Source organism: Methylobacterium haplocladii, assembly GCF_007992175.1.
GTDB classification, from domain to species: Bacteria; Pseudomonadota; Alphaproteobacteria; order Rhizobiales; family Beijerinckiaceae; genus Methylobacterium; species Methylobacterium haplocladii.
Window position 1 is genome coordinate 1 of sequence record NZ_BJZT01000007.1, and the last position, 55,940, is coordinate 55,940.

Genomic DNA, 55,940 nt, shown 5'->3' on the forward strand with positions numbered 1-55,940 from the left:
CGGCGGGCCGCGAGCCGGTGCGGTCGATGAGGCCGGGACCGAAGGTACCCAGCAACGCGGCGTAGCCCGGATCCTCGACCAGCGCCTCCATCTCCTGCCGGGCGGCGCGGAAGAACTCGGCGGCGAAATCCGCTTCGGCATAGATCGGATCGCCACCCTCACGCTTGGCTGCCGGCGCATCGTTGATGACATAGTCGGCGAAGGCGTCGTCGTCCGTCAGTTCGTCCGCGAAGACGTGCTCGGCGATCCGAGAGACGCTGGCGCGGGCAAGTGGACCTGAGCCGAACATCAGATAGCCGTCGGAGCCCTGGAAGCTCGATTCGAGCCGCACCTTGATCCCCGCCGCCCGGTTCTTCTCGCGGGCGCCCTCGGGGGCGAGGTAGGCGAGGCGGTCGGACAGGCTGGTCGGATGCGCGCCGCGCCCGATCGACTCGCCGTGCGTGTCGAAGATCACGAGCTCGACGTCGGCGAGGTCGTTCTGCGCCATCAGCTCGGTGATGCGCAGGCGCAGGCGCTCGATCCAGAAGGTCGCGGCGAGCTGGCCGACATAGCGGCCGGAATCCGAATAGCCGAACTGCACGCAGAGCCGGCCGAGGCGCTTGAGGTGGCGGCGCCAATGCGGGTTGCGGAGCGCATCGTCGAGGACGCGGATGCCCTGTTCGAGGGCACTGGCGGTCTCGAAGAGCGGCGTGATCTCAAGCTTGTCGGCGACACCGTAATGGCGCGCGAGCCAGAGCGCGGCCAGCAGCGTGTAGCCGGTCTCGGTCTCGGCGATCAGGAAGCGGACCGGGTGCGTGCCGTCGACGTGCTTGAGGATCTGCGCGATCGTCATCATCAGCCGCGCGGCCGAGGCGCGCTCGGCGGCGAGCGCCCCGAAATCCACCGGCACCGGCTGCACGTCGTTGAGCAGGGTGTTGATCGTCGAGAGGTGCGAGCGGCGCTGCGCGGCGTCGGTGGGCTCGCCTTCGAGGTCGATCACCCGGCGCACGGCGTTGTGGATCTGGCTGGCGTTGAGCCGGAAATGTGGCAGGGCGTTCGAGAGGCCGTGCGCCGCGATGCCGGAGCGCAGCACCGCGATGGTGCGCCGGTCGGCATCCGAATCGGCCGCGCTGATCGCCGCGGTGAGGCCGGCGAGCAGCGGGCCGGAATCGACCTGCGCGCGCTCCCGTTCGATGATCAGCGCCAGGGCGAAGCGGTGCACGGCTTCAAGCGTCGGCTTGGTGCCGAGCAGCGGGGCGCCGGCGAGCTGACGCTTGACCGAGTCGAGAGCGCCCGCCGTCAGGTCCCGCGCCACGCGGGTCGCCGGCACGTCGGGCAGGTCGCGCAGGACGCGCTCGAACTGCATCCGCTTCGAGATCAGCCGGTAGCGGAGCGTGTCCCACCAGCCGATATCGGTGCGCCCGTCGGTGTCGCAGCCGACCCAGGAGGCGATGGCGAAGGGCTTCGGGACGGTCTCGGTCCAGCGGTCGGGCCAGCGCTCGCGGGCCGCGTCGAGGAGCGCGCCGTTGAAGACGTCGAGCGCACTGCGACCGTGATTGGCCGCGATGCAGGCCTGCTCGAACTCGTCGTCGAGGCTGATCTTCGGATCGGGCCGGGTCGAGAGCGAGGCAGCCTTCTCGACGAGCGCGGATCGGGCGGCCGTGTCCGTCGTCGAGGCGGCCGAGGCGATCGCGGCGGCGACGGCCTTCGGCATGCCGAAGGTCGGGTGCGCCGTGAACACCGCCGCGAAGGCGGTGCGGCCGACGAGATCGCGAAACGCCTCCAGGTCGCCCTGGCGCCGGGCGATCCCTGCCACCAGTCGCCCGGCGAGATCCGCCTCCACGCCGTCGGCTGCGTCGTCCCCGAGCCCGACATAGGCGCGCAGCCGCCCGGCCCGCTCGTCGAGGGCGTGGCGCCTGAGGCGTGCGAACAGCGCGTCGAGATCGTCCTCGCCGATCTCCTCGCGGTCGAACCGCCGGGTGATCGCCAGCGTCACCGCGAGCACGGGATTGCGAAAGGGATCCTCGGCCGCCTGGGCGCGCGACTGCGCAACCAGTTCGAGCAGCGCGATCTCCAAGTCCTCCGGAGTGGCCGGGATCGGGCGCGCGGGGGAGCGATCGTCGGGCATCGCGGTCACCGGGTCTTCGCCGAGAAAGAGGGAATCCGTGGAGCGGTCGTCGAGGGGCATCGGAAAACCTTCCGCCGTCGTCGGTGCCGCGCCCGTCACGGCCGCGGTGTTCTCATCGTCGGGCGGGCGACGCAAGGACCGTTCCTCGGCGGCCCGTCCTGCCGCCGGCGCGCGCACGTGCCGGGTGCAACCGGGAGCGAGGTGGAGTAACGCTGTCTGCGGCCATGGAAACGCTCCTGATCCTCGTCGCGATCGCGGTCGCCGGTCTCGCCCTGGCCTTTGCCGCGGCGATGTCGGCGCAGGCCCGTCGGCCGCCCCTGCGCATGCAGCGCGAGGTGGATCTCGCCGAGGGCGACGAGGACTTGCTGATCCGATCCCTGCGCCCTGCCCCGCGGAGCCCGATCGACCGCACGCGCCCCATCGTCGATGCCGAATGGAGCGATGCCGGACCGGCGGACGGTACCGTGATCGACGTGAAGACCATCGAGGCTGAGATGATCGAAGCCAAGCTGATCGACGACCCGTCGGAGATACCGGCCCGGCCCGGCAATCGACGCGGGCGCCCGGTGCGATGATGGTGCGGTCGTGTCTGAGAGGCGCGCTCGTTGCCGCGGCGCTGCTGTCGGCCGGCGTGGCCCTGGGCCAGGAGCCCGAGGCGGCCGCCCCGTCGCCCACCGCCGACGCGCCCGCCAAGTCGAAGCCGCGTCCCAAGCCGAATCCGAAGCCCAAACCCGCTCCCAAGGCCGAGACCGGCACGCCGGAACTCCGCACGGGCGCCGACGAATCACCCGTGCCGGCCGCGAGCGCGCCGGCCTCGCCGTCGCAGGGCACCTTCGCCGCGCCGCTCGTCGCCTGCGATCCGGATCAGGCGGTGCAGTATGACGGGCCGAAGGGGTTCTCGCTCTGGGTGACCCGGGCGGGCTCGGTCACCATCGACAATCCCCTGCGGCCGCTGACGCCGGACGTCACTCGGGTCCTCCAGCTCGTCATCGGCGACAAGCTCGCCACCGCCTATGGACGCGACCTCACGGCGTTGCGCCGCGGCGCCTCGCCGGCCGCGCTGGAGGGCCTGCTCGGCGGCCCGATCCGCTGGGGCGCCGCGCTCGGCAGCCTGCCGGACGGCTTCGACATCGTCTCCGACGCCGGCACGCCTCTGGCGCAGATGCGCTTCAAGGCCTGCGGCACCGCACCGGCCGCCAAGGCACCGCCCGCGCCGGTGGCCCGAAAGGACGGCAAGGCGCGGCCCTTGAAGAAGGCCACGGCCGACCAGACCGGTTCTCCGCCTCCCGCCTCCCTCGGCCGTCCCCCTGCCTCCCTCGGCGCAGCCTCGCCGGGCGCGCCGTCACCGCGGCCTGCCGTGCAGCAGCGACAATTCAATTTACCTCAGGGCGCCCTCTCCGAGTGAGACCGGTCGATCGGGATCGGTCGCCGCACCGCTCCTCGCCCGGTGGGCGAGGGGGACCGCGCGCAGCGCTGTGGAGTGGGCCGCGTTTTGACCCCGCGAGGCCGCAAACCACCACGCCGCCGCCTCCGTCCGCTGCGCGGCCATCTCCCTCGAAGATGGAGGGAGACGTGCCGCATACCGATCCCATCGACCGAAATCGGTAAGAGACCGGCGGCGGTAGCCGTCGCCTCGTCGCCGACAGGCCTGGCTGCGCGCGTTGGACGTCTCGTGCGCTATAAGGGCTGGCTCGTGCCCGAGCTGGGGGGAAGACCGCGGATGATGGACGAGCTCAGCGCCGTCGAGGTGATCACGATCCTCGGCCTGCGGCCGCATCCGGAGGGCGGCCATTATCGCGAGACGTTTCGTGATGCCCGCGAGATCGACGGCCGCTCGGTCGGCACCGCGATCTACTATCTGCTCGACGTCGGCGAGGTCTCGGCCTGGCACCGGGTCGACGCCGCCGAGATCTGGCACTGGTATGCCGGTGCGCCGCTGGTGATCACGATGAGCGGCAACGGCCACGACGCCGAGGCTCATCATCTCGGCCCGGACCTCACGCGTCGCCAGCGCCCGCAGCTCGTGGTGCCGGCCGGCCATTGGCAGACCTGCGTGAGCCTGGGGGCCTGGACCCTCGTCGGCTGCACCGTCTCGCCGGGCTTCAGCTTCGCGGGCTTCGAGATCGCCCCACCGGACTGGCGGCCTATGCCGCGCTAGAGAATCGTCCTGAACGGCCGCCGCCGGTTCTCGGAACGTCGGATGCGCACGGCTCAACCGTTCGGCGGCAGTGCCGAATCCTGGGCCTCTTTGCCCGATCCGATCGCGCCGAGCCGCGCGACCTGCTCCGGTGGGATCCGCAGCGAGGCGGCCTTCAGGTTGTCGCGCAGATGCGCCACCGACGACGTGCCGGGGATCAGCAGGATATTGGGCGCGCGCTGCAGCAGCCAGGCAAGCGCGACCTGCAGCGGCGTGGCCTCCAGCTCGGTCGCCACCTCCGACAACGTCGCGGATTGCAGCGGCGAAAACCCGCCGAGCGGGAAATACGGCACGTAAGCGATGCCGTCGGCCGCAAGGCTATCGACCAGGGCGTCGTCCGAGCGGTGGGCGAGGTTGTACTGGTTCTACACGCAGACGATCTCGGTGATCGCCCGCGCCGCCTGGACCTGACCCGCCGTCACGTGGCTCAGGCCGATGTTGCGCACGAGGCCTCGTTGCTTGAGCTCGACGAGGGTGTCCAACGGCTCTTCGATCGGGCCGTCGACCGGGTGGTGGTGGCCCGCCGACATCCGCAGGTTCACCACGTCGAGGGCGTCGAGCCCGAGGTTGCGCAGGTTGTCGTGGACGGCCGAGGTCAGTTCCGCCTTCGACAAGGCTGCCGGCCAGGATTTGTCCTCGCCCCGCCGCGCGCCGATCTTGGTGACGATGGTCAGCTCGGCCGGATAGGGGTGCAGCGCCTCGCGGATGATCCGGTTGGTGACGTGCGGGCCGTAGAAGTCCGAGGTGTCGATGTGGTCGACCCCGAGGCTCACCGCCTCGCGCAGCACGGCCAGAGCCCCGTCCTTGTCGCGCGGCGGCCCGAAGACGCCGGGTCCGGCGAGTTGCATGGCGCCGTAGCCGAGGCGGTTCAGCGTCAGCGACGTGCCCGGCAGGGTGAAGCGGCCGCCGAGATCGGTTTTGGAGTTCTGGGTCTGGGCCATGATGCGCCTCTCACATGTTTCACGGGAAACATCTGCGAGGGATATGCGCCACGGAGCATCGTGCGATAACCCGGCTCGACGCGTACGCCTTGTCCGGAAATCCGCACGATGCCCGACCCGAACCTCGCGGACCTCGATGCCTTCGTCGCGGTGGCCCGCGCCAGCAGCTTTCGTGGGGCGGCGAAGCTCCAGGGCGCCTCGGCCTCGGCCCTCAGCGACGCCCTGCGCCGGCTGGAGGCCCGGCTCGGTGCACGGCTCCTCAACCGCACGACCCGCAGCGTCACGCCGACGGAAGCCGGCGCGCGGCTCTTGGAACGCCTCGGCCCTGCGGTGCGCGAGATCGCCGACGCGCTGGCGGCCGTGAACGGCTCCGCCGACAGTCCGGCCGGGACTCTCCGGCTCAATGCGCCGACGGTGGTGGCGCGACACGTCCTGCCCGACATCGTCGCGCGCTTCCTCGCGGCCTATCCCGGGGTCAGCCTGGAGGTGGAGACCAACGACAGCTTCATCGACGTGCTGGCGGAGGGGTGCGATGCCGGCATCCGCTACGAGGAGCGCGTCGAGCGCGACATGGTCGCCGTGCCCATCGGCCCCCGTCGGCAGCGTTTCGTGCTTGCCGGCGCACCCGGCTACCTCGCCGCGCGCGGCATGCCGCGGGATCCCCGCGACCTCCTCGGCCACGCCTGCATCCGCCATCGCTTCGCCAGCCGCGTGACGGCGCAATGGGAGTTCGAGAAGGACGGAGAGACGGTCCGCATCGCAGCCTCCGGGCCGCTCGTCGCGACGACGCCGGAACTCGAAGTCCACGCGGCCCGCGCGGGCCTCGGCCTCGTCTGCACCTTCGAGGAGTATCTGTCGGTCGACCTGAAGGCCGGCACTCTCGTGCCGCTCCTGCAGGACTGGCTGCCGAGCTTTTCCGGGCCGCGGCTCTACTACGCCAGCCGCCGGCACATGCCCGCACCGCTACGAGCCTTCGTCGATTTCATCAGGGCGGATGGACGCGATGGCTGACGTCTTGGCGCGGAACCCTCTCCCCTCTGCGGGAGAGGGTGGCCTTCGCGTCGGCGAAGGTCGGGAGAGGGGAGCGCCGCTCCCGGAGAATGCAGAGCCAGCCCCTCTCCCGCCCTGCATCCGCAGGGCACCCTCCCCCGCAGAGGGGGGAGGGTTATTTGCGGCCGACGACCTCTATCGACTCAAGCGATGTACTGGCCGCCGTTGATGGTGATCGTCGAGCCGGTGACGAAGCCGGAATCCTCGGCTGCGAGATACTCGACGGCACGCGCGATCTCTTCCGCCTCGCCGAGACGTCCGACGGGGATCGTGGAGATGATCTTGTTGCGGATGTCCTCGGCCACAGCCATCACCATCTCGGTGGCGACATAGCCCGGTGCGATCACGTTGACGGTGATGCCCTTGCCCGCGCTCTCTTGGGCCAGCGCCTTGGCGAAGCCGATCACGCCGGCCTTGGCGGCGGAGTAGTTGGTCTGGCCGGCCTGGCCCTTCTGGCCGTTGATCGACGAGATCAGGATGATGCGGCCGAAATTGCGCGAGCGCATGCCCTCGATCAGCGGACGGGTGCAGGTGAACATCGAGTCGAGGTTGGTCTTGATGACCGCCTGCCACTTCTCGAAGCTCATCTTGTGGAAGGCGCCGTCGCGGGTGATGCCGGCGTTGTTCACGAGGATGTCGATCGGGCCGACCTCGGCCTCGATCTGCTTGATGCCGGCCTCGCAGGCGGCGTAATCGCCGACGTCGAACTTGAAGACCGGGATGCCGGTCTCGGCCTTGAAGGCGTTGGCGGCCTCGTCGTTGCCGCCGTAATTGGCGGCGACCTTGTAGCCCTTGGCCTGAAGACCCTTCGCGATGGCGGCGCCGATGCCGCGCGTTCCACCCGTGACGAGGGCGACGCGTTCCTGAGCCATGATTTCCTCCGTTTTTTGTTTGAATTTCGTCGAAACGCCCGGCGCGGCGCTCAAGCCCGCCGGGGGATGTCGCATTCTGCCGGCTGCCGTCACCGCCTGCACGGCATTTAAATTTCAGCGCCCTTCAAAGGCTTTTGGCTGAATTTTTCTTGAGGCGATGGGACGGGCGCTCCCGTCCCATCGCCGCGACGGCGCTCAGGGACGCTCGACGCACATCGCGACGCCCATGCCGCCGCCGATGCAGAGCGTGGCGAGGCCCTTCTTGGCGTCGCGGCGCTTCATCTCGTGCAGGAGGGTGATCAGGACGCGGGCGCCCGACGCTCCGATCGGGTGGCCGATGGCGATGGCGCCGCCGTTGACGTTCACCTTCGAGGTGTCCCAGCCCATGTCCTTGTTCACGGCGCAGGCCTGGGCGGCGAAGGCCTCGTTCGCCTCGATCAGGTCGAGCTCGGAAGCCTGCCAGCCCGCCTTTTCCAGCGCCTTGCGCGAGGCTGGGATCGGGCCTGTGCCCATCACCTTCGGGTCGACGCCGGCGGTGGCCCACGACTTGATGGTGGCGAGCGGGGTCAGGCCGCGCTTTTTCGCCTCGGAGGCCGACATCAGCACCAGGGCGGCGGCGCCGTCGTTGAGGCCCGAGGCGTTGGCGGCGGTGACGGTACCCTCCTTCGAGAAGGCGGGCTTCAGCTTGGCCATGCTCTCGAGGGTGGCGCCGTCACGGATGTACTCGTCGGTGTCGACGATGGTGTCGCCCTTGCGGCCCTTCACCGTGACGGCGACGATCTCGTCCTTGAAGCGGCCTTCCTTGCGGGCGGCCTCGGCCTTGTTCTGCGAGGCGGTGGCGAACTCGTCCTGCTGCTGGCGCGTGATCTGGAAGGCTTCCGCCACATTCTCGGCGGTGGTGCCCATGTGGTAGCCGTTGAAGGCGTCCCAGAGGCCGTCCTTGATCATGGTGTCGACGAGCTTGATGTCGCCCATCTTCTGGCCGCCGCGCAGGTACTGGGCGTGGGGCGACAGCGACATCGATTCCTGGCCGCCGGCGACGATGATCGTCGCGTCGCCATTGGCGATCTGCTGCATGCCGACGGCGACGGTGCGCAGGCCCGACCCACAGACCTGGTTGAGGCCCCAGGCGGTGGCCTTGTCCGGGATGCCGGCGCCGATGGCGGCCTGGCGGGCGGGGTTCTGGCCGGCGCCGGCGGTGAGCACCTGGCCGAAGATCACCTCGTCCACGTCGTCGGGCGAGACGCCGGCGCGCTCGAGCGCGGCCTTGATCGCGACGGCGCCGAGCTCGTGCGCCGGGGTCGAGCCGAAAGCGCCCGCGAACGAACCCACCGGGGTTCGAGCCGCTCCGACAATGACGATCTCTTCGCTGGCCATCTCGCTTGTCTCCTCACCGGGGCGCGGCTTCGCTCTTGTCGGCGTCCGCGCACTTGCCGTGCCTGACGGAAGAAAGCTCTGGCCCCGGCGATGTCAAGCAGCCTCGTGGCCGGAACGGGCATCTCACCCGGGTCAAACCCGCATCGATGCGCGAGAATGTGCGGGAAACCGGGTCAGATTGCTGTTTTCGTCGCGCTGCGAAAGCCTTAAGGTTGCCCATTGCGGATGGGCGGGCGCCGACGGGGCCGCGTTCTTGCGGGGCTTTGACGATGCGCGCCATCACGAACGCAGCGGGGAGTGCCGCGGGTATGGCGGACAACGGCAAGTCGCATCAGACCGTCATCAAGAAATACGCCAATCGCCGGCTCTATCACACCGGCACATCGACCTATGTCACGCTGGAGGATCTCGCGGGCATGGTGCAGAGCGGCGAGGATTTCGTCGTCTACGATGCCCGCTCCGGCGACGACATCACCCGTTCGGTCCTGACGCAGATCATCTTCGAGCAGGAGAACAAGGCGGGCGAGGACAATCTGCTGCCGGTGGCCTTCCTGCGCCAGCTGATCCGCTTCTACGGCGACAGCATGCGGATCATGGTGCCGAGCTTCCTGGAATTCTCGATGGCGAACTTCGCCAAGGACCAGGACGGCCTGCGCGAGAAATTCTCGCAGAGCTTCCAGAGCTTCGGGCCCGGGGTGTTCCAGCAGGCGCTGCAGGAGCAGGTGCGGGCCAACATGAGCTTCTTCGGCGACGCCATGAAGATGTTCACCGGCGGCTTCACGCCACCGGGGGCGAAGCCGGGCGCCTCGGTTCCGGCGACCACGGCCGCCCCGGCCTCGTCCGATTTCGACGATCTGAAGCGTCAGATGCTCGAGATGCAGGCCCGCCTCGACGCGCTCGCCAAGAAATAGCGCTTCGCTGGGGCCGTGCGCGGCTCCGAGCCCTCGTTCGATCGCGCTTTTTTCCGGCGAACCGGGTCCGGTTGGCCGGAGGGCACTTTGAGGCGGTAACCTTTTCGTAAGGATCGGCAAAGAAACCTTGCGATCGGCCTCGACCTTGCGCAGTTGTCTTCATACAGCGCGCGGAGGCGACGGCGATGGACCGGGTTGGGACGCAGGATGAGGGTGGGGCGGAGAATCCGTGCCGCGCTCTCGTCGTCGTCTCCCCGGGAGACGGCCGTGACGAGCCAGCCCGCCGGGCTTCTGGCGGGCGCCCGATGGCAGGCTTCCTGGCGCAACTGATCGTCGATACGAATCCGGCACTGCGGGTCGCGCGCTCGGAGCGGACGCGGACGGCCGTTGCGCTCTACGCACGGGTGGCAGGTGTCACTCGCGGGAGGCAGCGCGCCTGACGCGCCCGCCCCCGATTAGAATCTTACGTCAGTTAGCTGTCGGAGCGATCCGCCGCATGAGCGGCGCATCGTCGTTGCCCTTGCCGATCGCCGATAGTGTCGATGCCGGCGGCCTTAGCTATCAGGCCTCGGCCGACTTCACCTTGAGCACCTGACGGCCGCGATACATGCCGGTCTTCAGGTCGATGTGGTGCGGACGGCGCAGCTCGCCCGAATCCTTGTCCTCGACATAGGTCGGCGCCTTGAGGGCGTCGGCCGAGCGGCGCATGCCGCGCCGGGAGGGGGAGGTCTTGCGCTTCGGAACGGCCATCGGGGTCTTCTCAAGGCAAAAGCGGTGCTCTGACGGGCCGCCTTCGTCGAGGCAGACCGCCGGCACCGCGAATGGGACATCGGGTTCGAGGCGGGGCTTATACCCGCGCCGGTTCCGACTGGCTAGATGGGTTCGCGCGCCGCCGAATGCTGGATTCCGAGCCGGTCATGCGCTGCAGGAGATGGTCGAGCGAGACGGGACCGGGGCCGGCGACCCCGAGCCAGCCGAACAGCGCCATGTAGGCGACTTCCTCGAAACCGAGCAGCGTCTCCAGGGAATCGGCCTGATCGAGCTTGGCCGCGATGGTGGCGACGACCATCACGACGACCAGCATGGGCGCAGCGATCCGGGTGAACAGGCCGAGCAGCAGCAGAAGCCCGCCGACGAATTCCACGCCCGACACGAACGGCGTCATGACCTCCGGATACGGGATGCCCCATTCCGAGAAGTTCTGGATCATCTGCGGCAGGTTGTGGAGCTTGGTCCAACCGCTCCAGAGAAACACCCAGCCGACCACGATCCGCGCCGCGAGCGGCCCGAGGAAGAGCAGCGGCCGCGACAGCCGCTCCGGACTGTCGATGAAAGTTCGGACGATCGCGTTCACGGGGCTCTCCAGTCGCAAGGGGACGAGCCGGGCGGGCTCCGTGAGCCTATACGGACGCCGTCGGCGATCCGTTACGGCGCGCGATCGGATTTCCGCCGTTCAATCGCGGTTCAAGCACCGCCGTGCAGAACGCTGCGGCACGGCGATCACGATCCGCCGTCGGGAGACCCGTCCATGATGTCCATGTCCCTGCGCGCGCTGGCCCTTCTCGCCTGCCTTGCCGCCACACCCGTCCTCGCCCAGTCGGCGAGCCCCGCCACGCCCCCGATGAAGGCCTCCCCGTCCGCGGCACCCGCCGCCGCGCCGGCCAAGGATGCGGCCAAGGATTCCGCAAAGACCCCGCTGCTCGACCTGAACAGCGCCACCGCCGAAGAACTGAGCAAGCTCAAGGGCATCGGCGACGTCCGCTCCGCGGCGATCGTCAAGGGCCGCCCCTACAAGGGCAAGGACGAGCTGGTGCAGAAGAAGATCATCCCCGAGGGCGTCTATGCGGGGATCAAGGACCAGATCATCGCCAAGCAGAAGTAGTTTCTTGGGTTTTTCGCGCGGGGTTCGGTCCCCGCGCGCTTCCGCAAGGCTGCGCGACCGCGCACCCTTGTCCGCCCGATCCCGGCGGTGCTAGGCGCGGAAGACGCGCGGTCTTCGCGCACCAGCGCGAAACCATCGAAGTAGAATGCCAGCCCAACCGATCATCCGCCTGCACCGCGGCGACCTGCCTGCCGATTTCGAGCCCGGCAGCGCCATCGCCATCGACACCGAGACGCTCGGGCTCAACCCGCACCGGGACCGGCTCTGCGTCGTGCAGATCTCGCGCGGCGACGGGAATGCCGAAGTGGTGCAGATCCCCCTCGGCGGTCCGGATCCCACGAACCTCAAACGCGTCCTGGGCGATCCGAGCATCCAAAAAATCTTCCACTTCGCGCGGTTCGATCTCGCGGTGCTGTTTCGCGCGCTCGGCGTGATGCCGGGGCCGGTCTACTGCACCAAGATCGCCTCGAAGCTCGCCCGGACCTACACCGACCGGCACGGGCTCAAGGACGTGGTCCGCGAACTCGTCGGCGTCGATCTCTCGAAGCAGCAGCAATCCTCGGATTGGGGCGCCGAGACGCTGAGCCAGGCCCAGCTCGACTATGCGGCCTCCGACGTGCTGCATCTGCACGCCGCCCGCGACCGTCTGAACACGATGCTCGCCCGCGAGGGCCGCACCGACCTCGCCCAGGCCTGTTTCGACTTCCTGCCCACACGCGCGAAGCTGGACCTCGCCGGCTGGGCGGAGGCCGATATTTTCGCGCATACCTGACCCTGATGGGCCGTCCGCTGCATCGGCGGCGGCGCGCAGTCGTGCTTGCCAGAGCACGATGGCCTTGTTCGTGAGATCTTCGCCTTAAAGCCACACGGCCCGCCCATGTGCCGGCGCGCACCCGCCCGCGATTGATCATTCTTCGAAGTCGAGGCCATAACTTCGCCACCGCCCGTGGGCATGGCGGTTGCAGTGCCATGCCCCGACCGTCGGTGTGGGAGAGGACGCACTCGCGGACTTGAAGCCTCTCAGGAAGCCGATGCAGGTGGCCGACACCATCGAGACGTTCGCGGGCGCCGCCAACGAGAATGCGCGCCGCACGCGGGCGCATGGCCGCGCCGTGCGTCACTCCGCGCGGGTGCGGGTGCTGCGCCGGATCATCCCGGTCACGGCGGGAATCGCCGTGCTCGGCATCGCGGGCGTCGTACTCTGGAGCCCGTTCGCCGGCAGCATCCCCAGTGTCAGCATCGGCCCGGTCAGCGTCTCGGGCACCAAGGTGACCATGGAGAACCCGAAGCTCTCGGGCTTCAAGAAGGGCGAGCGCGGCTACGAGGTCACGGCCGATTCGGCGCTGCAGGACGTGCGCAAGCCGGCGCTGATCGAGCTTCAGGCCATGAAGGGCCATATCGCCACCGACGACAAGGGCGGCCTCGCCCATCTTGAGGCGAAGGGCGGCCTGTTCGATTCGAGCAAGGAATCGCTCACCCTCCACGACAACATCCGCCTCTGGACCGACAAGGGCGAGGAAGCCCGGCTCCAGTCGGCCTCCGTCGATTTCAAGGCCGGCTCGGTGAAGTCGTCCGAGACGGTAACGGTCACGGTGCCGAACGGCTCGGTCACCGCCGACAGCCTCGACGTGGTCGAGAGCGGCAAGGTGATCTCCTTCATCGGCAACGTCCACGCCCAGTTCCAGGGGACCGGCAAGGGGACGGACAAGACGAAGGCTCCCGCGGGCGGCGAGGCGTCCGAGCGCGTCCGCACCTCTGCGGCGGAGGCGCCGAAGGATGGCGCGGAGGTCCGGCCATGAGCGTGCGTGTGCTGGCCCTCATCCTGGCCCTCGGGCTGGCATTCGCCCCTGCGGCTCCGGTCGCCTTCGCGAAGGACGCCAAGGACAAGTCCGAATCGCCTCTCGGGGCCCTCGGCGGCAGCGGCAAGGAGCCGATCAAGATCGACGCCGACCGCCTCGACGTGTTCGACAAGGAGAACAAGGCGATCTTCGCCGGCAACGTCGTGGCGGTGCAGGGCGACGCCACCATCCGCTGCTCGGCGCTTACCGTGTTCTACAAGCGCGGCAAGGACAAGGACGCCAAGAAGACCGACAAGCCGGACGACAAGGGCGACGACGAGGCGGCCGGCAAGAGCCAGGCCGAGATGGCCGAGAACGGCATCCGCAAGGTCGATTGCGCCGGCCCGGTCACCGTCGTGCAGAAGGACCAGGTCGCCACCGGCGACAACGCCACCTTCGATCAGGTCGCCCGCCGCATCGTTCTGACCGGCAACGTCGTGCTGAGCCAGTGCCGCAACGTTACCCGCGGCTCGCGCCTCGTCTACGACATGGATTCCGGCCGCGCGAACATGGATCCCGGCAGCAACGGCCGCGTCTCGGCGATGTTCGTGCCCGGCGAAAAGGCCGATGCCGCCGGCGGCAAGGGTGCCTCCAAGGGTTGCGCGCAGCCGCCGGCTGTCGCTGGCAAGCCGAAGCCGGCGGAGGCCGCGGCACCGCCGCCCGAAAAGCCATCCGGCAAGACGCGGGCGCAGGCGAACTGAGCGTGACGGCCCTTCCGACAGTTCCGGCCGCGCTGCCGCTGCGTGCAGGCTCCGACGCGGGCGCCCTACCCCGCGCCGCGTCCTTCGTGCGCCGCCTGATCCGCCGCGGCGGCAAGCCCGCCGGACCGGCGCCCGAGGCCCGAGCGCTGCCGAGCGGCCCGATCGAAGCCGGCGGCGGCCCCGGCATCCTCCACGTCACCGGCCTGCGCAAGAGCTACGGCGCCCGCACCGTGGTGCACGAGGCCGGACTCACGGTACGCAACGGCGAGGCGGTCGGCCTGCTCGGCCCCAACGGCGCCGGCAAGACCACGATCTTCTACATGATCACCGGGCTGGTGCCGGCCGACCGCGGCCATATCAGCCTCGACGGCATGGAGATCACCCACCTGCCGATGTACCAGCGCGCGCGCCTCGGCATCGGCTACCTGCCCCAGGAAGCCTCGATCTTCCGCGGGCTCACGGTCGAGGACAACATCCGCGCCGTGCTCGAAGTCGCGGAGCCCAACCGCAAGGAGCGCGCCCGCAAGCTCGACTCGCTGCTGGAGGAGTTCGACATCGCGCGCCTGCGCAAGTCGCCCTCGATCGCGCTGTCCGGCGGCGAACGGCGGCGCTGCGAGATCGCCCGCGCGCTCGCCTCCTCGCCGACCTTCATCCTCCTCGACGAGCCCTTCGCCGGCATCGACCCGATCGCGGTGGGCGACATCCAGGACCTCGTCGGCCACCTCAAGCGCCGCGGCATCGGCGTGCTCATCACCGACCACAACGTCCGCGAGACGCTGGGCCTGATCGACCGCGCCTACATCGCCCATTCCGGCCGCATCCTCACCGAGGGCACGCCCGAGCAGATCGTGGCGAACCCGGATGCGCGGCGGCTGTATCTGGGCGAGGACTTTCGCCTTTGACGACCGCGGCTTCGAAGGCGGGTTTAGGCCGGTTGCCTCGGTGTTTCTCACACACGCTCGTCATTCCGGGGCCGCGTAGCGGAGCCCGGAATCCAGATCCGCCGCGTGTGCCGAACATGGCTCCGTCGGCGGCTCTGGATCCTGGGTTCGCCTGCGGCGCCCCAGGATGACGACGCGCGTGTCGTCGACCACCTGAACAGCGATGTATCGCTCGGGATCCGAGGCCCTGCGTAGGGCTCTCCGCTAACGCCTCGCGAACCAAGATCACGGCGGCCCGCACCGGTCTGCGTGGCGGCAAGCCTTTCTTGAGAGATCCGGGCGGAATCTCGCCTGCACCCGTGCTTCGTGGACGAGACGGCGGTGCCTGTGGCCGTGCTGCCGCCATGCACGGCATTCACGGTTCCACGGTACAAACACGCTTTGACGCGCGGTGCCGTTGGGTCTAAGCCTTGAAGAGTTAGAAGAAGCAAGAATTGTGCCGACAGCCGATCCGGCTCGCTCGCTGCCGGATCTCGTTCGTTCCACAACGGAGAATCGGGCTTCGCGATGAGTCTGCTGCAACGGCTCGAGATGCGTCAGGGCCAGGCCCTGGTGATGACGCCGCAGCTTCTGCAGGCGATCAAGCTGCTGCAGCTCTCGCAGCTCGATCTCGCAGCCTATGTCGATGCCGAACTCGAACGCAATCCGCTGCTGGAGCGCATCGAGGGCGAGCCGGCCTCGGCCCATGACCAACCCGAGCCGGCGGCCGAGGCCGACGTCGCCTATGACCGCGAGCCGTCGGAGCCCGGCGAGACCGAGTCGTGGCTCGCGAGCGACCTGAGCCAGAGCTCCAGCGAGATGGAGGGCGTCCTCGACACGCGCCTCGACAACGTCTTCGCCGACGAGAACCCGATGCCGCGCGAATCCGGGTCGGGCGACCAGCTCTCGCTGACGCCCGCACCCTATGGCAGCACCGGCGGCAGCTTCGACGGCGAGCTTCCCGATTTCGAGGCGAGCCTCACCGCCGAGATCTCCCTGCGCGAGCACCTCGTCGCCCAGCTCGACCTCGCGACGCGCGATCCGCAGGACCGGCTGATCGGCGGGTTCCTGATCGATGCCGTCGACGAGGCCGGCTACTTTCGCGAGTCCCTCGATCTCGTCGCCGAGCGCCTCGGCGCGCGCCTCGACCGCGTGGCGCGGGTGCTCCGGCTCGTCCAGACCTTCGATCCGCCGGGCGTCGCCGCCCGCGACCTCGCCGAATGCCTGGCAATTCAGTTGCGCGAACAAAACCGGTTCGATCCGGCGATGCAGGCGCTGGTCTCGCGCCTCGACCTCGTGGCCAAGCGCGATTTTCCCGCGCTGCGCCGGCTCTGCGGGGTCGACGACGAGGATCTCGTCGAGATGCTCTCGGAGATCCGCCGGCTCGACCCGAAGCCCGGCCGGGCCTTCGGCGCCCATGCCGTCGAGGTGCTGATCCCGGACGTGTTCGTGCGCGCCGCGCCGGACGGCTCCTGGCTGATCGAGCTGAATTCCGAGACGCTGCCGCGGGTCCTGGTCAACCAGAGCTACTATGCCCGGGTGTCGAAGGGTGCGGTTGCCGAGGGCGACAAGTCCTTCCTCTCGGAATGCCTGCAGACCGCGAACTGGCTGACCCGCTCGCTTGAGCAGCGGGCGCGCACCATCCTTAAGGTCGCCACCGAGATCGTGCGCCAGCAGGACGCGTTCTTCGTGCACGGCGTGGCGCATCTGCGCCCGCTCAACCTCAAGACGGTCGCCGAAGCCATCGGCATGCACGAGTCGACGGTCTCGCGGGTGACCTCGAACAAGTCGATCGGCACCAGCCGCGGCACGCTGGAGATGAAGTACTTCTTCACCGCCGCGATCCCCGGCGCGGCCGGAGCGGCCTCGCATTCTTCCGAGGCCGTCCGCCACCGCATCAAGCAGCTCGTCGACGCCGAGGCCGGCGACGTACTCTCCGACGACGCCCTGGTGCAGCGCCTGCACGGCGAGGGTATCGAGATCGCCCGGCGCACGGTGGCGAAGTACCGCGAATCCCTGCGGATTCCCTCCTCGATCGAGCGCCGCCGCGAGCGCTCGGCGCAGGTCGCGTCGCACACGGCGCATTGAGCCCGGTGGCCGAGCCTGCGGAGGCTGGTGCCGGCCACCGGGGCCGGGGCGGGAAGAGCCGATGGACCGTCGGATCCCCGACCGATCCGGCTCCACCTCCGTTTGACTCGGGCTCGCGCCCTTCCTAACTCTGATCGACTTTGGTCGATCGGAGACGTTCATGGCGGGTCTGCGGGTTACGGGTCACGGCGTCGACCTCGGCGAGGCGCTGCGTGGCCGCGTCGACGACCGAATGGCCGCCACGCTCTCGAAGTACCTCGACAGCCACATGAGCGGCTCCTGCACGGGCCACGTCACGCTCCGGCGCGACGGCACCGGCTATCGCACCGATTGCGTCCTGCACCTCGTCTCGGGGCTGACCCTGGAAGCCTCCGGCGGCGCCCACGACCCCTACGCGAGCTTCGAGCAGACCGCCGACAAACTCGAGAAGCGCCTGCGCCGCTACAAGCACCGCCTCAAGGACCACGGCGCGGCGAACCACAACGGCGGCCGCAGCCCGGCGGATATCGAGGCGGCCTATGCCGTCATCGCCGCACCGCCGGACGAGGAGCACGACGAGCTCCCCTCCGAGGAGGAGGCGCACCCGCCCGTCGTCGCCGAGAGCACCAAGACCCTGCGGCGGCAGTCCGTCAGCGAGGCCGTGACCGCCCTCGACCTCACCGGCGCGCCCGTCGTGGTCTTCGTTCACGCTGGCACCGGCCGCATCAACGTCGTATACCGGCGTGGTGACGGCGCGATCGGTTGGGTCGATCCGCCGGACCGGGCCTGATCGGGGCGACGTCCCCGCTCTCGCCGAGGAACGCCGCCGCGAGGCGGCCGATTGAAGATCGGGGCTTTTGGCGCATTCGGTGCCGGCCCCACCGCTCGGGACTGGATCTCCGGTCCCGGGTTTCGTCGATGGGACAACGGTCCTTCATGCCAGTTCTGGAATTCCTGAGTCCGGATTCGGTGATCCCGAATCTGAGGGCACGGGCCAAGAAGCAGATCCTGCTGGAGCTCGCGGCGCAGGCCGCCCGCCGGCTCCCCCTCCTCGACGAGCGCGAGATCTTCGAGACGCTCCTGCAGCGCGAACGGCTCGGCTCCACCGGCATCGGCGACGGCGTCGCCATTCCCCATGGCAAGCTCGCCCAGCTCGACCGCCTGTTCGGGCTGGTGGCGCGGCTGGAGAAGCCCACGGATTTCGAGGCGCTCGACGGCCAGGGGGTCGACGTCGTGTTCCTCCTGCTCGCCCCCGAGAATGCGGGCGCGGACCACCTGAAGGCGCTGGCCCAGGTGGCGCGCATCCTGCGCGAACCCGGCATCCTAGAGCGCATCCGCAATGCCCGCGACGGCAATGCGCTCTACGCGCTGCTGACCAACCGGTCGGCCTCGCAGGCGGCGTGATCGAGAGGATGGGGGCATCCTTGGCAGGACGAAGCAGACATCCGATCGCGAGCCTTTTGGCGATCGGTCTGGTCGCGGGCACGGCATCGTTCGCCCGGGCTCAGGGCGAGGCGGCCTGCGCCCGCGACGTCCTCATCGCGAATTCGATGCAGCGCCAGGCGCTCGACCAACTCGAAGGGGCCGGTGACGACCAGGCCGGGCAGTGCCGCGTCTGGCGTCGCCACGTCGACACGATGCGGCGCATCGCCGGCGTCTACGGCCGCTGCCTGTCGGGCCCCGAGCGCAAGGAAAAGCTCGCCCAGGTCCAGGGCTCCGAGAGCGAATTCGGCGGCCTCGTGCGCAGCCGCTGCAAGGGTCTCTGAGCGAAGCGGCGACGCGGCTTTCCCGGGCGTCGCCACCTGCCCCCCGCCGCCGCCCCTTGCACCCGACGCCCGTGCCCCTCAGAACGCGCCCATGCTGCGCGTCAACGACCTCTCCTACCGCATCGGCGAACGGCTGATCCTCGATGCGGCGACCTTCGCGATTCCCGATGGGGCGCGCGTCGGGCTCGTCGGCCGCAACGGTGCGGGCAAGACCACGCTGTTTCGCGCGATCCTGGGCGAGCTGCCGGTCGATGGAAAGTCGGTGTCGATGCCGAAGGGCATGCGCATCGGCGCGGTGGCGCAGGAGGCGCCGGCCGGCCCCGAAACCCTGCACGCGGTCGTGCTCGCGGCGGACACGGAGCGCTCGCGCCTGATGGCCGAGGCCGAGGGGGCCGACGGCATCCGACGGGCCGAGATCGAGACGCGGCTGGTCGATATCGGCGCGCATTCGGCGCCGGCCCGCGCGGCGGCGATCCTGCACGGCCTCGGCTTCGATGCGGCGGCGCAAGGACGGCCCTGCGCCGACTTCTCCGGCGGCTGGCGCATGCGCGTGGCGCTCGCCGCCGTGCTGTTCTCCGAGCCCGACCTTCTGCTGCTCGATGAGCCGACGAACTATCTCGACATCGAGGGCACGATCTGGCTCTACGACTATCTGGAGCGCTATCCGCGCACCGCGATCATCATCAGCCACGACCGCGACCTGCTCGACGAATGCGTCGACCACATCCTGCATCTCGACCGGGGCAAGCTCACGATCTACCGCGGCGGCTACACCAGCTTCGCCCGGCAGCTCTCGGAGAAGCGCGTGCTGCAGGCCAAGGCCAAGGCGAAGCAGGACGTCGAGCGGGCGCATCTCCAGAGCTTCGTCGACCGCTTCAAGGCCAAGGCGACCAAGGCCCGGCAGGCGCAATCGCGCATGAAGCGCCTCGCCAAGATGGAGCCGATCGCGGCGCTCCTCGAAGACGACGTGCCGGTGATCCACCTGCCGAGCCCGGAACGCCCGCTCTCGCCGCCGATCGTCGCCATGGAGCGGGTGCAGGCGGGCTACGGCGAGCGCGTGGTGCTGTCGGGCCTCAACCTCAGCCTCGCTCCGGATGATCGCGTCGCGCTGCTCGGCGCCAACGGCAACGGCAAGTCGACCTTCTGCAAGCTGATCGGCGGACGGATGCCGCCGCTCTCGGGCGAGATGAAGCGCTCCTCCAAGATGGAGGTGGCGTATTTCGCGCAGCACCAGCTCGACGAGCTGCGGCCCGCCGAGAACGCGGTGGCCCATGTCCGCGACCTGATGCCGGACGCCCCCGAGGCCCGCGTGCGCTCGGCCGCCGCCCGGCTCGGCTTCCCGGCCTCCAAGGCCGACACCCCGGTCGAGAAGCTCTCGGGGGGCGAGAAGGCGCGGCTGCTGATGGGGTTGGCTGCTTTTGCCGGACCCCACCTCCTCATCCTCGACGAGCCCACCAACCACCTCGACATCGAGAGCCGGCAGGCGCTGGTCGAAGCGATCAACGATTACGAGGGGGCGGTCATCCTGGTGAGCCACGACCGCTTCCTGATCGAGGCCTGCGCCGACCGGCTCTGGATCGTCGCCGACGGCTCGGTGAGGAATTTCGACGGCGACATGGACGATTATCGCCGCCTCGTCCTCGCCGGCCCGGAGCGCGCCGAGGACCGCTCGGCGGAGAGCGCCGGCGGGAAGCAGGCCGAGGCCCGCCGCTCCGCCGTCGAGCGCCGCGCCACGCTCGCGCCGCTCCGCAAGAAGCTGGAGGCGACCGAGGCGCGCATGCAGAAGCTCTCGGCCGCCATCGGCAAGATCGACGCGGCCCTCGGCGACGGCACGGCCTTCCTCAAGGACGCCGCCAAGGCCGGCGAGCTCGCGAAGATGCGCGCAGACGCGGCCACCGCGCTGGAGCGCGCGGAGGAGGAATGGCTGGACTTGAGCACGGAGATCGAGGCGGCGGCGTGAATCGCCGCATCCGATCCGGGTTCGCGCGCACTGGTGTCGAATCCCGCCGTCATTGCGAGCCGAAGGCGAAGCAAGCCAGGGCCGCTACCCGGACGTTGCGGTCCTGGCCCTGGGTTGCTTCGCTGCGCTCGCAATGACGGAAGCGGGTCCGATCGCCGGTCGAGCCCGGACGCCGATCAATAATTGATCTGCAGCTGACCTCGAAAAATGTCGCCCTCGGCGCGGCCGAAGCGGCGTTCGTCGGCTTCGCGGCGGCGCATCTTGGCGTAGGCGATGGTCAGCTCGACCTGCTTGATCGGCTGGAATTCGAGGCCGACTTCGAGCTCGTCGGTCTCTAGCCGCGGCGTGTTGGTGCCGACCTTCCAGCCGCCGTCGTAATGCTGGGCGCGGATGTAGGGGTAGAACGGGCCCACCGGCGAGTCGTCGACCTTGTACATCGCCTGGATGTAGCCGCCTTCGAGCCCCTTGCTCTGGATCGTCCGGGTGGCGACGTCGAATTCCGGTCCGACGCCCCAGTTCCATTCGGCCTGGATGCCGAAGGGCTGCGGGTACAGGATCGCGTGGAGGCCGAGGCGCGCATCCTCGAAATCCGTGGTGCCGATGGCGGTCGTCGTGCCGGCGCGGACCTCGGGCCGGAACCGGTTGTGATAGGCCGAGGCGCCGAGTTCGAGCACCTGGCCCTTGGCCCAGCCGCCGAGCCCGTCGAGTTCGAACGGCCAGGTCACCATGCCGGCGACCATCAGGCTGTCGTTCTGCTCCACCCGGTTGATGGTCTGGCCGTTGTAGATGCCGACGCCGAAGGCGCCGTAATTGCCGAACAGCTTCTGGCCGCCCTTGGCGAGGCGGTCCCAGATCGCCTGGACGTGCCACGGCGTGTAATAGGCGGTGATGCCGATGTCGCGCTCGCCGGGGATCGCGCTGTTGATCGCGTCCGAGCGGTCGAGCGTCAGGCGGTTCTGCGAGGATTGCAGGTTCTCCCAGCCGTAGGGCACCTTCTGCTGGCCGAAGCGCAGCTTGGTCCGGCGCTCGTCGTCGAGGAAGACGTCGGCGAAGGCGTCGCGCAGCTGCGCGAAGTGCAGGCGCTGCTCGGAGCCGGCCTGATTGTTCACGCTGACCGCGAAATCGGGCTGCAGGTAGAGGAAGACGCGCTCGTGGATGTCGCCCTGGATGATCAGGCGCACCCGGCGGAAGGTGAAGTTGTTCTTGTCGGTGATGCCGCCGTCATGGACGGAGCGCAGGCGCGATAGGCCAGCCGGCGCGGAGCGGTCGCCGGCGATGAACTCGTTGCCGCGCAGCTGGGTGTAGCCGCGGATCTGGATCCGCTCGAACCAGGTCTTTGGCCTGCCGTCCGGCTTGTCGACCAGCGGGTCGTAGTCCGGCGGCACGATCGCGGGCCACCAGGTCTCCGGGTCCTCGATGACGAAGGGGTGCTCGGCGGCGTGTTCGGCGGCGGTCTTTTGGTGTTTCGGCGGCGAAACCGCCGACACCACTGGCCGTCCGGCGGCCGGGACGGTGCCGGCATCGGTGTTCCGGGCGGTCAGGACCATGCCCCGGGGCCCGCGACGCGGGGCGGCCGCCTGTCGCGTGTTGGCGGCCTGCGCGGCGACGAGCGCCTTCAGCTCGTTGATCTGCTTCTGCAGCTCCGCGACCGTCTGCGCCTGGGCGCCGGCGGACGGCAGCGTCAGGGCGCTCAGGCCCAGCGTCGCCGCAAAGATGTGCTGTTTCATCGCTCGGTCTTTCTTCGGCTAACCTTGGAACCTGCGCGACAGAGCAGGTGAATGCCGCGCCGCGTCTGATGCCGGCACCGAAGATCGCGGTTGCAAGCATTCATGGCGGCCAACTAGCATTGCGGCCGGAACCGAGAAAGTGGACTCAGAGTTGTTCGGAGTGTGTGTCTCATCGAAACCATAGTGATTTTGATCGATATAGTGCGGAATCGATCTAAGTAATCGTATTCGATGTCGTAAGCTCGTCATAATGCTTTTGTGTAGGGATTATGACGTGCGGATAACCGTGGAGGTCCGTGCCGGACGGGCGCCGAAGTGGCGGAGCTCGGCATCGCCTGGAGCCGTTGCCGGCGCGGGCGGCACAAACCTCCGGCTCCGGCGTTGTCGCGCGATCTCCGCCACGCGAGCCAGCCATGCGCGAAACGCCGAACCGCCGATTCACCCGGTCAGCAGGACCCGCCGCCAAGGCGCTCGCCCTGTTGCCGCTGGCGGCCGCCGGCGCCTGGATCGCGGCGAGCCACCTCCGGCGGAACCGGCCGGCCCTGCCGCCGGCCCTGTCGGGCCGCCGACGCGTGTTGCGCACCAAGGCCGGCGCGGTGAGCTTCTACGCCTCCGACACGCGGGCCGGCGTGCCGCTTCTGCTGATCCACTCGGTCAACGCCGCCGCCAACGCCTACGAGGTCCGGCCGCTCTACGAGCATTATCGCACGCGCCGTCCGGTCTACGCCCTCGACCTGCCGGGCTTCGGCTTCTCGGAGCGCTCGGACCGGAGCTACACGCCGCGCCTGATGACCGATGCGATCCACGCCATCACGGCCGAGATCCGCAACCGGCACGGCGGCCCGGCGATCGACACCCTCGCCCTGTCGCTGCCGAGCGCCTACCTCGCCCGTGCCGCGCTCGAGCGCCCCTCCGACTATGCCAGCCTCGCGATGATCAGCCCGCCGGGCTTCGACGACCGGCTCTCGGGCTTCGGGCCGGACGGCTGCGACCGCCGAAAGCCGCTGGCGCGCGAGATCGTCGGCTTCCCGCTCTGGGGGCGCCCGCTCTTCGACGCCCTCGTGAGCCGGCCGAGCATGCGCTACTTCCTGGAGCGGACCTGGGGCTCGAAGGATATCGACGAGGGCCTGCTCGAATACGACCAGCTCTCCGTGCGCCAGCCCGGCGCCGAATACGCACCGTTCTCGTTCCTGTCCGGCTATCTGTTCCCCACCGACGTCACCCGGCTCTACGAAAAACTGCGGCTGCCGGTCTGGATGCTGCGCGGGGCGCGCGGCGACTTCGTCGATTACGACCGGATCGGCGAGGCGGTGGCCCGGCCGAACTGGACGGTGCGGCGGCTCCCCACCGGCGCCTTCCCGCACTTCGAAGACGGGAAAGCGGTTTTCCAACTCTACGATGATTTCCTGCGCCGGATCGGCTGAGCTCCGGCGGTCGCGCAACCTATGGGGCGCTGTATTCCTGCACCGCCCGAGCGAATTCCGGAGGTGGTGACTTGCTGGCGCTCGGTTGTCTCATGATGATCGAACGCGAATCGCTTCATGCGGGCAGGATGCGATCATGCGTGAAGTCATGGGAGGCCGCATCCGGCAGACGGACAGCGCCGTCGGGGTCTTGCGTCTTCTGCTGATCCTGTCGCTGACCGGTCCGATGGTGGTTCTCGCCTTCGTGACGTTTCAGGGCCGGACGCTGTTACTCGACAATGCGACGAACCGTACCACCCGCATGGCGGAGCTCCTGGCGCAGCAGGTCTCGTCGGCCTTCGACGGCTACAACGTCGCCCTGAGCCGGATCGAAGAACATCTCGTGCACAGCGAGGGCGCCTTTCAGGAGCAGCCGCTGCACGAATACCTCGCCGAGATCGACCGGGACATGAGTACCGTCGACGGCCTCGTGATCGTGGGCGAGGACGGGAAGGCCCTCGCCCACAGCCGGTATTTCCCGGTTCCCAAGACCTATATCGGCGACCGCGACTACATCCGGAGCGTGACGGCCGCGCCCGAGGTCGATGCCGCCGGGCGCGACAGCCACGTCCTGCTCCAGGGCCGGGATGGCCTCACGCTCGGCCTGCCCGTGCGCAGCCGCTTCTCGCAGAAGGTCGTGCTGCCGGCCTCCCGGGCGCGACGCGACCTCACGGGCCAGATCGCCGGCACCTTCATCGTCTCGATCTCGCAACGCTACTTCGAGGACTTTTTCCGTGCTCTCGCGCTGACGCCGAGCGACCGGGTGGCGCTGGTCCGGGCGGATTCGCGCGTACTGGTTCAGATTCCGGCGTCACCCGGCCGTCCGTCGATCGACCCGCAGGAGACCGGCACCCTCGACGCCGTTGCCCTTGCCGCGAACGACGCGAACCTCGCGCGCCGCCTCGACGAGGGCACGATCGACTACGTCTCGCCCCTCGACGACGCGCGGCGGATCTCGGGCTTCCGCAAGGTCGACGGCTACCCGATCTATGTCGAAGTGGGCTTCGCCGTCGACGGCGTCCTGACGCCGTGGCGGCGGCAGGCGGCGATCAACCTCGTCATCGCGGTGCTCGCCACCCTCGTGCTGTTCACCGTCACCCGACTCGCCCTCCGGAAGACGCGCGACGAGGCCGCGATGCACGGGCTGATGCTCGCGGAGGCGCGTCAGCGCATCGAAGCGGAATCGGCCCTGCGGCAGGCGCAGAAGATGGAGGCGCTCGGCCAGCTCACCGGCGGCATCGCCCACGACTTCAACAACCTGCTCAACATCGTCCTGGTGAACCTCGAACTGGCGGCCAAGCGTTTGGGCGACCGCCAGGGACCCGATCTCGATCGGCTCGACGGCTACGTGAAGAGCGCCACGCAGGGCGCCGAGCGCGGCGTCGCACTGACCCGGCGGCTGCTCGCCTTCGCCCACCGCCAGGAGGTGGCGCCCGGCCCCGTGAAGATCCCGGACCTCGTGACCGGGCTCGTCGACCTCCTGGGGCAGGCGGCCGGGGCGCGGGTGCGGATCACCCTCGACACGCCGCGGGGCCTGCCCGCCGTCCTCGCCGATCCGAACGAGCTCGAGACGGCGCTCCTCAACCTCGTGGTCAACGCCCGCGACGCCATGCCGGAGGGCGGTCGCATCCACATCGCCGTGCGGGAGGACGGCACCTCACCCCGTCACCTCGTCCTCTCGGTGAAGGATACGGGCTGCGGCATGGACGCAGCGATGCTCACGCGCGTCACCGAGCCGTTCTTCACCACCAAGGAGCTCGGCAAGGGCTCCGGCCTCGGCCTCGCCATGGTCGAGCGCTTCGCCACCCAATCCGGGGGACGCCTGACGCTGGAGAGCCGCCCCGGCCAGGGTACGACCGTGGAGATTTTCTTGCCGGTGGCGTGAGCGCAACGCGGCGCCTTACGCCTTCGGGATCTCGGCTGCGATCAACTCGGGCAGGGGCGGCAGCCGCGAGAGCCGGATCGCGATCAGGAGGGCCAGAACGTAGAGCCCCCCGAAGAAGCCGGCCACGCCCGGCCAGCCGGCATGGGCGAAGAACCAGCCCCCCGTGGTGCCGAGCACGGAGGAGCCGAGATAGTACAGGCACAGGTAGATCGAGGAGGCCTGGGCGCGGTCGGTCATGGCGCGCCGGCCGATCCAGCTCGACGCCACCGAATGCGCGCCGAAGAAGCTGATCGTGATGACGACGATGCCGGCGATGATCGCGATCAGATTGTCGGACAGCGTCAGCCCGATGCCGCCGAGGCCGAGCAGGATCGCGAGCCACAGCACCTTGCGCCGCCCGAGCCGGCTCGCGATCTCGCCGGTGATCGCCGAACTCGCCGTGCCGGCGAGGTAGACCACGAAGATCGCGCCGATGGCGGTCTGGCTCAGCGAGAACGGCGGTTCGAGCAGGCGGAAGCCGACGTAGTTGTAGACGCAGACGAACCCGCCCATCAGCAGGAAGGACTCGGCGAACAGCCAGGGCAGCCCGGCATCGTTGAAATGATGCCCGAAGCTTGCCGGCACCTCGCGCCAGCGCATCCGGTGCGCTTTGAAGTGTCGCGAGGCGGGCAGGGCAAACTGGAAGGCGACGGCCGCCAGGAGCGCCAGCACGCCGATCAGCCCCAGTCCCAGCCGCCAAGAGGCGTGGTCGGCGATGATGCCGGCCAAGAGCCGTCCGACCATGCCGCCGAGCGCGTTGCCGCCGATCAGGAGGCCCATGGACAGGCCGATGGCGCGGCCATGCATCTCCTCGCCGAGATAGGCCATGGCCACCGCCGGCAGCCCGCTCGCGGCAATGCCCGTCAGCGCGCGCAGCAGCAGGAAGCCGTGCCAGCTCGGCATCATCACGGCGGCGATGGTGAGGAGGGCGGAGGCGAACAGCGAGACCGCCATCACCGGCTTGCGGCCGATGACCTCGGAGAGGGGGCTGACGATCAGCAGGGAAACCGCCAGCGTCGCACAGGGCAGCGACAGGGCGAGGCTGCTCTCGGCCGGCGAGACGTGGAAGGCGTCGGCAAAGACCGGCATCAGCGGTTGCACGCCGTAGAGTACGGCGAAGGTCGAAAACCCGGCGGCGAAGAGGGCCAGGGTGGTGCGGCGGAAGTCCGGCGTCCCGGCCTCGATCAACCGGTGGGGCGCCTCGTCCATCGTTTTCGGCCGTCCTGTTCCTGTCGCGGCGGCGAGGATCCCCCACCAATACCCCCTCGTCCCAAGGTGCCCGCGTGAGCGGGTCTCGAAGGAGGGCCCCAGACATCGCAGGGCTGGCTGGAGCCCTCCCTCGAGGCCTCCGCTTCGCTCCGGCACCTCGGGATGCGGGGTGTTGGTGGGATAGGTCTTCCGGCGTTGCGGGCGCCTACCGCTAAACTGGCCTCTCATATCCGCACGATCAGGGGAGCGCGCACAAGGCGGACCCGCCATTGCCGCATGCCCCCTCAAACGAGACCGGCCCGCATCTCTGCGGGCCGACGATCGTTCGTTCAGCGCGGCGGTGCCGGCGGCGGCGGTGCCTGCTGATCCGCCTGTTGCTGGAGCAGCGGCGTGATCCGGCGGACGGTGACGCGGCGGTTCTCGCGGTTGGCGTCCTGGGTGTTCACCTTCAGGTACTGCTCGCCGTAGCCCTGGGTGGTCAGGTTCTCGGGCGGCACCTGGAAGGATTGCGTCAGGATCGTCGCCACCGACTGAGCGCGGCGGTCGGAGAGCGAGAGATTGTCGACGTCGGCGCCCACCGCATCGGTATAGCCCTCGATCAGGAACACCTCCTGCGGGTTGGCCTGGACCGTCTGGTTGATCGCGTCGGCGATGTTCTTGAGCTGCCGCCCCTGTTCCGGCGTCACCGTGAACGATCCCGAATCGAAGGTGATCGTATTGATGTCGACGCTCGGCATGCGGGCGCGCAGCTGCGGGCTGTAGCGCACCTGATCGAGCGTGTAGCGGCGGTCGATCGCCATCACTGGCGGGGCCGAGAGAGCCCCGTACACGGCGCGGGCATCGGCCCGCTCGTAATCGACGACATAGCGGTCGCGCGGGATGCGGATGTCCGGTGGGGGCAGGTCGACCACGTCGTCGTAGATCGGGCGCGGGCCGCCGGGGCCGTAGCTGTTGTTGATCAGGATGACCTCGCGGCCGTCGCGGAAGCGGCGCGAGCGGCGCACGAGCCGACCGTCGTCGTCGACGATGGTGATGATCTGTTCGCCGCCCGGACGGTCGACATAGCTGTAGGTTTCGCTGCCGCGACGCTCGCTGCGATAGCCGCGCCGGTCGAGATCGCGGAAGCGCTCGTTCTCGTCGTGGCGGATGTAGTAGTTGTCGCGGTCGCGCACGATGATGCGGCCGGGCTCGCGATAGTAGCTGCGCCCGTCGACTTCGTATTCGCGGCGGTCACGCCGAACCCGGTCGTAATCGCGGATGTCGTCGTCCTCGCGGCTGTCGCGGAAGCCTCCGGGGATGTAGCCGGGGCGTCCGGGTGCGTTGAAATTGTCGCGCGGGCCGCCGCCACGACGATCGTAGCCGTCGCGGCGATCGTCGTCGTTGCGGCCGTCGCGCCGGTCGCCATCGCGTCGGTCGCTGTCGCTGCGGCCATCCCGGCGATCGTTGTCGAGGCCGGGACCGCGGCGGTCCCCGTCACGACCGGCTGCGCCCGGTTGCTGCCCCGGCTGGAGCTGGTTCTGCTGCAGCGTGTTCGGCTGCTGGCCCGGCGGCACCTGCCCCGGCTGAGCCGGATTGGGCTGGACTTGCCCGGGACCGGGCTGGCCCGGCTGCCGCCGCTGGTTCGGATCCTGGCCCGGCGCTGCGCCCAGCTCGCCTCCAGGCGCAACACCCGGCTGACCGGGCGCGGTACCCGGCTGTACGGTGTTGGGCTGCTGGCCCGGCGGCGTGAACGGACGGCCCGGCACGCCGGGACGCTGGTTCGGGGCGGCATTCGGAGCCGCGCCCGGCGGCGTGCCCGGTGGCGTCGCCGCGTTCGGTTGGGCCGGCTGCTGGCGGTTCTGCGGCGCAGGCGCCTGCGGATCGGCCGGACGGCCGGGCTGTGTCGTCGTCGGAGGAGCGGCGGCCGGGGGCGTCGGTGCGTCCGGGGCACGGCGCTGGGCGGGCGTGGGAGCCGTCTGCGGCTGTGCGGCAGGCGGCGTCGCCGGCGCGGTCGGGCGCGTCGGTGCGGTCCGCGTCGGCTCCTCGCTCGACGGAGGGGTCGGCCGCGTCGGCTGGGCGGGTGCGGTGGGACGCTCGGGCGCCTCGCGCCCTGCGGGGGCCTGACGCGGCTCGGGCCGCTCGCGCGCAGCCGGCGGTGTCGTCGGCTCGGGACGTTCGCGAGCGGCAGGCGCCTGACGGGGTTCCGGACGCTCGCGCGCCGCTGGTGGCGTTGCCGGCTCCGGGCGTTCGCGGGCAGCCGGTGCCTGACGGGGTTCGGGGCGCTCACGCGCGGCCGGCGGCTCCGGCCGTTCACGGGCGGCGGGTGCCTGACGCGGCTCGGGGCGCTCGCGTGCCGCAGGTGCCTCGGGACGTTCGCGAACGGCCGGGGCCTCCGGCCGTTCACGGGCGGCAGGCGCCTGACGCGGCTCGGGTCGCTCGCGGGCCGCCGGGGCTTCCGGACGCTCGCGCGCCGCCGGCCCGCCACCGCCGCGCTCCGGACCACCGCCGCCACCACGCGGGCCGCCGCCGCCGCCGCGTCCGGCCGGGCCATCCTCACCGAGCTGTGCCAGTTCCATCCGGGCGGATGGAGCTTCGCCGGCGGAGCGTGCCCAGGACGGCGCGTTCAGAATCAGCGCCGGCAGAATCGTGCCGGTCAGAAGCAGCGAGCGGGTCATCCGCATTCAGTCACCTTCGTCCAAAGCCGTCGAAACCCGATCGGGGCTTCCGAACGGTGTCCGTGCGATATGGTTCCGAATTCGAAGGCGTCAAATCGCGGGAGGCCTCGGCCCGATGCGGGTGAGCCGGATCGCGAGCCGAAGACATGTCGTCGTTTTAGGGGCTTGGCTCCGCGTCGGCGGGTGCGGCCGGGCGTGTCCGATTAAGGCCATGCGACCGGCCCTCAAGGCGCGCCGGTGCGGGCCGGGACCGGAATCATCGACGGCTCGATCACCCGGACGTTCGTGCGGTCCTGGTTCGCCTTGGCCACGGCGAGTGCGGCATCGACCGGGCCGGCCGTGCCAGTGGCCGCGACGTCGGGTCCGGTGCGGCTGGCTGCGTCGGCCGCGAGTTCGGCGGCGGTCTTGTCGGCCCGGCCGACCAGGGTCAGACGCACCTTCGGCGGCCGCGACAGGCGTTCCGCCTGCATCGGCGTCACGAAGATGTCGCCCTTGTGCCGGACCAGCATGCTCTCGGCCTTGGCGAGCGACTGCGCCCAACTCTGGCCCTCGCGCTTGCAGGAGCAGTTCGGCTCGAAGCTCGTGCGGAACTTGAAGGCGGTCTTCAGCGCCGCGTAGGCGCGGCTGCCCTTGATGGTGGCCGCCGAGCGCAGGCCCTCGTCGCTGTTCGGCATCGAATAGGCGACGGCCTCGGTGCCCGGGCACAGCGCCTGGCACATCTCGTCCGCCCCGCTGCGCCCGTCCGGCAGGTTGTTCATCGGGAAATACGAGCCGTCGCAGGTCTTGACGCAGATCACCTTGGCGCCGCCGCGCGCCGTCTGCGAGACCGGATCGCCGTCGACCGGCATGTTCGGATCGGTGCACGCGGTGCCGATCGCCGCCATGAGCTGACGCCGGCGCGCCGCGACGACCTCGCCGTTCTGCGCGCCGTAGCCGGCATTGAGCGCGCGGATGCGCTGCTCGACGGCGCCGCATTGGGGTGGGCGCGTGTCGAAGAACAGGAACTTGCCGCCCTCGCAGTTGAGGGAGCGGAAATAGGATTCGAGCCGGCCGATCTCGCTCTGCAGGGCGCGTTGCGTGGCGCCGTTGTCGTTCAAGCTCGCGAGTTCGGCCTTGTAGCGCTGGCAGGCGAAGGGGTTCGCGGAAGCCGGCAGGGCCGCGCCGAGGGCGAGCACGCCCAGCGCTACGGCGGCGACGCGTCGGCGAAAAATCGGGGCGATCAGCGGCATGGTGAGAACGCGATGCGTGTCACGGGAGGGCGATGTCCGGCTCTTGGGAATCGGGGCGCGGCCGTGTCGACTGCCGGACAGGATAGACCCCCTCGCGCGGCGGCGACAGACACACCACATCCGTGCGGCCGAGTTTGGAGGGGAATGGTGCGATGATGTGGCGAACGGGCACCATGCGGTGCGGACTGGCCCTGCTCGGGGCGCTGGCTCTGGCGGGCGCGACGGTACCGGCGCGAGCGGAAGACCCCGACCGGATCTTCGACAAGTCGACGGTCTGGCGGCCGCTGACGCCGAACGACAAGCTCGTCGTCTACGGCATCGACGACCCGGTCGTGAGCGGCGTCGCCTGCTGGTACACGCAGCCGGAGAAGGGCGGGATCAAGGGCACGCTCGGGCTGGCCGAGGACGTCTCCGACATCTCGCTCGCCTGTCGGCAGACCGGGCCGGTGGTGTTCAAGGAGAAGTTCAAACAGGGCGAGGTGGTGTTCAGCGAGCGCCGCTCGCTGATCTTCAAGTCGATGCAGATCGTGCGCGGCTGCGACGCGAAGCGCAACACGCTGATCTACATGGTCTATTCGGACCGGGTGATCCAGGGCTCGCCGAAGAACTCGACCTCGGCGGTGCCGCTGATGCCGTGGGGGACGGAGCCGTCGCAGAAGTGCGGGGATTTTGCGAAGGGGTAACGCGCACTACGATTGGTAATGCAGGCGGCACGAGGCGATTTCCAGGCCCTGGTCAGCGCCCTTGCCCCCCACGCGATAGACGAGCCGATGGGTTACGGTGATCCTGCGTGACCACCACCCTGCGAGACGTCCCCTCAGCGGCTCGGGCTTCCCGATGCCTTCGAGCGGGGTTCGTCTTGCATTCGCGATCAGAGCGTTGATCCGATCGACGACATCCGGGTCCGATTTCTGCCAGTGCAGATAGTCGTCCCAGGCATCGCCCGACCAGATCACCTTCACGGTTCGATCAGGTCGTGTTCGGTTCCGCGTCCTGCATCGAGTTCGGCGATCGACCGGAGCAGCCTTTCCGCGTTCACCGGCGAACTCATGAGATGCATCGTCTCGCGAAGCCCTTCGAGTTCCGCCAGCGGCAGGATCACCATGTCCTCATGGTTCTGCCGCGTCACGACGAGCTCGGTGCGATCGCTCTCGACGCGGTCGAGATGGGTCGCGAGATTCTTTCGCAGTTCGGTGAAGCCGACATGGGCCATGATGTGGATCCGATCTGTACGCACTAACGTACATATGATCGTGTCGCCTTGTCGACAAGCCGCTGCCGTCGTTGCGGCGACCAAAGAAGCCCGAAAGAATCAATCCTGGCAGGTGATGCGGATCGGGCGTTCGGCGGCCTTGCGGACCGGGACGGCATCGATGGCGCCGGTATACTCGTCCTGGGCGGCAACCCCGTAAGAGGTGGCGGAGGCGAAGCCCTGCGACTCGCACCAGGCGTTGGCGACGACCTGGCCGCATTCGCTGTTGCCGCCGGTGAGGCACTCGCCGGTGCCGTAGCCGTCGTTGGCCGGGATCAGGAAGGCCTTCTCGACATGCGGCGCGGCGCTGGCGTTCTCGCCGGCGTTGGCCTGGGTCGCGGCGGCGGAGACCAGGGCGAGAGCGAAGAAGGCAGCGGCCTGAAGGCGCATGGTCGGGACCTCGTAAATCGGTTTCGCGCGATTGCGGAGTGTTCGATCGGCTCGGTAAACAAACCCTTGCCGGCCACGCTCATCGTCGGGCGATCGGCCGGGTCGTTCTCGAATCGATCACCGTTTTGGGGTAGCGGATGCAGGCGGCCCCGACCGTCGCCGACGCGCCACAGCCGCGTCGGGCAATGGGGCGGGACGGTGGCAGGGACGATGGAGCCGGAGACGGGTCCGTCGCGAAAGCGGCCACGGCACAACGGGATAGGAGCCCAGTCCGGCGCAGGCGGCGCGGGGCAGGGCGGCTCCGAGCGGGATGGACTCTGATGGCGCCGATGTTGCGGCTCTACAACACCCTGACGCGCGAGAAGGCGCCCTTCGCGCCGATCGATCCGACGAACGTGCGCGTCTACGCCTGCGGCCCGACGGTCTACGACGCAGCCCATATCGGCAATGCGCGCCCGATCATCGTCTTCGATCTGCTGTTCCGGCTGCTGCGCCACCTCTACGGGCCGGCCCACGTCACCTACGCCCGCAACGTCACGGACGTGGATGACAAGATCAACGCGCGGGCGGCGCTCCGCGGCATCACCATCCGCGAACTGACCGACGAGACGCTGAAGGCCTTCCACGCGGATGTACGCGATCTCGGCGTACTGATGCCCGATGACGTGAACGTGCCGGGGGCGCGCGCGCGCTTCATCGAGCCCCGCGCCACCGACCACATCGTCGAGATGGTCACGCTGATCGAGGGACTGGTCGCGGCCGGCCACGCCTACGTCGCGCAAGACCACGTGCTGTTCGACGTGCCCTCGATGCCGGATTACGGCGGCCTCTCGCGGCGTCCCCTCGACGAGATGGAGGCCGGCGCCCGCGTCGAGGTCGCGCCCTACAAGCGCTCGCCCCTCGACTTCGTGCTGTGGAAGCCCTCGAAGCCGGGCGAGCCCTCCTGGCCCTCACCCGCGGACATCGCGGCACCGGGGCGGCCGGGCTGGCACATCGAGTGCTCCGCGATGTCGTGGAAGCATCTCGGACAGACCTTCGACATCCATGCCGGCGGTATCGACCTGATCTTTCCACACCACGAGAACGAGGTCGCCCAGTCGCGCTGCTGCTTCGGCACCGCCGTCATGGCCAATGTCTGGCTGCACAACGGCTTCCTCCAGGTGGAGGGGGAGAAGATGTCGAAGTCGCTCGGCAACTTCATCACCATCCGCGAGGTCCTGGCCGACTGGCCGGGCGAGGTGGTGCGGCTGGCGATGCTGAAGACGCATTATCGCCAGCCGATCGACTGGACGCTGCGGGGCCTCGAGGAGGCGAGCCGCACACTGGATCGCTGGTACGGTGCTGTCGGCGATGCTTCGCCGGCTCAGCACATGCCGCCCGCGGTGCTGGAGCCGTTGCTCGACGACCTCAACACGGCCGCAGCTCTGGCCGAGCTTCACCGACTGGACGACCCCGCCACGCTCAAGGCCGGTGCGAGCCTGCTCGGCTTGCTCGGGCAGACGCAGAGCGGCCGCGCACAAGCGAGTGTCCAGGCGGCGGGCATCGATGTCGGAAAAGTCGAGGCGCTGATCGAAGAACGCCGCGCCGCCCGCGCCGCCAAGGACTGGGCGGCCTCGGACCGGGTACGGGATGCGCTCCTCGCGATGGGCGTCGCGGTGAAGGACAACAAGGACGGCACGACGACGTGGAGCGTGGTGACGTAGCGGGTAGGTGGCGCATCTCGATGCGATCCACCGGGAACCGATCACCGTCGAATTCGCCGCGCGCCAGCCGAAATGCGCCGCCCCGCTCGCCAGGACCGGTTCACGCGTCCTTCGGCATCGCCGACTGGATGAAGCGGTCCGAGCCGAGGTCCTCCTCGTCGTAGCCCAGCAGTTCGGCGAGGCGGCCGCGGGCGCGGCTGACGCGGCTCTTCACGGTGCCGACCTTGCAGCCCATGATGGTGGCGGCCTCCTCGTAGGAGACGCCCTCGGCGCCCACCAGCACCAGCGCCTCGCGCTGGTCCGGCGGCAGCTTGGCGAGCGCGGTCTGCAGGTCCTCGACGTCGAGCCGGTCGCCCTGGTGCGGGGCGGTGGCGAGGCGGGCGGCGTAGGAGCCGTCCTGATCCTCGACCTCGCGCACCCGCTTGCGGTGGTCCGAGTAGAAGATGTTCCGCAGGATCGTGAACAGCCAGGCGTTCAGGTTGGTGCCGGGCTGGAAGCGGGCGCGATGCTGCCAGCCCTTCATCAGCGTGTCCTGGACGAGGTCGTCCGAACGCGCGGGGTTCGAGGTCAGCGACAGGGCGAAGGCGCGCAAGGAGGGCACCGCCGCGAGCAGGCCGTTGCGGAATTCGGGGTCGACCCGCTCGCCCTGCGCCTTGAGCGCGGCTTCGAGCTTCTCGATGAGGTCGGCGAAGCGGGCCGTGACTTCATCCGGGGTGCCGAGCGCCTCGTAGACGGTGCGCAACTGGTCACCGAGATGGGTGCGGATGTTGGCCGAGAGGGCCGGACGCCCCTCAGCGCCGTCCTCGGCGGGATGATCGAGGGTGGCGTCGGTCTCGGTGCGGCTCATGATGATTTAAGCGTGCTTCGGTCGGTGGGCGTCGGGCGGCGCGGTCCGTGTCCCCTGCGAGACGGAGGGAACCTTACCGCATCGCGGGGCCGAGCGCATCCCGAGGGGCGGGGTCGGCGGGGAGCTTGACCGGACTTTCCGACTTTTTCTGGCCGCCGGGCGGCGACGATCGGGAATGCCTCAATCGCAGCCGCACGGCAGCGCGACCGAGACCGCGCGACGCCCCGGCCGCAACAGCCGTACGGCCCCGTCCTTGAACACCACCGTGTCGCCGCGGGCGAGTTCGGTCCAGGTCTCGTCGCGGGTCAGCGCCCGCGTGGCGATCATGGTGACCACGTCGGTCTCCTTGGTCTCCTGCGCGAAGTCGACCCGCCAGTCCTCGTCGATCAGGGTCGCCGTGCCGAAGGGCGCGCAGCGGGTCAGGTAGCAGAGCCGCTTGCCGCAATGGGCGTAGAGCACCCGGCTGTCCGACAGCAGCATGTTGAAGACGCCGAGCCCGTTGAGGTCGAGGCAGAGCTCGGCCAAGGCCGCGTCGAGCTGCGCCGGCCGGGGCGCCTTCGGCCAGCGCTCCTCGAGCCGCGACATGATCCAACAGAAGGCATACTCGCTGTCGGTGGAGCCGACGGGCTCGAAGCGGCCGAGCGGGCGCTTCTTGATGCCCTTGAGCTGGCCGTTATGGGCGAAGGTCCAGCGCCGGCCCCAGAGCTCGCGGCTGAAGGGATGGGTGTTTTCGAGGCTCACCCGGCCGCGATTGGCCTTGCGGACATGGGCGACGACGATGCGGCTCTTGATCGCATAGCGCTTGAGGAGCTTGGCCAGCTCCGATTGCGCGCTCGGGTCCGGATCGTGGAACGAACGGCAGCCGCGGCCGCCCTCGTAGAAGGTGATGCCCCAGCCGTCGGCATGCGGCCCGGTCTCGCCGCCGCGCTTGGCCAGCCCCGCGAAGGAGAACCGGATGTCGGTGGGCACGTTCGCGCTCATGCCGAGCAGTTCGCACATGGGGACTTCGACGACTTGTGTTCACGCGGGTCAGAGCCCTGCCGGTGTAGTGCAGGCGCATCCGGGTTGAAAAGCGCTTGGCGTCCCCGACGGTTGCGATCGGTCGTCAGGAAGGCGGCGGTGCCGGACCGGATGGGGCCTCTCCGATGAGGAGCCCCGGGAAAAACCGGCGCGCCAGCGGCTGCAATCCGATCGCGAGACCCGCCACGCCGACGAAGGCCAGGGCGTCGACGAGCGTGAGTGCGAACGTGCCGCGCAGGGATGGCGTCACGAACCAGGCGAGGGCGAGCATCTGGACGACGAGGGCGAGCGCCGCGACGAGACGGGCGCGGTACTCGCCGGGCTTCAGGGTATTGGCGGCTGCAAGCAGCACCACGGCCCCGGCGACGAGGGCGAGCGCGCGACCCTGCGCGTTTCCGCGGGCGCCGTACCAGGCGGCGGCCTCCGTCAGCGCCGTGGGGCGAAGGATGAACGCCTGCACCAGATGCATGGCGGCCCAGATCGCCAGCAGGATGGCGAGCGGGGTCAGCCGGTCGAGCCGGCGCCGCGAGGGACCGACATCCGGCGGTGCGACCAGGATCGCGGCACTGAGCGCGAGGCTGCTCCAGCCCGCCATCAGCAGCAGGCCGGACAGGCTCGACTGGAAGCGCCCCGAGACGGCCATCACCAGATCGCCCGCCATCAGGGATCCGAACAGTATGTGCAGGCCGAGACCGAGTACGGCGCGGCCGTCGTCGATGCGGCCGGCCTTGCCCCAGGGCTCTCCGCCGCGGCGGGCGAAGACGATCGCCAGCGCGATCCAGACCGTGAAGGCGAGGGCGACCCGCGCGAGGACGAACGGCGTGGTGAACCAGATCGCCGCCAGCGGGCTCGACTGGGGCGCGCCCGCCGCCCAGGGATAGAGGACGGGCAGGGCGAACAGGATCGGCAGGCCGAGAAGCGCCGCGACCGGCATCAGCGTGAGCAGCCAGCGCAGAGTCTCCAGCAGCGCCGTTTCGGGCTGCGGCCGCCAGGCATCAGCCCGCTCGACCATGATCACCACGGGCAGCGCCCCCGCCGGCAGCGCGAGCAGGCAGAGCCAGGCGGGGAGGTAGGAGATCATCCCGTTCCGCCAGCCGCCGAGGAGAAAGGCCAGCAGCAGGGCCGCGGCGCCGATGCCGAGGCCCACGGTGGCGCGCCGCCGGGGATCGAGGGCGAAGGCGCGGGCCGTGCGCGGCAGGGCCGTCACCGCACGCCCGCGCACGCCTCCCGGCGGACGGTGGACCTCGGGGCTCATCGCGGCACCCGATCGATCGCCAGGGGACGGCCGCCATCGCCGCGGAGGCTTGCAAGACGCTGGGCGACGCGTTCGGCATCGTCCGTGCCGTCGCGGATCTCGGCCGTCAGGCGGAAGCGGTTCGGGCCGGACCGCGGAAAGCCGGGACCGTCGAAAGGCGGAGGGCTCCGCTGCGGCAGCCGGCTGCGCACGAGCAGCGTGACCAGGATCGCCAGCGTGCCCGTCGTCAGCGCCACCGCGATGCTCGGTAGCACGAAGAACGGCCAGGATGCCTGGAGCCGCGCGCTGGTGCCGAGGGGGGAGAGCCAGAGCGCAGCCGCGAGGCAGAGCGCCAGGAACCCGAAGCCGCCGGCGAGCGCGCTGACCAGCGCCGTGCGGCGGATCGGATGCTCGCTCGGCCGTAGAGCCTCGAACACGCTCGGCATCGGCACGGGGCCGAACGCGTCGAGGCGCAATGTCCGGTCACGCCCGAGGAGCGCGTTGACGGCCGCAGCCAGGGCTTTCTCCGAGGCGAAGGCGGCGCCGATCCGCCGGATCGGGACGTCGGTGCGGTCCGGGTCGATCAGGGGCATGGCCGTTTCGGCCGCCTCGGATGCGTTGTGGGCGATGGCGAGCTGGCGCGTCTGCGCGATCGAGACGATCGGCAGGCTGCGCAGGACGAGGAGCAGGAGTGCCAGGAACAAGCCGATCGATCCCGCGAAGGTGACGACGTGCCCGAGTCCGGGGGCGTTCGCCTCCGCCGGAAGCGGCACGCTCTCGTTCTGCAGCGAGACGACGAGGACCATGACGTGGTCGGCATAGGCGCCGATCGCCACGAGGGCGCCGACCACGGCGATGAGCAGACCGGAGCGGCGGGCCCGCGGCAGCCAGAACACCTGCACCGGCAGCAGCCCGCAGGCGACGATCGTCCAATAGATCCAGGCGAGATCGCCCTCGAAGCCGCGCGCCGCGATCTCACGCGCGAAGGCGTCGCCATACAAGAGCGTCGAGAGGAGCGCGGTGACGTGGCAATAGAGGCTGGCGAGGCCGAGCACGAGGATCATCCGGGCCAGGACGTCGAGGTGGCGCCGGGTGATGAGGCCGCCGAGCCCGTAGGCCGCGCGGATGGCCACGACGAGCGCCGCCGTCACGCCGACGCCGGAGAGCACCGCGCCGACGAGGAACGTCACCGGCAGCAGGGTGTCGTGCCGGCCGGGGGGCGCCGAGCCCACCAGTTCCACCGAGGCGCCGCCCTGGAGCACGATCACGAGCAGCGCCCCGAGCAGGGCGACGGCGCGATAGGCCTCGACCCAGCGCTGCCATTGCACGGCCGAGCCGCGCCAGCCCACCGCGACCAGGCTGTAGAACCGCGCCCGCAGACGGGGCGGCGCGCGTCCGGCGCCAGGCTCTCCGGCTCGGTTTCGTGCCGCTTCGACCACGCCGTCGCGCAGGGTGGCGAGGTCGGGCAGTAGCCCGACATACCAGAGGCCGGCGCAGACCACGACGCAGCAGGCGAGGCCCGTCGCATCCCAGGCCGCGGGCGAACCGAACGGCGGCAACACGCCGACGGTGCCGCGCCAGGGCAGGGCCGGATCGAGCCAGCCCGGTCGCCCGAGGGGCAGCAGGGCGTAGAACCCGGCCACGATCGCGCCGAGCAGCGCGACCGTCTCGGCGATCCGGATCACGGCGCAGCGCCACTCGACGCCGGCGAGCAGCAGCACGGCGGCGACCAGCAGGCTGCCATGGGCGATCCCGACCCACCAATCGTAGCTCGCGATGGCGAGTGCCGAGACGACCGGCGTCCCGGCCTGCCCGGCCCCGAGATGAACCAGCGAGACGGCGAACAGGCCGATCAACCCGGCGGCTCCGGCGAAGGCGATCCACCAGCGCGGCGGGGCGGACGGAGCCAGCACGATGCCGGTCATCGTCCGGCCGATGCCCTCGACGGTCTCGCCGGCCGCGATGATGCGTTCGCCGTAGAGCTTTTTCGGATCGTGCGTGGGGTTCGCGGGATCGTCGTGCGGCAAGCCGTCGGTTTCCGTGAGGCACGGACAAGACGGCGCCCCTCGGGAGCGGACCCTAACGGCACCGGGCCCGTCCAAAAAGCCGCTGCGACCGAATCTCCAACATGTCGCACGGCCCTGCCCGGCTATTCGGCGCCCGAACCCCGGTGAACGAACGGCAATCCTCCCGCCGCCGGTGCGACGCTCGTCGGGCCGGGGCCCGGTTCGCCTTCCGCCTCGCCGAGGCGTCCGGGAAAGGGCTGTTGCATCGAACCGGCCAGCCGGGAACGGCATGGGTCGACGAAGGGAGAGGATCTACACCACGCCGGCGAGATGGAGGGCGATGCCGATGGCCGAGCAGGCGAGGAGGGTCGGTATCATCCCGGCCTTGAAGCGCAGCACGGCGACCACCGCCGCGATCGTCAGCAGGAGCGCCGGCCCGTTCACGCTCCCCGGCACCGGCACCTCGATCGCCAGCCCGAGACCCGGCCGCAGGATCGCGACGCGGGCGAACAGGGTGTGGAGCGCGAACCAGACCGCGAGGTTGAGGATCACACCGACGACGGCCGCCGTGATGGCCGCGAGGGCGCCCGACAGAGCCCGGTTGCCCCGCAGCGCCTCGACATACGGCGCGCCGGCAAAGATCCAGAGGAAGCAGGGGACGAAGGTGACCCAGGTGGTCAGCAGGCCGCCGAGGATTGCGGCGAGGTAGGGATTGAGCCCGCCGGGCGCGCGATAGGCGCCGAGGAAGCCGACGAACTGCGTGACCATGATCAGCGGCCCCGGCGTGGTCTCGGCCATGCCGAGCCCGTCGAGCATCTCGCCGGGCTTCAGCCAGCCATAGGTCTCGACGCCGGCCTGCGCCACGTAGGCGAGGACGGCATAGGCACCCCCGAAGGTGACGAGCGCCATCTTGGAGAAGAACACGGCGATGTCGGCGAAGGCGTTGCCGGTGCCGAGCCCCGCGACGAGGACGATCACCGGAGCCAGCCACAAGGCCGCGAGCACCGCCCCGACGCGCAGAGACCAGGCCGCATCGGGCCGGGCATGGGCCGGCACGCTCTCGCCGAGCAGGCTCTCGGCGTCGGAGAGACCGGCGGCTCCAGTCCCGCCGTGGCCGCCGGCCTGGAAGGCGGCGGATCCCAGGCGGGTGCCGAGATAGCCCGCGATCCCGGCGGCCAGGACGATCAGCGGAAAGGGGACGGACAGGACGAAGATCGCGAAGAAGGCGAGCGCCGCGATGGCGCGCAGGGTGCCGTTGCGCAGCGCCCGCGACCCGACCCGGACGACCGCCTGCAGGACGACGGCCAGAACCGCGCATTTCAAACCGAAGAAAAACCCGGCGACGAGGCCGGTCTGGCCGAAGGCCACGTAGACGAGGCTGAGCGCCATGATCGCCACGGCGCCCGGCAGCACGAACAGGATGCCGGCGATCAGCCCGCCGGCAGTCCGGTGCATCAGCCAGCCGATATAGATCGCGAGTTGCTGTGCCTCCGGGCCGGGCAGGAGGGTGCAGTAGGAGAGGGCGTGCAGGAACCGCTGCTCACCGATCCAGCGGCGCTCGTCGACCAGGATGCGATGCATCACCGCGATCTGCCCGGCCGGTCCGCCGAAGCTCAGGAGCGCGATCCGCGCCCAGACCCGCGTGGCTTCGGCAAGGGTGACGCCGTGGCGGTCGTTCGCGTCGGCCATGGCGTGAGAGAGCCTCAGGTTCGGATCGACGCCACGCGGCTTGCAGGTCCGCGCATTGCAGGATGCTCCGCGGATCGTCATTCCGGGGCGCCGCAGGCGAGCCCGGAACCCACGACCGGTTTCGACGCCGTGGCGCAGCGCTGCATCGCGGGTGGATTCCGGGTTCTGCTGCGCAGCCCCGGAATAACGGAATCGCAGTGATTGTCGCCATTATGAGCCGGCTACTGACCTCGACTCAGGCGGCTATGACTCCGCCGGCTTCCGTCCGCAGCCAAGCCGCGCCGCAGGCCTTGGCCAGTTCGCGCACTCTCAAGATGTAGCTCTGGCGCTCGGTCACCGATATCACGCCGCGGGCGTCGAGCAGGTTGAAGACGTGGCTCGCCTTGATGCACTGGTCGTAGGCCGGCTGGGCCATCCTGTGCCGCTGGCCTTCGCCTGGATCGCCCGCGTCGAGATAGCTCCGGCAGGCCTTTTCGGCATCGGTGAACTGGCGGAACAGCATCGCCGTATCGGCGGCCTCGAAGTTGTGGCGCGAGTATTCCTGCTCGGCCTGGAGGAACACGTCGCCGTAGGTGACTTTTTCCGCGCCCTGCCCGCCGTTGAAGTTCAGGTCGTAGACGTTCTCGACACCCTGCACGTACATGGCAAGGCGCTCCAGACCGTAGGTGAGCTCGCCCGCCACCGGCGCGCATTCGAAGCCGGCGACCTGCTGGAAGTAGGTGAACTGGCTCACCTCCATGCCGTCGCACCAGCACTCCCAGCCGAGTCCCCAGGCGCCGAGCGTCGGGCTCTCCCAGTCGTCCTCGACGAAGCGGATGTCGTGGAGCCCGAGATCCACGCCGATCGCCGCGAGGGATTCGAGGTAGAGCTCCTGCAGGTTCGGCGGGTTCGGCTTCAGGATCACCTGGAACTGGTAGTAGTGCTGCAGCCGGTTCGGGTTCTCGCCGTAGCGCCCGTCCTTCGGCCGCCGCGAGGGCTGCACGTAGGCCGCCTTCCAGGGCCGGGGGCCGAGGGCGCGCAGCGTCGTCGCCGGATGGAAGGTGCCGGCCCCGACCTCCATGTCGTAGGGCTGCAGGATCACGCAGCCCTTCGCCGCCCAGAAGCGCTGGAGCGTGAGGATCAGCCCCTGGAACGAGGTCTTTGGCGCGAGATCGGCATCGCTCGACATGGTCGGTCCGGGCTTCGAGGAGTGCGGACCGTTTAGGGGTGGGGGAGGGGGTGTCAAGCGAGCCCGCGCGTAACCGCGCGATGCGGCCTGGCGAAGTCGGGTTCGTGTCCCTCAGGATCCGAACCATGCGCCCTCTCCTCCTCGCCGCCGCCCTGCTCGCGGCGCCCGTCGCGCGGGCGGCGGAACGGCCCGTCGTCGTCGAGCTGTTCACCTCGCAGGGCTGCTCGTCCTGCCCGCCGGCCGATGCCTATCTCACCGATCTGACGAGCCGGCGCGACGTGCTGCCGTTGGCCTTCCACGTGACCTACTGGAACGGCCTCGGCTGGCGCGACCCGTACGCGCTGGCAGCGGCGACCGCGCGGCAGGAAGGCTATGCCGGCCGACTCGGCGAGACGGCGTTCACGCCGCAGATGGTGATCGACGGGCGCAGCAGCGTCATCGGGTCCCGCCGGGGCGAGGCCGGAGCGGCCATTGCCCAAGCGAAGGAGCAGGCATCGGACGGCGTGCCGGTGAGCGTCAGCCGGAGCGGAGCCGGACTGGCGATCGCGGTGGGGCAGGGCGCCGGCGCAGGCCGTGTGCTGCTCGTCGGCTTCGACAGGCGGCGCACCACCCCGGTCGGGCGTGGCGAGAACAGCGGCCGCACGCTGACGGAATCGAACATCGTCCGCTCGATCCGCGAGGTCGGCGCCTGGCGCGGGTCGTCGCTTAGCGTCAACGAGGCGGTGCCGGCGGGCGAGGACGCCGCGGTGATCGTCCAGGCTGCGGATGGCCGGATCCTGGGCGCGGCGCGCCTGTAACCGGCGGCAGGCCGGCGCGAATGAGTCGTCGAGGCGCCCGGAGCGGGTCCCTCCCAAACCCTGGAGATCTTCCCGATGCGCCACCCCGTGATGACCGTCCTGTCGGCGGCCCTGCTGTCGCTGTCCGTCGCAACCCTCCCTGCCCTCGCCGTCGAGCCGATGAAGGAACAGGCGCCCAAGGCCGACGCGATGAAGGGCGATGCGATGAAGAAGGACACCATGATGAGGGGCGACGCCATGAAGAAGGATTCGATGCACAAGGACGGCATGATGAAATCCGACGGCAAGACGGATTCGATGCAGAAGCACTGACGCGCCCCTCCCGTCCTGGCCGGGTGCCGTACCCGGCCGATCGGATCATGCGATGCACCTCTCCCCGACCGGAGCCGCGCTCCACGTCCACTCCGCTGGCACGGCACCGGCATCTCTGCTTCCCGTGGGCGGGCTCCGAGCGCTAACAATGCGCATGGAAAGGCGCGCCGGATCAGCCAACGGGCTCGAAGAGACGCTGTCGGCGGCGATGGCGGCGGCGCAGGCCGGCGACGCCGATGCCTATCGCGATCTGCTGCGCGCCTGCATGCCGGTGATCGCGGCGGCGGCGCGGGCGAAGGGCATCCGGGGCGAGGCGGTCGAGGACGTGGTGCAGGACACGCTGATGACGGTGCACCGGGCTCGGGCGAGCTACGATCCGGCCCGGCCGTTCCTGCCCTGGTTGCGGGCCATCGCGCAGCGGCGGGCCGTCGACCTGCTGCGCCATCAGGGCCGGCGCCCGAAGGAGGCGCACGATCCGATCGCCTACGAGGGCCGCGCCGACGACAGCCAGCCCGCAGCGGGCCAGGGCGTCGAGGAGCGCGAGCGCAACTCCCGGCTGGCACGGGCGGTCGCGGCCCTGCCCGAGGGGCAGCGGCAGGCCGTCGAGCACCTGAGCCTGCGCGAGCGTTCCCTGACCGAGGCGTCCGCGCTGACGGGGCGCAGCACCGGCGCGCTCAAGGTCAACCTCCACCGCGCCTTGAAGGCGCTGCGATCGGCGCTCGCCCAGGATAGGAGGGATGGGGATGTCTGATTCTCTCCGCCTCGACAGCCTCGTCGACGACCTCGCCGGGGACCTCAAGCCTGTACGCCGGCTCGCGCCGCCTACCTTTCGGGCGCTGGGCTGGTTCGCCGCCGTGCTGGCTCTGGCCGTTGTGCTGTCTCCCCTCGCCGACCTTCACGCTATGCGCGAGCGGCTCGGCGTTCCCGATCTCTGCGTCGCGGCGATCGGCGCGGTGCTGACCGCGCTCTGCGCGGCGCTCGCCGCCTTCCAGACCAGCGTGCCGGGCCGCTCGCGGCTCTGGGCGCTGTTGCCGCTACCCCCGCTGGCACTCTGGATCGGCGCGAGCAGCCTCGGCTGCCTGCGGGCCTGGATCGCGCCGGATTCGAACATCGCCGACACGGCTGAAATGCGCGGCTGCCTGTATTTCCTGCTCGGCGTCTCGCTGCCGCTCTCGGTGCTGCTGGTGCTGATGCTGCGCCGGGCTTGCCCGACGCGACCGAACCTGACGGCGGCGCTCGCCGGCCTTGCTACGGCCGGCGCGGCCGCGGCCCTGCTGGTGCCGTTCCATCCGCACGATGCGACGGCGAGCGACCTCGCCATGCATGCGCTGGCGGTTGCCGTGATCATCGGGCTGAACGGGCTGGCGGGGGGACGGCTGCTCGATCGGGGGACATCAAGGACGACGGGCGGTCCCGCGCCATCGGCACCTCGCCGCTGACCCCGTCATTGCTTCGCTTCGCTCGCAATGACGGAAGGAGGTCGCCGTGCATCCGAAAGCCGATCAGCGGCCACCGGTCTCCGGCAAATTCGTCAGGATCGAGAATGGGACGTTGCCGCCGCCTTGCGGAGCGAAGCGCGGGTTCAGCGCCACTACGGCGAGGACCGAGCGGTTGTCCGGGCTGGTATAGGCGAAGGACCAGGCGACGGGGTTCTCGGTGAGGACGAACTCCTTCCAGCCCTGCCCGGCGATCATCGCCTTGTCGTAGTAATCCTTGATCGGTGCGGGGTCGGCATCGCTGTCGATGCTGCGCGGCAGGACGCGGAGGTTCTTGCCGAAGCGCGAGGCGAGCTGTTCGACGATCGCCGCCTGCGCGTCCCGGTCGGCCGTGCGGACGACCTCGCTGAAGGCCCCGGTCCTCGCCGGCTCGACGCCCGGCGGGTCGGGCGGGAGACCCGTCGCGCTGCCACATGCCGCGACCGTGCCGACGATCACGGCTACCGTGAGCAGCCCGAGGGCGCGCCGGCGGGTCGTCGTCTCAACGGCCATCAAGCCTCCGGAAACGGATCGCCCGTCACCACCAGCACCGGCTCCGGTGGCCGGCCCCAGGCCGCGGGCTGGTCCTGCGATCCGGTGCCCAGCGGGCACTGAACCATGACGCTGTCGCTCCAGCGCCCGTACTTGTAGCCGATGGCGGGCAGGTATCCGACTCGGGTGAAGCCGCAGGCCTCGTGCAGGCGGAGCGAGGCCTCGTTGCGGGCGTCGATATAGCCGATCATCTGCCGGTAACCGCCGGCCGAGCAGGCCTCGATCAGGGCCGGCAGCAGGCGCCGGCCGATGCCGGAATGCAGGTGGTCGGGGTGGACGTAGATCGAGTGCTTGAGGGTGTAGCGATAGGCCGGGCGCTTGCGGAACGGCACGGCGTAGGCATAGCCCGCCACCAGCCCCATGCACTCGGCGACGAGGTGGGGCAGACGCTTCTTGCGCATGGTCTTGCGCCTGCGCTTGAGATCGTCGGGGAGCAGGCGCTCCTCTTCGAAGTCGCCGACATCGCCGACGCCGCGGCGGATGTGGTGCTCGTAGATCGCCACCATCGGCGCGACGTCGCCGTCCGAGGACGGCCGGATGACGATGTCGGGCCAGTGCGCGGCCGGAACCGCCGGCTGCGCCGTCATTGGCCCTCGCGCAGGACGTAGGTGAAGAAGCGGATGCGCCCGTCCGGCTCGACCTGGCGGTAGACGCCCTGGATCTCGGCCTCGAAGCCCGGGAACAGGTTGGCGGAGCGCTCGAACATCTTGAAGTAGTCGAGCATGGGCTTGGCCCGCTCGTCCAGGCGCTCGCCGGGCAGCACCGTGCCGATGCCCGGCGGATAGACCAGCATCAGCGTGGTGGCGACGCGGCCCTCGGCTTCCGCGATCGGCACGAAGTCGACGTGGTTGCGGGTCAGCATCTGGGCGGCGGCCTTCGGGGCCATCACCATCTCCGGCAGGTGGTTGGGCTCGAACTGCTTGCGCTGCAGCTTCGAGGTGCCGGCCTCCCGGTGGAAGTTGTGGAAGTCGGAGCAGAGATCACGCAGGCGCACCCCCTGATAGCGGTTGGGCCGGCGCCGGACGAATTCCGGCATGGCCTCTTCGAGCGGCACGTTGTCGTCGTGCAGGCGCTTGAAGGCGACGAGGCCCGAGATCAGCGTGCCGGCCTTCGACGACTCGACGCCGGGGGTGAGCAGGAAGAGCAGGGAGTTCAGGTCGTTCTTCTCGGCGACGATGCGGTTCTCACGCAGATATTGCGCCACGATCGGGGCCGGCACGCCGTGCTCGGCATAATCGCCGGTCTTCCGGTCGAAGCCGGGCGTGAGGACCGTCAGCTTGTTCGGGTCGGTCATGGCGTAGCCCGGCGCCACCTGCGTGAAGCCGTGCCAGCGGGCGCCGGGCTTCAGTTCCCAGTGCTTCGGGTCCGAGGCGAGCACGTCCGTCGGCAGGCTCTCCCAGGGCACCTCGTCGCCATCGGCATTCGTCGCGAGATCCGGCACGAAGGGGTCGAAGAACCAGCGGCGCTTCGGGTCGCCCTCCTTCTCCTCGAACTCGCGGCGGATGGCGCGAACCTTCTTGCGCCACTCGATGCCGAGCCGGATCGTGTCGTCCCACAGGATCATGCCGGAGCGGCCCTTCATCATCTGCGCGCCGACGTCGAGCGAGGCGAAGATCGGGTAGAAGGGTGAGGTCGAGGCGTGGACGAGGAAGCTCTCGTTGAGCCGGCGGTGCTCGACGCGCCGCGTCTGACCGCGGATGTGGCTGTCCTTGGTGTGGATCTGCGAGGCTTGTGAGAAGCTCGCGAGCTGCTTGTGGGTCGACTGCGTGGCGATGACGCCCGGCGAGGTCTCGTCGAGCCCGGTCAGGCCCATGGCGAAGTGGCCGGCGAAGAGCGGGTGGAACTTCATGAAGCCCGCCCAGGCCTCGTCGAACAGGATGTAGTCGCAGAGGTGGCCGATCTTCTCGACGATCATCCGCGCGTCGTAGATCGTGCCGTCATAGGTGCATTGCTCGATCACCGCGACGCGGAACGGCCGCTCGCGCCGCCAGGCTTCCTTGTCCGTCACCAGCGGGTTGTGCTTGATCTTCTTGCGGATCGCCTTCTCGTCGAGGGCGTCGTGATAGATCGGCCCGATCAGGCCATAGGCGTTCCGGTCGGTCTCCAGAAAGATCGGGATGCCGCCGGCGAGCATCAGGGCACCGTGATGGGCGGCCTTGTGATTGTTGCGGTCGAACAGGACGAGATCGCCCTCGGCCACGAGCGAGCCGAGCACGACCTTGTTCGAGGCCGAGGTGCCGTTGAGCACGAAGTAGGTTTTCTCCGCCCCGAAGATCGCGGCGGCCTCCTTCTGGGCCTTCAGGGCCGGACCCTCGTGGGTCAGCAGATCGCCGAGATCGAGGACCGAGTTGTCGAGATCGTCGCGAAAGATCGCCTCGCCGAGATGCTCGACGAAGATTCGGCCGATCGGCGAGCGGTTGTAGAAGATGCCGCCGTTATGGCCCGGGCAGGTCCAGAGCTGGTTGCCCATCTCGGCGTAGTCCACGAGCGCGCCGAAGAACGGCGTCTTGAGGGTCTCGGCATATTGCGTCACCCGGCTGACGAGGCCGCGGGCGATGAATTCCGGGGTCTCTTCCGCGAGGAAGATGTAGCCGTCGATGAAGTCGAGCAGCTCGACCGGAATGTCTTCCAGCCGCTTGCGGCGCACCATGATGACGATCGGCATCTCCAGGCCGCGTTTGCGCATCATGTCGATGAGCGCCGCCGCCTTGCCGTCGAGGCCGCGCTTGCCCCAGTCCACGACCATGCAGCCGATGGCCGCGTCGGTCTGCACCGCGATCGAGGCGTCCTCGACGCGGCGCGCCCGGATCACCTCGAAGCCCCGGCCCTCGACCGCCGCCACGATCTGGTTGACGCGCACGCCTTCGAGATCGTCCGGGTCGAAGGTCGGCGTGCACATCAGCACGGTAAAGCGGCGATGGAAGTCCATGGGGCAACGGCTCCGCTGGGGTTGGCCGCGCCCTGTTGCCGGATGCTCGGTGACGATTCAATGACGAAGGTGGGGGAGGGGCAGGAAACGGTGTTTTGGGTGCCCGACACCCGTCATTCCGGGGCCGCGCAGCGGAACCCGGAACCTACGACTGGCCTCGACGGCACGTACCAGCCGCGCATCACCGGTGGGTTCCGGGTTCTCGCCTTCGGCGAGCCCCGGAATGACGGTGGTGTGGTCTGGTGTCAGGCCACGCCCGCATCGAGCTTCCGGCAAAGCGTCTCGAACTCGTCGGCGTTGCTGTAGCGGATGCGGATTTCGCCCTCGCCTGTGGGGCGGGCCTTCACGGAGACGCCGAAGCCGAGGGCCCGGGCGAGCGTCTGCTCCAGGGTGCGGAGGCCGGCATCCTTCTCCGCGACACGACGCGTGCTCGCGGCGTGCATGGCTTCCGGGGCGTTGGCGTCCGCATCGGCCTCGGCGGCTGCGATCGCCTCGATCTCGCGCACCGACAGACCTTCGCTGACGATACGCCGGGCCACGGCCTCGGGATCGCGCACCGACAGCAGGGCACGGGCATGACCGGCGCTGATTTCTGCGTTGGTGACACGGTCCTGGATCACTGCCGGGAGTTGCAGCAGGCGAAGCGTGTTGGCGAGGTGGCTGCGGCTTTTCCCTAAGATCTCGGCAAGTTCGCGCTGCGTGTACTTGAACTCGCTCATCAGGCGCTCGTAGCCCGAGGCCTCCTCGATGGCATTGAGGTCGGCGCGCTGGATGTTCTCGAGGATCGCGTATTCGAGCGAGGCCTTGTCGTCGAGGTGCAGGACGACGATCGGCACCTCGGTGTGCCCGGCGATCTGTGCCGCGCGCCAGCGGCGCTCACCCGCGACGATCTCATAGGTGCCCGGTACGCCCGGCAGCGGCCGCACCACCACCGGCTGGATGACGCCGCGCATGCGGATCGACTCGGACAGCTCCTTGAGCTCGATCTCCGAAAAGCTGCGGCGCGGGTTGCGCGGGTTCGGCCGCAGGAACTCCACCGCGACCTTGCGCTGCTCACGGTCGTAGGTGCCGCGGGTCTCGGTGGGAAAGTCGCCGATCAGGGCTGCGAGACCGCGTCCCAGCCTCGGCCGTGCCGTGTCATCCGCCATCGCCATCGAGGTACTCCGTTACGCTGTTCGTGTGTTCAGGCGGCGGCGGCGGGCGGCGGCAGGCGGCCCTCGCGCTGGATCACCTCGGAGGCGAGGCGCAGATAGGCCTGCGAGCCGGCGCATTTCAGATCGTAGAGCAACACCGGTTTGCCGTGCGAAGGCGCCTCCGAGACGCGCACGTTGCGCGGGATGGTGGTGCCGTAGACCTTGTCGCCGAGGAAACCCCGCACGTCCGCCTCGACCTGGGTCGAGAGGTTGTTGCGCGGGTCGTACATGGTGAGCACCACGCCCTGGATCTCCAGGCGCGGGTTCAGCGCGGTCTTGACCTGGTCGACGGTGCGCAGGAGCTGGCTCAGGCCTTCGAGGGCGAAAAACTCGCATTGCAGCGGCACCAGCACGGCGTCGGCGGCGGCCAGCGCGTTGATGGTCAGCAGGTTCAGCGAGGGCGGGCAGTCGATCAGGACGTAGGTGACGGCCTGTGTCGCGGGGTGGGCCTTGATGTCCTGCAGCACGCCGCGCAGGCGATGCGCCCGGTCGGGCAGGCTCGCCATTTCGAGTTCGAGGCCGAGCAGGTCCATGGTCGAGGGCGCCACCGAGAGGCGCGGTACCGCCGTCGGCACGATGGCCTGGGCGAGCGAAGCTTCGCCCGCCATGACATGATAGGTCGAGACATCACGGTTGCGGCGGTCGATGCCGAGGCCCGTCGAGGCGTTGCCCTGCGGATCGAGATCGATGACGAGCACGTTCTCGCCGATGGCGGCAAGCGCCGTGCCGAGATTGATGGCGGTGGTAGTCTTGCCGACGCCACCCTTCTGGTTGGCGAGCGCCAGAATGCGCAGGGGCCGTCTCGGATCGGTCATGAATCCACGCGGGAGAGGGCCGTGACTCGCAGGATCCGCGCCTGAGAGTCGGTCCGGCTCGGGATCGAATCGTAGGTGAGACTCCACTTACGCAGTGCCTCGGTCAATTCCGTGGCTGCATCACGCCCCTTCGGAAACAGCCCTATCGTACCGGTTTTCAACAGGGGCTCGGTCCAATCGAGCAGTTGGGCCAAAGGTGCAAGTGCACGGGCGCAGACGACGTCCGTGTCGGTCTGCTCCGCGATGACGGTTTCTATGCGGGCGTTCAGCACCGTGACCGGCGCGCCGGTCAGGCGGGCGGTTTCGGTGAGGAAGGCACATTTGCGCGCGTTGCTCTCCAAAAGTTTCACGTGAAACATTTTGCGCTCGCGCCCGGCGATAGCCAGGATCAGGCCGGGGATGCCGGCGCCCGAGCCGAGATCGAGCCAGCGCGTCGCGTTGGGCGCGAGCGCCAGGAGTTGCAGCGCGTCGGCGACATGACGCGTCCAGACCTCCGACAGCGTCGCCGGCCCCACGAGGTTCTTCACCGTCTGCCAGCGCTTCAGTTGCTCCACGTAGATGTCGAGTCGTCGCGATGTTTCACGTGAAACATCGTGCTCGGCCAGGACTCGTTCGCGCTCGGTGGCTGCCATCGACTTTCACATTCGCCCGACCCAAGTCCTCACCCTGAGGTGCCCGCGAAGGGGACCTCGAAGGGTCCTCCAATAGCCTCAGCGCAAAATGGATGCCCCTTCGAGGCCACCGCTGCGCTTCGGGACCTCAGGGTGAAGACTTGGGTGGGATATCCAAATCCCGTCTCTCTAGACTGCCGTCGTCCCGGCGCCTCTGCCTCGCCGCGCATGCGCCGCCAGCAGGGTCAACGCCGCCGGGGTCACGCCCTCGATGCGCGCTGCCTGCCCGAGCGTCGCCGGGCGCACAGCCTCCAACTTCACGCGCATCTCGTTCGAAAGCCCGGCAATGCCATCATAGGCAAGCTGTGCCGGCAGGCGCACGGCCTCCTCGCGCCGGAAGGCGGCGATGTCGGCGGTCTGCCGGTCGAGGTAGACGGCGTAGGTGGCGTCCGTGGTCAGCCGTTCGGCGACTCGTGGCGGCACGGCGGCGAGTTCCGGCCAGACCGCGGCGAGGCGTCCCCAGCCGATCTCGGGATAAGACAGGAGTTGGAAGGCGCTGCGGCGCAGGCCGTCGCGGTTGAGGGCGATACCATGCCCGCCGGCCTCGTTCGGCGTCAGGCTGAGGGCGTCGAGCCGGGCGCGCACGGCCGATAGAGCCGCCTGCGAGTCCGTGAAGTGCTCCTCCCGTCGCGCGCCGACGCAGCCGAGGGCCAGGCCCCGACCGGTCAGCCGCTCGTCGGCATTGTCGATGCGCAGGCTCAGCCGGTACTCCGAGCGCGAGGTGAACATGCGATAGGGCTCGCTCACCCCATGGGTGACGAGGTCGTCGATCATCACACCGAGATAGGATTCGGCCCGGTCGAAGACCGTGAGGCTGGAGCCATCGGCAAGCCGCGCGGCGTTGAGGCCGGCGACGAGGCCCTGGGCTGCCGCCTCCTCGTAGCCGGTGGTGCCATTGATCTGGCCGGCGAGAAACAGGCCGGGCAGGCGGAGAGATTGCAGCGTCGGGTCGAGCTCGCGGGGGTCGACGTAATCGTATTCGATGGCATAGCCCGGCCGCACGATGCGGGTGCGTTCGAGCCCGGGGATCGCGGCGATGATCTCCGCCTGGATCTCCTCCGGCAAGGCCGTCGAGATGCCATTCGGGTAAACCGTCGGATCGTCGAGCCCCTCGGGCTCCAGAAAGATCTGGTGACCTTCGCGGTCGCCGAAGCGGACCACCTTGTCCTCGATCGAGGGACAGTAGCGCGGGCCGCGGCTCGAAATGCCGCCGGAATACATCGGCGAGCGCTGCAGGTTCTGTCGGATGATGTCGTGCACAGCGAGGGTCGTGCGGGTCACACCGCAGGCGATCTGCGGGTTGGTGATCGTGTCCGTGAGCGACGAGAACGGCACCGGATCCGCGTCGGCGTGCTGCATCTCCAGCGAGGCCCAGTCGATGGAGGTGCCGTCGAGGCGCGGCGGCGTACCAGTCTTGAGGCGGCCGAGCCGGAAGCCGTGGCGGTCGAGGGTGTGGGCCAGCCCGATCGCCGGCCCTTCGCCGACCCGGCCTGCCGGGATCTGGCGCTCGCCGATATGGATCAGCCCGCGGAGGAAGGTGCCGGTGGTCAGCACCACGGCCCGGCTCGCGAGCGTGCGCCCATCCGTCAGCACGATTCCGGTAACGACGTTCTCGCGCAGAACGAGGTCGTCGGCCTCACCCTCGACCACCGTGAGGTTTGCGGTTTCCGCGACTGCCGCCTGCATCGCGGCCGCATAGAGCTTGCGGTCGGCCTGGGTGCGGGGGCCGCGGACGGCCGGTCCCTTGCGTCGGTTGAGCAGACGGAACTGGATACCGGCAGCGTCGGCGACCCGGCCCATCAATCCGTCGAGGGCATCGACCTCGCGGACCAGATGCCCTTTCCCGAGTCCGCCGATGGCCGGATTGCACGACATCGCGCCGATGGTTGCCGCTTTGTGCGTCACCAGGGCCGTCCGGGCGCCGGTCCGTGCAGAGGCCGAGGCCGCCTCGACACCGGCATGGCCGCCGCCGACGACGATGACATCGAAGTTTCGGGAAAGATCGAAGGACATGCCTGTGATTAGGCGCGCCCGAGCCGAATCGTCAACGGAGCCGGGATGTTGCGACACGGGTCTCCAGCACCCGATCGATCCCGCCTTCGGCCGAGGCCGTCATCGCGAAGATCCGGCCGCGCAACATGTGTCGGCATCAAGACCCGAGCCCATTCCTGGCACCGTCGTTGCATTAACGAATTCTGAACGGTTCCCCTTGCCTTCCCAACCAGCGCCTCCGCGAGCTGCGGCAGGCACGCTCGGCGTGTCGAAGGCAGGACCCGTTTCCCGGTCAATGACGACCGTGGTCTCATTGACGAGACGGAGACGATGCATGGGCGTTTTGGCGATCGGGGTCGGTGCGGCTTTGTGCGGGAGCGGAGCCGTGGCGCATTTCCGCGAGAGGACCCCGCGAAACGAGATGCTGTTGGCCCTGGGCGGCTTCTGCTTCCTGCTCGCCGGACTGTTCGTCACCCGCTCCGGGCATTTCTGAGAGCCGAACCCTCACGGTGCCCGCTTCAGCCCCGGCACCGAAGCCGCCAGCCTGTCCTTGGTCGATCGTCGTGGCGGTCTGGTCGGCACTATCTCCGTCATCGCGCGCACTACAGGCGAGGCAATTCGGGGCCGAACCTGAAACGCCGGAGAGTTAGTGCTGGCTAAGCTGCCCGCCGCGCTGCAGCCCCGGCGATGCGCAGCAGCGCGGCCGAGGCGTGGGCATGGGCGAGACCGGCCTCGGCCCGGCGGCAGGCCAGCACCGCCTCCTGCAAAGCTGCCACGGCTTGGCGCAGGCCGGCGGGAGACCAGCGGGCGAACTGGGTCTCGATGATCGCCTTGCGGCGGAAATGCAGGCCGCGCCAGTTGGCGACGAGACTGCCCGGGGTGCCGCCGGGGTCGTCGAGGCGGGCGGCGAGCAGGGCCAGCGCGTGCCGGAGTGCCGCGCCGAGCATCACCGACGCGTCTAGACCCTCCTGGCGGAAGCGCCGCGATTCACGCTCGGCCTCCGCCATCCGGCCGGCGAAGGCGGCGTCGATCAGCGTGTTGAGCACGCTCGCGCCGACATCGCTGACGATGGCCTCAACGTCCTCGATCTCGACCCGCTCGCGGCCGGCCGCGTAGAGCGCGAGCTTCTCGATCTCCGACAGGCTGGCGCGGCGGTCGGCGCCGAGGCTGGTGGCGAGGAGTTCGCGGGCATCGCGATCGATGCCGAGGCCGCGCTCGCGCAGGGTCGCCTCGATGAGCTCGGCGAGGGCGCGTGGGTCGTCGGCGTAGCAGGGGATGGCGAGGGCGCGGGACGACTTTTCGCAGAGCGTACGCAGCGGCGAGGACTTTGCCAGATCGCCCCCCTCGACCACGATGCGGGCGCCCTCCGGCTCGCTCTTGAGCACGGCGTCGACGGCGGGGGCGTAGTTGCGGCTTCCCGACCGCACCCAGATCGTGCGGCTTCCGCCGAACAGGCCGATGGTGCCGGCTTCGTCGACGAGACGGCCCGGATCGGAGGCGAGGGTGTCGCCGTCGAGCTTCACCATCGCGAACGGGTCGTCGGGGTCGGCGCCCATGCCCTTGACCAGCTTGGCGGCGCGCTCGGCCACCAGGCCGGTATCGGGGCCGTAGACGAGGACGACGAGGATGCGCGGCTCGGGGCCTCGCCGCAGCAGGCCCTCGATGTCGCCGGGACGGACGGCGGTCATGCGACGCCTCCGTCATGGCGAGCCGCAGGCGAAGCCATCCAGGGCCATCGCGCAAACGTCGCGATTGCGGCCCTGGATGGCTTCGCTTCGCTCGCAATGACGCCGGCGGGGTCGATGACAGGCAGTCCCAAACGCATCGACCCGTCACCTCGTCCGCATCGCCTACCGCTCGATAGCAGGGTTCCGGGCCGACAGGCAGACCGTCAGGCAGCCGCGAGCGGCCTCGAGACGTCCTCCAGCGAACGGCCTTCGGCCGCCGTCCCCCAGATCCACCCCACCACGGAGGCCACCGCCATGAGCGCGGCGCCGATGAGGTACCCGACCAGCACCCAATCGCGAGAGCCGCTCTCCACGAGAGCGCCGAACAGCAGCGGACCGGACACGCCGCCGATGCCGGTGCCGATGGCGTAGAAGGTGGCGATGGCGAGCGCCCGGATCTCCAGCGGGAAGGTCTCGGCCACCGTGAGGTAAGCCGAACTCGCCGCGGCGGACGCAAAGAAGAACACCACCATCCACACTGCCGTCTGGCCGACGGGCCCGAACACCTCGATCTTGAACAGGTAGCCCGCGACGGCGAGGAGCACCGCCGAAATACCGTAGGTGAAGGCGATCATCGGACGCCGGCCGACGGTGTCGAACAGCCGCCCGAGCAGCAGCGGGCCCATGAAGGAGCCAAGGGCGAAGGGCAGCAGGTACCAGCCGACCTTGTCGCCGGGCACGCCGTAGAAGCGCTCCAGCACCAGAGCGTAGGTGAAGAACAGGGCGTTGTAGAAGAAGGCCTGCGCGATCATCAGGGCGAGGCCGACGAAGGTCTGCGTCCGGCTCGTCACCAGCATGGCCGAGGCGACCTCGGAAAGCGGCGTGTGGCTGCGCGTCTTCACCTTCATCCGCTTCTTCGGATCGACCGGCGGCAGGGTGATGCCCTCGTCGGTGAAGCGCTTCTCGATGCCCGAGACCACGCGGTCGGCCTCCGCCGTGTAGCCGTGGGTGGCGAGCCAGCGCGGGCTCTCGGGGATCCAGCTTCGCAGGAACAGGATGACGAGGCCGATTCCGCCGCCGACGAAGAAGGCGATGCGCCAGCCATAGACTGGGTCGACCCATTCCGGCTTCAGCACGGCGATGGAGAGGAAGGAGCCCAGCGCCGCGCCGATCCAGAACGAGCCGTTGATGACGAGGTCGGTCCAGCCGCGCACGCGGGCCGGGACCAGCTCCTGGATCGTCGAGTTGATCGCGGTGTACTCGCCGCCGATCCCCGCCCCCGTCAGGAAGCGAAACACGCAAAAACTCCAGATGTCCCAGGACAGGCCGGAGGCGGCCGTCGCCACGAGGTAGAGGGCCAGCGTGATGAAGAAGAGCTTCTTCCGGCCGATCCGGTCTGTGAGCCAGCCGAAGCCGAGCGCGCCGACGACGGC

51 protein-coding genes and 1 pseudogene (1 of these 52 running past the window's edge) are annotated in these 55,940 nt (G+C 69.4%); 24 read left to right on the forward strand and 28 right to left on the reverse strand.

What is annotated here, in order from left to right; all coding sequences use genetic code 11:
* On the reverse strand, positions 1-2,107 hold a 2,107-nt coding region (locus MHA02_RS04185; RefSeq protein WP_147077043.1), incomplete at its 3' end, for a phosphoenolpyruvate carboxylase.
* A 224-nt stretch (positions 2,108-2,331) separates the two neighbouring features.
* Here MHA02_RS04185 and MHA02_RS04190 point away from each other — a divergent pair.
* From MHA02_RS04190 to MHA02_RS04200, 3 genes are all read left to right on the forward strand, one after another.
* Positions 2,332-2,682, forward strand: a complete 351-nt coding sequence (locus MHA02_RS04190; protein WP_147076838.1) for a hypothetical protein — start codon at positions 2,332-2,334, stop codon at positions 2,680-2,682.
* Entirely contained in the window at positions 2,682-3,512 is an 831-nt protein-coding gene (locus MHA02_RS04195; protein WP_170249012.1) for a hypothetical protein, read from the forward strand. The genes MHA02_RS04190 and MHA02_RS04195 overlap by 1 nt, the downstream gene beginning before the upstream one ends.
* Before the next feature lie 315 nt (positions 3,513-3,827).
* Positions 3,828-4,265, forward strand: coding sequence for a cupin domain-containing protein (locus MHA02_RS04200; protein ID WP_147076842.1), 438 nt, complete (start codon positions 3,828-3,830; stop codon positions 4,263-4,265).
* A gap of 53 nt (positions 4,266-4,318) precedes the next feature.
* On the opposite strand, the pseudogene MHA02_RS04205 reads toward MHA02_RS04200, so the two are convergent.
* Positions 4,319-5,245: pseudogene (locus MHA02_RS04205) on the reverse strand (aldo/keto reductase family oxidoreductase).
* Between the two features lie 108 nt (positions 5,246-5,353).
* Between MHA02_RS04205 and MHA02_RS04210 the strand changes: the two are divergent.
* Complete coding sequence (locus MHA02_RS04210; protein ID WP_147076843.1) at positions 5,354-6,256, forward strand: LysR family transcriptional regulator; 903 nt, start codon at positions 5,354-5,356, stop codon at positions 6,254-6,256.
* 182 nt (positions 6,257-6,438) lie between these two features.
* Here MHA02_RS04210 and phbB read toward each other — a convergent pair whose 3' ends face one another.
* On the reverse strand, positions 6,439-7,167 hold the full coding sequence (gene phbB / locus MHA02_RS04220; RefSeq protein ID WP_147076845.1) for an acetoacetyl-CoA reductase: 729 nt from the start codon (positions 7,165-7,167) through the stop codon (positions 6,439-6,441).
* 195 nt (positions 7,168-7,362) lie between these two features.
* Complete coding sequence (locus MHA02_RS04225) at positions 7,363-8,544, reverse strand: acetyl-CoA C-acetyltransferase (RefSeq protein ID WP_147076848.1); 1,182 nt, start codon at positions 8,542-8,544, stop codon at positions 7,363-7,365.
* A 308-nt stretch (positions 8,545-8,852) separates the two neighbouring features.
* On the opposite strand from MHA02_RS04225, the gene phaR reads away from it, so the two are divergent.
* Positions 8,853-9,455 carry a polyhydroxyalkanoate synthesis repressor PhaR gene (gene phaR, locus MHA02_RS04230; protein ID WP_147077046.1) on the forward strand — a complete coding sequence of 201 codons (603 nt, stop codon included), beginning with the start codon at positions 8,853-8,855 and terminating at the stop codon, positions 9,453-9,455.
* A 561-nt stretch (positions 9,456-10,016) separates the two neighbouring features.
* Here phaR and rpmF read toward each other — a convergent pair.
* Positions 10,017-10,205, reverse strand: coding sequence for a 50S ribosomal protein L32 (gene rpmF / locus MHA02_RS04240; protein ID WP_003601373.1), 189 nt, complete (start codon positions 10,203-10,205; stop codon positions 10,017-10,019).
* Between the two features lie 97 nt (positions 10,206-10,302).
* A complete protein-coding gene (locus tag MHA02_RS04245; RefSeq protein WP_174804646.1) occupies positions 10,303-10,809 on the reverse strand; it encodes a DoxX family protein in 507 nt (168 codons plus the stop codon).
* Between the two features lie 174 nt (positions 10,810-10,983).
* On the opposite strand from MHA02_RS04245, the gene MHA02_RS04250 reads away from it, so the two are divergent.
* The 10 genes from MHA02_RS04250 to MHA02_RS04295 all read left to right on the forward strand — a co-directional run bounded on the left by MHA02_RS04250 (position 10,984) and on the right by MHA02_RS04295 (position 20,589).
* Positions 10,984-11,337: a ComEA family DNA-binding protein gene (locus tag MHA02_RS04250; RefSeq protein WP_147076852.1), complete on the forward strand. Its 354-nt coding sequence runs from the start codon at positions 10,984-10,986 to the stop codon at positions 11,335-11,337.
* 145 nt (positions 11,338-11,482) lie between these two features.
* Positions 11,483-12,109, forward strand: coding sequence for a ribonuclease D (locus MHA02_RS04255; protein ID WP_147076854.1), 627 nt, complete (start codon positions 11,483-11,485; stop codon positions 12,107-12,109).
* Positions 12,110-12,368: 259 nt separating this feature from the next.
* On the forward strand, positions 12,369-13,136 hold the full coding sequence (gene lptC / locus MHA02_RS04260; RefSeq protein ID WP_147077066.1) for an LPS export ABC transporter periplasmic protein LptC: 768 nt from the start codon (positions 12,369-12,371) through the stop codon (positions 13,134-13,136).
* Positions 13,133-13,876 carry an LptA/OstA family protein gene (locus tag MHA02_RS04265; protein WP_147076856.1) on the forward strand — a complete coding sequence of 248 codons (744 nt, stop codon included), beginning with the start codon at positions 13,133-13,135 and terminating at the stop codon, positions 13,874-13,876. Before lptC ends, MHA02_RS04265 begins: the two co-directional genes overlap by 4 nt.
* Before the next feature lie 2 nt (positions 13,877-13,878).
* On the forward strand, positions 13,879-14,778 hold the full coding sequence (gene lptB / locus MHA02_RS04270) for an LPS export ABC transporter ATP-binding protein (protein WP_373318410.1): 900 nt from the start codon (positions 13,879-13,881) through the stop codon (positions 14,776-14,778).
* Between the two features lie 546 nt (positions 14,779-15,324).
* Complete coding sequence (rpoN, locus tag MHA02_RS04275; RefSeq protein WP_147076858.1) at positions 15,325-16,884, forward strand: RNA polymerase factor sigma-54; 1,560 nt, start codon at positions 15,325-15,327, stop codon at positions 16,882-16,884.
* 160 nt (positions 16,885-17,044) lie between these two features.
* Complete coding sequence (hpf, locus tag MHA02_RS04280; protein WP_147076860.1) at positions 17,045-17,653, forward strand: ribosome hibernation-promoting factor, HPF/YfiA family; 609 nt, start codon at positions 17,045-17,047, stop codon at positions 17,651-17,653.
* A 146-nt stretch (positions 17,654-17,799) separates the two neighbouring features.
* A complete protein-coding gene (gene ptsN / locus MHA02_RS04285; protein WP_147076862.1) occupies positions 17,800-18,267 on the forward strand; it encodes a PTS IIA-like nitrogen regulatory protein PtsN in 468 nt (155 codons plus the stop codon).
* A gap of 8 nt (positions 18,268-18,275) precedes the next feature.
* On the forward strand, positions 18,276-18,629 hold the full coding sequence (locus MHA02_RS04290) for a hypothetical protein (protein ID WP_147076864.1): 354 nt from the start codon (positions 18,276-18,278) through the stop codon (positions 18,627-18,629).
* Positions 18,630-18,720: 91 nt separating this feature from the next.
* Complete coding sequence (locus MHA02_RS04295) at positions 18,721-20,589, forward strand: ABC-F family ATP-binding cassette domain-containing protein (RefSeq protein ID WP_147076866.1); 1,869 nt, start codon at positions 18,721-18,723, stop codon at positions 20,587-20,589.
* Between the two features lie 176 nt (positions 20,590-20,765).
* Here MHA02_RS04295 and MHA02_RS04300 read toward each other — a convergent pair whose 3' ends face one another.
* Positions 20,766-22,316 (reverse strand): porin, encoded by a 1,551-nt coding sequence (locus tag MHA02_RS04300; RefSeq protein ID WP_147076868.1) that lies wholly within the window; start codon positions 22,314-22,316, stop codon positions 20,766-20,768.
* Between the two features lie 413 nt (positions 22,317-22,729).
* On the opposite strand from MHA02_RS04300, the gene MHA02_RS04305 reads away from it, so the two are divergent.
* Positions 22,730-23,740 carry an alpha/beta fold hydrolase gene (locus MHA02_RS04305; RefSeq protein ID WP_147076870.1) on the forward strand — a complete coding sequence of 337 codons (1,011 nt, stop codon included), beginning with the start codon at positions 22,730-22,732 and terminating at the stop codon, positions 23,738-23,740.
* Between the two features lie 136 nt (positions 23,741-23,876).
* Positions 23,877-25,664, forward strand: a complete 1,788-nt coding sequence (locus tag MHA02_RS04310; RefSeq protein ID WP_147076872.1) for a sensor histidine kinase — start codon at positions 23,877-23,879, stop codon at positions 25,662-25,664.
* A gap of 15 nt (positions 25,665-25,679) precedes the next feature.
* On the opposite strand, the gene MHA02_RS04315 is transcribed toward MHA02_RS04310, so the two are convergent.
* From MHA02_RS04315 to MHA02_RS04325, 3 genes are all read right to left on the reverse strand, one after another.
* Positions 25,680-26,912: an MFS transporter gene (locus MHA02_RS04315; protein WP_147076874.1), complete on the reverse strand. Its 1,233-nt coding sequence runs from the start codon at positions 26,910-26,912 to the stop codon at positions 25,680-25,682.
* Positions 26,913-27,241: 329 nt separating this feature from the next.
* On the reverse strand, positions 27,242-29,572 hold the full coding sequence (locus MHA02_RS04320) for an OmpA family protein (RefSeq protein ID WP_147076876.1): 2,331 nt from the start codon (positions 29,570-29,572) through the stop codon (positions 27,242-27,244).
* Positions 29,573-29,790: 218 nt separating this feature from the next.
* Entirely contained in the window at positions 29,791-30,795 is a 1,005-nt protein-coding gene (locus tag MHA02_RS04325; RefSeq protein ID WP_147076878.1) for a DUF2865 domain-containing protein, read from the reverse strand.
* 152 nt (positions 30,796-30,947) lie between these two features.
* Between MHA02_RS04325 and MHA02_RS04330 the strand changes: the two genes are divergently transcribed.
* Entirely contained in the window at positions 30,948-31,478 is a 531-nt protein-coding gene (locus MHA02_RS04330) for a CreA family protein (RefSeq protein WP_147076880.1), read from the forward strand.
* Between the two features lie 6 nt (positions 31,479-31,484).
* Here MHA02_RS04330 and MHA02_RS04335 read toward each other — a convergent pair whose 3' ends face one another.
* From MHA02_RS04335 to MHA02_RS04345, 3 genes are all read right to left on the reverse strand, one after another.
* Positions 31,485-31,757, reverse strand: a complete 273-nt coding sequence (locus tag MHA02_RS04335; RefSeq protein ID WP_147076882.1) for a Txe/YoeB family addiction module toxin — start codon at positions 31,755-31,757, stop codon at positions 31,485-31,487.
* Positions 31,754-32,032: a type II toxin-antitoxin system Phd/YefM family antitoxin gene (locus MHA02_RS04340; protein ID WP_306469038.1), complete on the reverse strand. Its 279-nt coding sequence runs from the start codon at positions 32,030-32,032 to the stop codon at positions 31,754-31,756. The genes MHA02_RS04335 and MHA02_RS04340 overlap by 4 nt, the downstream gene beginning before the upstream one ends.
* A 75-nt stretch (positions 32,033-32,107) precedes the next feature.
* Entirely contained in the window at positions 32,108-32,437 is a 330-nt protein-coding gene (locus MHA02_RS04345; RefSeq protein WP_147076884.1) for a hypothetical protein, read from the reverse strand.
* 320 nt (positions 32,438-32,757) lie between these two features.
* On the opposite strand from MHA02_RS04345, the gene cysS reads away from it, so the two are divergent.
* A complete protein-coding gene (gene cysS, locus MHA02_RS04350) occupies positions 32,758-34,140 on the forward strand; it encodes a cysteine--tRNA ligase (RefSeq protein WP_147076886.1) in 1,383 nt (460 codons plus the stop codon).
* Between the two features lie 100 nt (positions 34,141-34,240).
* Here the strand turns inward: cysS and MHA02_RS04355 are convergent, their stop codons facing one another.
* The 6 genes from MHA02_RS04355 to MHA02_RS04380 all read right to left on the reverse strand — a co-directional run bounded on the left by MHA02_RS04355 (position 34,241) and on the right by MHA02_RS04380 (position 42,104).
* On the reverse strand, positions 34,241-34,987 hold the full coding sequence (locus MHA02_RS04355; protein ID WP_147076888.1) for a sigma-70 family RNA polymerase sigma factor: 747 nt from the start codon (positions 34,985-34,987) through the stop codon (positions 34,241-34,243).
* A gap of 180 nt (positions 34,988-35,167) precedes the next feature.
* A complete protein-coding gene (locus MHA02_RS04360) occupies positions 35,168-35,986 on the reverse strand; it encodes a class II glutamine amidotransferase (RefSeq protein ID WP_147076890.1) in 819 nt (272 codons plus the stop codon).
* Positions 35,987-36,092: 106 nt separating this feature from the next.
* Positions 36,093-37,262, reverse strand: coding sequence for a hypothetical protein (locus MHA02_RS04365; protein WP_147076892.1), 1,170 nt, complete (start codon positions 37,260-37,262; stop codon positions 36,093-36,095).
* A complete protein-coding gene (locus tag MHA02_RS04370; RefSeq protein WP_238180188.1) occupies positions 37,259-39,268 on the reverse strand; it encodes a quinol:electron acceptor oxidoreductase subunit ActD in 2,010 nt (669 codons plus the stop codon). The genes MHA02_RS04365 and MHA02_RS04370 overlap by 4 nt, the downstream gene beginning before the upstream one ends.
* A gap of 291 nt (positions 39,269-39,559) precedes the next feature.
* Entirely contained in the window at positions 39,560-40,936 is a 1,377-nt protein-coding gene (gene chrA, locus MHA02_RS04375) for a chromate efflux transporter (protein WP_147077077.1), read from the reverse strand.
* A 235-nt stretch (positions 40,937-41,171) separates the two neighbouring features.
* Positions 41,172-42,104 (reverse strand): glycine--tRNA ligase subunit alpha, encoded by a 933-nt coding sequence (locus tag MHA02_RS04380; protein ID WP_147076895.1) that lies wholly within the window; start codon positions 42,102-42,104, stop codon positions 41,172-41,174.
* Positions 42,105-42,229: 125 nt separating this feature from the next.
* On the opposite strand from MHA02_RS04380, the gene MHA02_RS04385 reads away from it, so the two are divergent.
* The 4 genes from MHA02_RS04385 (at position 42,230) to MHA02_RS04400 (ending at position 44,652) form a co-directional block, all read left to right on the forward strand.
* Entirely contained in the window at positions 42,230-42,901 is a 672-nt protein-coding gene (locus MHA02_RS04385; RefSeq protein WP_147076896.1) for a DUF1223 domain-containing protein, read from the forward strand.
* Positions 42,902-42,976: 75 nt separating this feature from the next.
* On the forward strand, positions 42,977-43,213 hold the full coding sequence (locus tag MHA02_RS04390) for a pentapeptide MXKDX repeat protein (RefSeq protein WP_147076898.1): 237 nt from the start codon (positions 42,977-42,979) through the stop codon (positions 43,211-43,213).
* A gap of 154 nt (positions 43,214-43,367) precedes the next feature.
* Positions 43,368-43,964: an RNA polymerase sigma factor gene (locus MHA02_RS04395; RefSeq protein WP_147077080.1), complete on the forward strand. Its 597-nt coding sequence runs from the start codon at positions 43,368-43,370 to the stop codon at positions 43,962-43,964.
* Positions 43,957-44,652: an NrsF family protein gene (locus MHA02_RS04400; RefSeq protein WP_147076900.1), complete on the forward strand. Its 696-nt coding sequence runs from the start codon at positions 43,957-43,959 to the stop codon at positions 44,650-44,652. The genes MHA02_RS04395 and MHA02_RS04400 overlap by 8 nt, the downstream gene beginning before the upstream one ends.
* Before the next feature lie 63 nt (positions 44,653-44,715).
* Here MHA02_RS04400 and MHA02_RS04405 read toward each other — a convergent pair whose 3' ends face one another.
* From MHA02_RS04405 to mnmG, 7 genes are all read right to left on the reverse strand, one after another.
* On the reverse strand, positions 44,716-45,201 hold the full coding sequence (locus MHA02_RS04405; protein ID WP_147076902.1) for a hypothetical protein: 486 nt from the start codon (positions 45,199-45,201) through the stop codon (positions 44,716-44,718).
* The gene (locus MHA02_RS04410) at positions 45,201-45,827 is read right to left on the reverse strand and encodes a GNAT family N-acetyltransferase (protein WP_147076904.1); all 627 of its coding nucleotides are present in this window, start codon (positions 45,825-45,827) and stop codon (positions 45,201-45,203) included. Before MHA02_RS04410 ends, MHA02_RS04405 begins: the two co-directional genes overlap by 1 nt.
* Positions 45,824-48,169, reverse strand: coding sequence for an Orn/Lys/Arg family decarboxylase (locus MHA02_RS04415; protein ID WP_147076906.1), 2,346 nt, complete (start codon positions 48,167-48,169; stop codon positions 45,824-45,826). The genes MHA02_RS04410 and MHA02_RS04415 overlap by 4 nt, the downstream gene beginning before the upstream one ends.
* 245 nt (positions 48,170-48,414) lie before the next feature.
* Positions 48,415-49,317, reverse strand: a complete 903-nt coding sequence (locus MHA02_RS04420) for a ParB/RepB/Spo0J family partition protein (protein ID WP_147077083.1) — start codon at positions 49,315-49,317, stop codon at positions 48,415-48,417.
* 35 nt (positions 49,318-49,352) lie between these two features.
* Positions 49,353-50,177, reverse strand: coding sequence for a ParA family protein (locus MHA02_RS04425; RefSeq protein WP_147076909.1), 825 nt, complete (start codon positions 50,175-50,177; stop codon positions 49,353-49,355).
* Positions 50,174-50,809 (reverse strand): 16S rRNA (guanine(527)-N(7))-methyltransferase RsmG, encoded by a 636-nt coding sequence (gene rsmG / locus MHA02_RS04430; protein WP_147076911.1) that lies wholly within the window; start codon positions 50,807-50,809, stop codon positions 50,174-50,176. Before rsmG ends, MHA02_RS04425 begins: the two co-directional genes overlap by 4 nt.
* Positions 50,810-50,977: 168 nt before the next feature.
* The gene (mnmG, locus tag MHA02_RS04435) at positions 50,978-52,861 is read right to left on the reverse strand and encodes a tRNA uridine-5-carboxymethylaminomethyl(34) synthesis enzyme MnmG (protein WP_147076913.1); all 1,884 of its coding nucleotides are present in this window, start codon (positions 52,859-52,861) and stop codon (positions 50,978-50,980) included.
* Between the two features lie 313 nt (positions 52,862-53,174).
* Here mnmG and MHA02_RS22000 point away from each other — a divergent pair, with 313 nt between their 5' ends.
* Positions 53,175-53,333, forward strand: coding sequence for a hypothetical protein (locus tag MHA02_RS22000; protein ID WP_170249014.1), 159 nt, complete (start codon positions 53,175-53,177; stop codon positions 53,331-53,333).
* A 163-nt stretch (positions 53,334-53,496) separates the two neighbouring features.
* On the opposite strand, the gene holA is transcribed toward MHA02_RS22000, so the two are convergent.
* Both holA and MHA02_RS04445 read right to left on the reverse strand, forming a co-directional pair.
* On the reverse strand, positions 53,497-54,528 hold the full coding sequence (gene holA, locus MHA02_RS04440; protein WP_147076915.1) for a DNA polymerase III subunit delta: 1,032 nt from the start codon (positions 54,526-54,528) through the stop codon (positions 53,497-53,499).
* 203 nt (positions 54,529-54,731) lie between these two features.
* Positions 54,732-55,940, reverse strand: the 3' portion of a protein-coding gene (locus MHA02_RS04445; RefSeq protein ID WP_147076917.1) for an MFS transporter. Its footprint extends 270 nt past the window's final position; 1,209 of the gene's 1,479 nt are visible here — the last part of the coding sequence; its start codon lies beyond the right edge, outside the window; its stop codon occupies positions 54,732-54,734.

Bases quoted from the DNA above. Each gene is read 5' to 3' on its own strand.
- MHA02_RS04365 (WP_147076892.1), bottom strand. From the start codon at position 37,262: ATGAGCCCCGAGGTCCACCGTCCGCCGGGAGGCGTGCGCGGGCGTGCG.
- phbB (WP_147076845.1), bottom strand. From the start codon at position 7,167: ATGGCTCAGGAACGCGTCGCCCTCGTCACGGGTGGAACGCGCGGCATC.
- MHA02_RS04320 (WP_147076876.1), bottom strand. From the start codon at position 29,572: ATGCGGATGACCCGCTCGCTGCTTCTGACCGGCACGATTCTGCCGGCG.
- MHA02_RS04390 (WP_147076898.1), top strand. From the start codon at position 42,977: ATGCGCCACCCCGTGATGACCGTCCTGTCGGCGGCCCTGCTGTCGCTG.
- MHA02_RS04385 (WP_147076896.1), top strand. From the start codon at position 42,230: ATGCGCCCTCTCCTCCTCGCCGCCGCCCTGCTCGCGGCGCCCGTCGCG.
- MHA02_RS04395 (WP_147077080.1), top strand. From the start codon at position 43,368: ATGGAAAGGCGCGCCGGATCAGCCAACGGGCTCGAAGAGACGCTGTCG.
- MHA02_RS04310 (WP_147076872.1), top strand. From the start codon at position 23,877: ATGCGTGAAGTCATGGGAGGCCGCATCCGGCAGACGGACAGCGCCGTC.
- mnmG (WP_147076913.1), bottom strand. From the start codon at position 52,861: ATGTCCTTCGATCTTTCCCGAAACTTCGATGTCATCGTCGTCGGCGGC.
- rpoN (WP_147076858.1), top strand. From the start codon at position 15,325: ATGAGTCTGCTGCAACGGCTCGAGATGCGTCAGGGCCAGGCCCTGGTG.
- MHA02_RS04420 (WP_147077083.1), bottom strand. From the start codon at position 49,317: ATGGCGGATGACACGGCACGGCCGAGGCTGGGACGCGGTCTCGCAGCC.
- hpf (WP_147076860.1), top strand. From the start codon at position 17,045: ATGGCGGGTCTGCGGGTTACGGGTCACGGCGTCGACCTCGGCGAGGCG.
- MHA02_RS04410 (WP_147076904.1), bottom strand. From the start codon at position 45,827: ATGACGGCGCAGCCGGCGGTTCCGGCCGCGCACTGGCCCGACATCGTC.
- MHA02_RS04425 (WP_147076909.1), bottom strand. From the start codon at position 50,177: ATGACCGATCCGAGACGGCCCCTGCGCATTCTGGCGCTCGCCAACCAG.
- MHA02_RS22000 (WP_170249014.1), top strand. From the start codon at position 53,175: ATGGGCGTTTTGGCGATCGGGGTCGGTGCGGCTTTGTGCGGGAGCGGA.
- cysS (WP_147076886.1), top strand. From the start codon at position 32,758: ATGGCGCCGATGTTGCGGCTCTACAACACCCTGACGCGCGAGAAGGCG.
- phaR (WP_147077046.1), top strand. From the start codon at position 8,853: ATGGCGGACAACGGCAAGTCGCATCAGACCGTCATCAAGAAATACGCC.
- MHA02_RS04305 (WP_147076870.1), top strand. From the start codon at position 22,730: ATGCGCGAAACGCCGAACCGCCGATTCACCCGGTCAGCAGGACCCGCC.
- MHA02_RS04360 (WP_147076890.1), bottom strand. From the start codon at position 35,986: ATGTGCGAACTGCTCGGCATGAGCGCGAACGTGCCCACCGACATCCGG.
- MHA02_RS04210 (WP_147076843.1), top strand. From the start codon at position 5,354: ATGCCCGACCCGAACCTCGCGGACCTCGATGCCTTCGTCGCGGTGGCC.
- MHA02_RS04355 (WP_147076888.1), bottom strand. From the start codon at position 34,987: ATGAGCCGCACCGAGACCGACGCCACCCTCGATCATCCCGCCGAGGAC.
- MHA02_RS04255 (WP_147076854.1), top strand. From the start codon at position 11,483: ATGCCAGCCCAACCGATCATCCGCCTGCACCGCGGCGACCTGCCTGCC.
- MHA02_RS04225 (WP_147076848.1), bottom strand. From the start codon at position 8,544: ATGGCCAGCGAAGAGATCGTCATTGTCGGAGCGGCTCGAACCCCGGTG.
- MHA02_RS04195 (WP_170249012.1), top strand. From the start codon at position 2,682: ATGGTGCGGTCGTGTCTGAGAGGCGCGCTCGTTGCCGCGGCGCTGCTG.
- MHA02_RS04400 (WP_147076900.1), top strand. From the start codon at position 43,957: ATGTCTGATTCTCTCCGCCTCGACAGCCTCGTCGACGACCTCGCCGGG.
- MHA02_RS04325 (WP_147076878.1), bottom strand. From the start codon at position 30,795: ATGCCGCTGATCGCCCCGATTTTTCGCCGACGCGTCGCCGCCGTAGCG.
- MHA02_RS04380 (WP_147076895.1), bottom strand. From the start codon at position 42,104: ATGTCGAGCGATGCCGATCTCGCGCCAAAGACCTCGTTCCAGGGGCTG.
- MHA02_RS04405 (WP_147076902.1), bottom strand. From the start codon at position 45,201: ATGGCCGTTGAGACGACGACCCGCCGGCGCGCCCTCGGGCTGCTCACG.
- MHA02_RS04200 (WP_147076842.1), top strand. From the start codon at position 3,828: ATGATGGACGAGCTCAGCGCCGTCGAGGTGATCACGATCCTCGGCCTG.
- chrA (WP_147077077.1), bottom strand. From the start codon at position 40,936: ATGGCCGACGCGAACGACCGCCACGGCGTCACCCTTGCCGAAGCCACG.
- MHA02_RS04315 (WP_147076874.1), bottom strand. From the start codon at position 26,912: ATGGACGAGGCGCCCCACCGGTTGATCGAGGCCGGGACGCCGGACTTC.
- MHA02_RS04250 (WP_147076852.1), top strand. From the start codon at position 10,984: ATGATGTCCATGTCCCTGCGCGCGCTGGCCCTTCTCGCCTGCCTTGCC.
- MHA02_RS04295 (WP_147076866.1), top strand. From the start codon at position 18,721: ATGCTGCGCGTCAACGACCTCTCCTACCGCATCGGCGAACGGCTGATC.
- MHA02_RS04290 (WP_147076864.1), top strand. From the start codon at position 18,276: ATGGGGGCATCCTTGGCAGGACGAAGCAGACATCCGATCGCGAGCCTT.
- ptsN (WP_147076862.1), top strand. From the start codon at position 17,800: ATGCCAGTTCTGGAATTCCTGAGTCCGGATTCGGTGATCCCGAATCTG.
- rpmF (WP_003601373.1), bottom strand. From the start codon at position 10,205: ATGGCCGTTCCGAAGCGCAAGACCTCCCCCTCCCGGCGCGGCATGCGC.
- MHA02_RS04345 (WP_147076884.1), bottom strand. From the start codon at position 32,437: ATGCGCCTTCAGGCCGCTGCCTTCTTCGCTCTCGCCCTGGTCTCCGCC.
- MHA02_RS04265 (WP_147076856.1), top strand. From the start codon at position 13,133: ATGAGCGTGCGTGTGCTGGCCCTCATCCTGGCCCTCGGGCTGGCATTC.
- MHA02_RS04415 (WP_147076906.1), bottom strand. From the start codon at position 48,169: ATGGACTTCCATCGCCGCTTTACCGTGCTGATGTGCACGCCGACCTTC.
- holA (WP_147076915.1), bottom strand. From the start codon at position 54,528: ATGACCGCCGTCCGTCCCGGCGACATCGAGGGCCTGCTGCGGCGAGGC.
- MHA02_RS04190 (WP_147076838.1), top strand. From the start codon at position 2,332: ATGGAAACGCTCCTGATCCTCGTCGCGATCGCGGTCGCCGGTCTCGCC.
- rsmG (WP_147076911.1), bottom strand. From the start codon at position 50,809: ATGGCAGCCACCGAGCGCGAACGAGTCCTGGCCGAGCACGATGTTTCA.
- MHA02_RS04300 (WP_147076868.1), bottom strand. From the start codon at position 22,316: ATGAAACAGCACATCTTTGCGGCGACGCTGGGCCTGAGCGCCCTGACG.
- MHA02_RS04330 (WP_147076880.1), top strand. From the start codon at position 30,948: ATGATGTGGCGAACGGGCACCATGCGGTGCGGACTGGCCCTGCTCGGG.
- lptC (WP_147077066.1), top strand. From the start codon at position 12,369: ATGCAGGTGGCCGACACCATCGAGACGTTCGCGGGCGCCGCCAACGAG.